Consider the following 55,777-nt stretch of genomic DNA (forward strand, 5'->3'; position numbering starts at 1 on the left):
ATTTTAATAGGAACATTGTCCTCATTGAACTCCTATGAATCCCGATAACTCGCAATTCCTGCCAACATTGTCCTCATTGTTGTGAACCCCTCCCTACAAAATTAAAATATTCATTTAAATTCTATTTACCATACTTCCATATGAGGTCTAAATCAATGCATACAAACATATTTTGTAAAAAGTGTTATAAGAGCGAACTCCTATAACCTATTCTAAATGAAACAGGTGAGATCCCTATGTATTTCGTTTATTTTATGGAAAATAAGAATGTTGTATTAAGTCAGTACCGGAAAGAGTTTCCGAATGTGGATGAGGAATTAAGGATAAAGGGAAGAAAAGGGAAAGTCTTAAGTGTGACTCATGTTGATGACCGTCACATTAATGTTCATGTGGCCTTAGAGAAAGTAGTGAAAAAAGGATTTGTGGACTTATCGAAAAAGAAGAAAAAATAAATTCAAAGTAGGGAGGTTCTCAATGGAAGAACCTCTTTTTCTATATGACCGAATTACTTCTCAAACATAGTGAACTGTCTATTAGAAGCGTTCTATTCGACCGTAGCCCCCCTCAAATATGGTGAACTGTCTATTAGAAGCGTTCTATTCAACCGAAGCACCTCTCAAACATGGTAAACTGTCTATTAGAAGCGTTCTATTCGACCGTAGCCCCCCTCAAATATGGTGAACTGTCTATTAGAAGCGTTCTATTCAACAGAAGCACCTCTCAAACATGGTAAACTGTCTAATAGAAGCGTTCTATTCGACCGAAACACCTTCCGACCATGGTGAATTGTCTAATAGAAGCGTTCTATTCAAACGAAGCCTCAACCAAACCTAGCGTTCTGTCCAATAGATGCGCCCTATACAACCGAAGCACGACCTGATCCTAATACTCTGTCTAATAGAACCTCTCTCTCTACCTCATCTCCCTATACCAGCGAGGAATAATCTTCTTGAAATCATCATGGTCTCTCATAACATCCATCGCATACCCGGACAATAGATCATATTGCTCGTCTCCCATCTTCTTTCCCCATACGAATGAGGAGACTACATGCATCGCACTATAAAGAGCAAATAGCTGCCAAAACTCCTCACTAATTTTCTCTCCCTCATTATATCCATCGAGGGCACCAATAGAAAAAGGAATACTTACCTTTATCCCAAAAAAGCCGAGTTTTTGTAAGTCATGTATGGGGTCTCCCCAGTCCATCCTCTGAAAATCAATAAACCCATTGAATTCCCTTCCCTCTACAATAAGGTTGCAAGGATGAAAATCATCATGCTGGAATCTGTTAGGGCGGCCATCCATCAAGTACTCATTTGATTTTATATAGCTTATAAGTTTACTAATAACCTCTGTGTCTACATCTTCTAGTAGCTTTAATTCTTCTATGTATCTATCACTTTTTCTTTTTTTATGTATATTCCATAGTTCGATGCCTTCAGGAGCAGGATATTCATGTAATTTTTTCAATTCCATCCCCGCTTGAAACCCAAATATGATACTGTTCCATTTCTGTCAAACTACTTAGCGCCTCTTCCCCATCCTTCCCTGGCAGATAGTTCAATACCATATAAGCCAATCCTAAGGTTTCCTTTACACCAAATTCGATGGCTTTAGGCACAAAATCCGAGAGTAACGATAACCTAACAATTGTTTCAAATTCTTTCCTTCTATGAATTGCATCTTCTAAAGGAAAAAGACGGATAAGGTACTTATCATCAATTACGAACTTCTGGTCAGTGGAAAACTCCTTGATAAGCTGCTGTACATTGTTGGCTTCTCTCAAGAACGGAATTTCTTGTTCGATAACTTTAACCAATTAGACACATCCCCTTTATTAACGGTTGGACAGTATATTATCCCTTATAACTTTGAATCGGTCCACTTTTTCATGTTATGATTGAGCGAAAGTTCTGAACTTAAAACCGGTTAAATGAGGTGATAAACATTGGCTGCTCTACTTACATTAATAGGTGACATTTTTGCTGCAATCGCTACTTCCCTTACACGCAACAAGAAAACGAAGGAGAAAGAACAATTCCCCTTATTCCTTCTCCCACTCTAAATCACGTTCCAACTCTTTGATTGTCTTTAGATGATCCTTTTCACTATCTATCTTATAAATATCATCAATATACTCTTCTCCTATTCTAATCTGGATGTGGCCAGTTTCAATCTTATTATCCTTTGAATTAGATACCAAAATATTCAGCATATACTCCGCTCCACCTGGTTCCATGTTGAGTTCCTTTTTTAACTCCAGGCCTGACAAGTCATTCAATATTTTCCGAATCGTCTCTTCTTCTTCAATCAAAATCCTTTTCTTGAATGAATATGAACTCCTCTCAAATTCTAACTTCCTAATTTCCAAGTGCCTTATCTCACTATCCTCTTGTACTTCTTCAAGCACCACTGCATCTGATGTAGTGGAAATCATTTGGTCATACAAATAGTACCCTCCAACGAGAATAACCAAAGCAATAGATAGTGGTCCGAAACGACTTTTGCGAAGTAGGAGCATAAACGCACCTACAAGTAATATTCCAAACAAAACTAAGCTTATAAGAAACTTTAAGGTAAGAACACTTTCAACCATCCAAACTCCCCTTTTTTTTATTTTCTATTAATCTATAACAAATTTAACATAATATAACATATTTCTTGTTGATTTCTAAGCAATTTTAACCTGACATTGCCAATAACATTATATGAGAGTAAAATTAATCTAATTAACCTAACAAGGAAAGTGATTTAGATGAAAAAACGCCTTTACACAATTATAGCTCTCTTATTTCTCTCTTTTCCTTGTTTGGCTTATGGAGAAGTGGCACATTCTTTTCCACTATCCAGTGATACCATATCAGCCCATAATGATATGCAAATTGAACCGGCCGTTCAGACTCCTAGTACAAATGGTTGGCAAAAAAAGAAGAAGGATGTTACGTGTGAATACACACATTTTATATCAATAGATATTCATCATTTTCCATATAAACATTCAATCAGTGAAGATATCTTAGCAAACCCCCACCTATTCCTTACTCCTTACTTTTATCAAGGTGGTTTTCTCTCCTTTGCAGTGATTTAGATACACATTGGATACTAAATCACAGAAAAGAGGAAAGATGTTGAATCAGAAAACTGAATTTCAAAAATCAATGGAAACTTATGCGCTCTTAATTGCTATCACAGGTTTGTTTCTTACGTCGATTGTAATCTCATCTATGGTAACTGACCAAAATATATTTTCAATGTTCCCAAGATTTTCTTGGGATATGGTAAATAGCTGGGACGAAATTTTTAATCGATAAAATAACAAAGTCGACTTGTTGTGGGATACCCTCCCTTTACAAGTCGACTTTTTTTATCTATGTTGATCCATTAAGATAGGATTTCCATCTGGATCTTCTATTGTAAAGCTTGCAGGTCCCTTAGTTGATTCATCTGCTTCTGTTAGGATGTTAATCCCTTTTTCCCTAAGGCTTTGTTGAAGGACTCTTACATCTGTGAAGTCCTCTAAACTCTCTGCATTTTGATTCCACCCTGGATTAAAAGTCAGTATATTTTTCTCAAACATCCCTTGGAAAAGCCCAATCACACAACTTTCATTCTTCATAATCAACCAATTTTGGCTGATTTCCCCTCCTAATACTTCAAAGCCTAGACACTCATAGAATTCCTTTGATTTATGGATATCTTTAACCGTTAAACTGACTGAAAATGCGCCTAGTTTCATCGTTCCTCCCCCTGGATAGGAATACCCTAGCCGTTTAAATTTTCTCCACTCTATTATATCAACAATACGGATAGAGAAAGTAGAGAATTTTCATTCAATTTATTTTATAATAGTCTATAGGGGGAGATATAGATGAATTTTACATATGAAGAAGTACCTATTGATAGATTAGAAATTTGCAAAGAAATATGTAATGAGTTAATGGTAATCAAGTAGAGAATTATTTTATCTTTGTTGCAAATGGGAATGAGCAGGCACTTGAGTTTTATAAGCGAAAGGGCTTTTTTGTAAGGCAGATTTTAGATGGGTTTATTACAGTTTTAAGAAACGAAAAGGCGGAAATCAATGAATAACATTTTCAGTGATAATCTTCAAAAATATGCAGATGCAAATGAATATGACCGTAAACACGAGAATTTTTTAATAGATTTACCTCTAATTCTGGAATGGGCACCAGTAGATGGACCAATAATTGAATTAGCGTGTGGAACGGGTAGATTGACAGTTCCAATAGCAGAACTAGGGCATGAAATGATAGGAGTGGACATTCATGCAGGCATGCTGGATTGGGCTAAAGCCAAAGCTATCGAAAAGAATTTGCCAATCCAATGGTTCTTACAGGATTGCACTCGGTTATCTCTTAAACAATCCACTAAGTTAATGTTCATGTGTGGCAACTCCTTTCAACATTTCTTTACCAATGAGGTACAAGATGCACTTTTCCAATCCGTCCACAGGCACCTAGAAGATGGAGGGATATTCATTTTTGATACGAGAAATCCGATTATGGAGGAGTTATCAAAAGTGGATGAGTATGAAGAGCATTTTAAGCATTCTAATGGTTTGCAGGTGAGAGAGTATCATAAAGAAACGTATAATCCTATGACACAGATACTTCACTGTGAAACGGAAAGAAGATTTTTCAAGGGCACAAATGTAGCATCGGTAGAGAACGATAAAATATCATTGCGTTATGTTTTCCCATTGGAAATGCGACGTCTAATACATGTGCATGGATTTAGGATATTACATGAATATGGGGACTGGAAGAAGAGTTCATTAACTCCTAAAGGTCCCCAAATGGTCTATGTTTGCCAAAAGAAATAATAGGAACGGAGTAGTTAATAAAGTGGCTACTCCCTTCCATTTAGGTCTTTCTGTTCTACATTAAATTCAATTAAATTATTGGAAGGATCCATACAAAAGATTTGTGCAAAACCGCTTTTACTATTAGGTTTTTGTACGATTTCAATACCTTTACTCTCAAGAAATTCCACCGTTTGATAATAATCTTCTACTCTGATAGCAAAATGACCATCTCTACTGTCGATATTATCTTTGTATCTCAAGGTTTCAGCCTGTTTATTTTCTATTAAATGAAGCTGAGAATTCCCAATCTGATACCATGCACCGGGAAAATCAAAGTCTGGTCTTTTCAACTCAGGAAACCCGAGTAGTGTTCCGTAGAAGTGTTTCGCTTCTTCCACGTCATTCACTGCAAGACTGACATGATGTAAATCTGATAATTTCATTCTTTTTACACTCCTTTCTAAAGTAATGTAGCACTAGTATATCACTAATTATCTGAGCTTCCCTTTCCTAGATAGAACCCCGCAAACAATCTACCACCATGTGGTTCCAATATTTCCTTTACAATATGTATAACTTTGCTCTTATCATTGGTTGTATAAAATAAATCAAACGCTTCCGTAAATGCCCCTGCAAAGTCTTTATCAAATTCTACAAGAGAACGATGAATCCATTTGGAAGAACCGATCCACCTATTATTAGTTCTTAAAACAAATTCAGCTGCAAGTTCAGCAAGTGTTCCGGCTATAAATATTGCTTCAGATCTGTTCAAAGTACCAATAAAGTCATCTAACACATCGGTAAGGAAATATTGTTTCAACTTAATTATTGATGCGTCCCATTTCTCCGGACCAGAATTTAAAAGTGTTTCCGCTTCTAGTTTTACACCAGCAATAATTCCATTGTCCTTTAGAACAATTCCCTCTGCAATCATTCTTGGCATACATGGACGTGCCCTTTCGCAATCGCTTTTGAAAAAGGCTTGATAGGATTCTAGGTTATGGCAGAATAATTCAACCGGCCATCCTAATTCTAGGAAGGATTCCCTGTATGAAGCTGGTAACTTTTGATCAAAAACCACAATATCCAGGTCTGACGTGGAACTCTCTTGTCCACGGACTACGCTCCCCGCGAGAATCGCACCGTCACAATTAGGAAAATGTTTTTCAATGATTTTCTTTGCAGCTTTTATTGCAGGTAATCGTTGTAGATGATCTCCTTTCATCATTTAAACACCTCTTTTCCCCAAAGCATATCATAAAAATACAACAATTATTAGATAAAATTCCGCTCTCTTCTCCCCTCCCATTTCCCTTCTAGGTTATCCAAATGTTAAACTATGGTATATATATCCTTTTGGAGGTTTTACGGTGAAACAGCTAAAACGTGTATTAATTGTAATGGGCATTTTACTTTCCTATATCCTGTTTGTCGGTATTTTTTTCACCAATAAAGTAATGTACATTCGCAAAAAAACAAACGAAGAGATTCTGCAACGTGAAAAACTCCTCGGCCACTTTAAAGAAGATGTTTATTTGAAATTACCTAAACGAGAACTTACCATCCCTTCCCCACTCGGCTACAATATTTACGGGGAAATGTTTGATGTACCGGGTTCAACCCGTTATATGATTTTCAGTCATGGTGTGACGCAAAACACCCTCAATTCCATTAAATACATGAATATATTCCTTGAAAGAGATTGGAATGTCGTATTATATGATCATCGTAGACATGGTAAATCTGGTGGGAAGACAACAAGCTATGGCTTTTATGAAAAGCACGATTTAAAAGCGGTTGTAGATTGGGTTCGCGAACATGCTGGAAGTGAAGCAACCATCGGAATTCATGGAGAATCCATGGGTGCTGCGACATTACTGATGTATGCCGGGGGAATTGAAGATGGTGCCGACTTCTACATCGCTGATTGTCCTTTTTCAGATCTTGAGGAACAGCTGACTTATCGTTTAAAAGCGGATTTCAAAATTCCAAAGCAGCTTGTCATGCCAATTGCCAATACTTTTTTACGCATAAGAGATAAGTACTCCATCAGAGATGTCTCACCAATCAATGTTATTGAAAACATTGATAATCCGGTTTTGTTTATCCACAGCGAACCTGACGACTTTATTCCGATTATGATGACACAGCAACTTTTTGAAAAAAAGAAAGGTAAAAAGCAGTTGTATGTCGCTAGAAACGGAATGCATGCAATGAGCTATAGTGAAAATCGCGAGGAGTACGAAAAGGCGATTGATGAGTTCTTAGAGGAAATTGGTTTTGGCTTGAAAGAGTAAAACCTAAGGAGCAACCATACCGGTGGTTGCCCTTTTTTGTTGGTAAGAATAATTTCCTATTTTTAATTGAATCATAAAGATAGCGACAATTATGAAGGAGTGAAAGGAATGGATGAGCAAATCAAAGAATTGAATGCCTTTTTGGAGGGCGAGTTCATGGGCATTCATGCATATGAGCATTATATTAAAAACACACAGGATGAAGCGATAAAGAAAGATTTGCAAACAATCCAGCAAAACCATAAGATGCATGCTATTTTTGTAGCGGAAAGAATTCAGAACCTTGGTGGCGAGGCAGTCGATGACGTAGGCCTAGTTGGAGCTTTTCAGGAGAGAGTCCAGCAGGTAAAGGGCTACCCGAAGGATTCAAGCGCCATTATTGAAGGCGCTATTCATGGCGAGGAATTCGGGTCCGATATGATGGCAGAGTTTGTGAAAGGTGACCTTGATTTGGAGAGTAAGAATATGGTTCAGTCCATATTGAACGAGCATAAGCAGCATATTGAATTATTGAGAAAACATTTAAAATAGGGAACGAACGAGGACGGTGTAGTTGACACTGTCCTCTATTTTTATAGATATACATTTTTAAATTTGCCTACCCTACTCCAATATTTACTAATATAATAAAAGAATCAAAAATATGAAGGAGTAGTTAAGCATGCTGGATTATTTCACCGTAACTATCACCCCATTTCAATCAGACCGAAGAATAAGCGTTCTTTTACCAAAAGGATATGAAACAACAGACAAGCGATATCCTGTATTGTACATGCACGATGGCCAAAATCTGTTTATTGATAGTGAAGCAAGCTTTGGAGTAAGCTGGGGGATTAAGGACTATTTAGAACAAGAGTCAAATCTTGAGATTATTGTGGTGGGAATCGATTGCAACCATGAAGGTTTTGAACGATTTAACGAATATGCACCATGGGAAAATAGAGAGTTGGGACAAAGGCTTTTCAATGATGAGAACCTTACAGGTGGAAAAGGGAAAGAATATATAGATTACCTTGCTTTGGAGTTAAAGCCTTTGATTGATGAAAAATACCGTACACTTCCGGAAGAAACAGCAATGGCAGGCAGTTCTATGGGTGGACTAATTTCTACATATGCGGTATGTAAATACCCCCATATTTATAAACGGATTGCATCTTTGTCTTCTGCATATTGGATTAATCAACGTGAAATAGAAGCATACATACTAGAAAGTGATTTAAGTGAGGTTGAGCGATTTTACTTAGATGTTGGGACGAAAGAAGATACCTCTTTTATCAATCATCAAATATATATTGACTCAAGCCAAAGTGTATATGATTTATTGGTAAAGAAGGTCGGAAAGGTATGCTTTGATGTGGTGGAAGATGCAGTTCATAACGAGGCTGCTTGGCGCAAAAGGCTTCCTGCCATGTTTGGCTTTTTGTATAACTAAAAAGAAGAGGACTCACCCCTGGGAGTGAGTCCTTTCCATCATATTGTTATTTAAAACGTTTCATATGCCACAACTTCATCAACTGGGAAGCGTAACGTTCCATGGGCTTCAACAGCTGCTTTACCAACAGAGATTAACATAATAGGGACATAACGTTCAGGGATGTTAAATTCTTTTCTGAATGCTACTTTATCAAATCCACCCATTGGGACAGTATCATACCCTTTTTCTTTAGCCGCAAGCATCAATTGCATGGAAGCAAGAGAAGCATTCATTACCGCTTCATCACGTGCAAACTGATCATTTGTATAAGCACCGTGGATTTGATTTGTTAAAATTTCTTTTACCTCTGGAGTCATGAATCCTTTGTTCACCACTTCCCCATACACTTTTTCCGCATTGTGATTTGCTTCAAGGTCACCTAACACCGCAATAGTGACAGAGCTGTCGACTACTTGTTGCTGGTTGAAGGCAATGGGTAAGAGCTTTTCTTTCTGGCTACCAGATTGAATCACAAGGAACTTCCAATGTTGCAGGTTCCATGAAGATGGTGCCGTGATAGTTGCCTCTAATATGTCTTGTAGATCTTTTTGAGGCATTTCATATTGCGTATATTTACGAACCGAATGGCGTTCTTTCATTGTTTCAATTGCCGATTTAGTAGTAGTGTTATTCATGAAGAATTCACTCCTTCTTCTAGTTGAATTATAATACCTTTTATATTTACCACACGGATATCTCACTGTCAAAATATATGCATTCAAGATAATTGGAATCTTCATCTATCATTAGTAAGTTATGGAAATGCCCATTATTTATTATTTTTCCCCGTTAAATAGAAAAAACTCCATTCCAGAAAGAAAATGGAGTTACCAAATTATTTTAAAACCGCAATGACATATAAACAGCCATCCATTCCTGCTAATGATCCGTGTACCGTTTCCTTTGGCAAGTATATTCGGTCACCCTCTTGACAGGTAAAAAGCTCCCCTCCCACTTCCATAGAGACACTCCCACTTAAAATATGTAGGATCTCATTGGTTGGATGGGTATGAGTGGGATGGGCTTTGAACGGTTCGTCTTTCTGTACTTCGACATACCCTGTTCCCCTGATAGGTAATAGCTCCATTGTTACTTTTTCAAGACTACCGCCTACCCCTCGTTCTACTCGAAACTCTTTAAAGTCTGAGGAGAATGAATAAGTAACCTCTGACGTACTGCTTTTCTCCTTTTCCAAAGACGCGTGAAATGGGCATTTTGATGTATCTACATTGTTATCATCCATCAAGAAATACTGCCTCCATTCTCTTGTTTCTTTTTTACCGTACCAGTTAAGTGAAGGATGAGCAGGAACACTATCATACACTTCCAAACGATCCCTTACCGTTTTTTGAAACAACTTTCCGAGGTGAGTGTCACCGCTTATGCCATCAAACACCCATCTTGGCTGGAAGGTAATCATAAACGTTGATGCTCTCCTGCTTGCTCGTTTTTCATGGACAGGGGTGTTGCATACAACAAATATCGGTTCATCCTGGAAAGAAAATTCCCAAAGATAATGTTCTGGATCTGATGGGATATTTTTCGGCCAATCTTTTTCATCGAACTGATGTAAGTGCTGGAGTATATTCCAGAATTGTTTTTCATATTGTTCTAGTGATTTTTTCTCTTCTGGCTTAAAGAATGCAACAAACGAAGTATTTTTCCCAAGATCTCTGGCTTCTTCCAGATACAATCTCAAGGCATCGGCCAAGTTCTCCATTTCAACGGGACAAGTCGTACTTTCAATAAAAGCAAAACGGAGTGAGCCCTGTTTAAACCCTTCTACACCAAATACACAAGGAAACGGACGAGTCTCCGACAACATATCCTTTGAAAATTCCGAAAAGACATGCCTTCCCCAGGGAGGCACATTCTTAACTGAGTAAAGTATCTCCAGATCTAATTGCTGCATCCCTTCTCCCCCTTTAATTAAGCAAAGTACTAATTATAAATACGAACAATTCTCTTCATCTATGCATGAAACTCCTTTACTTCTACATATAAATTTATGGACAAGTCTTGTGGTTAGGAGTTATGGACATGGATTTAATTTGGACAGTGCTTCATTTTGTGGTGCTTGGTATAAGCCTAGCTGCTCCAGTTGGGCCAATAAATTTAGAGATGATCAAACGGGGTATTTCTTCTGGATTTTATGCTTCCTGGCTCGTAGGTCTTGGGGGAATGACAGCCGATATATTATTTTTACTGATCATTTTAATTGGGATGGCTCCCTATCTCCAAGTGGAATGGGTGGAAATATGCATGTATGGCATAGGTGGTACCTTATTGCTATACCTTGGGATATCGACTATCTATGGCTCATTTACCAAAAGAAAGATACTGGAGATTGGACAACCCACTCAGAGGAATTCATATGTTGTTGGATTTAGCATCGCTGCTTTTAATCCCATTAATTTCGTTTTTTGGTTCGGCATATTCGGTTCCTCCATTCATTCCCTTTCCGAGAGTTGGATACTTGCTTTAGTAGGGTGTTTATCCTTGTTACTCGGCATTTTTCTGTGGAACTTGAATATCGCTTTTACGGTTCATTTCGCCAGGGCATTTATTAAAGAAAGAATCCTTAAAATCGTTAACATTGGGGCGGGGATCTTTTTAACGGTTTCTGCTTTCCCTTTTTTGTCAAGATTTATAAACCTCATTTTATAGAATAGATTCCTCCCTTTGGAAAAAGATAGACTAGAGGGGGAATACACGTGAAACACATGCTATCGGCGTTCACTGACTTTATTTGGGGCTTCCCGATGATTATACTTTTTGTGGTTGCAGGAATCTTTTTAACGATTAGACTAGGCTTTCTTCCTTTTCGTTATTTTCCACACATTGTGAAAATGACATTAGGTCAAATCGGTAAAAAAACAACCGGTTCAGCGGGTGGCATCAGTCCCTTTGCGGCCTTTACCTCTGCTTTATCTGCCACTGCAGGTGCAACGAATATCGTCGGTGTCCCTGTTGCCATCGCTTTTGGAGGACCTGGGGCTTTATTTTGGATGTGGGTCGTGGCGTTCATTGGGTTGTCGACCATTTTTGCAGAGCTTGTGTTGGGGATTACATATAGAGAAAAAAATAAAGAAGGCAAATGGGTGGGTGGGCCCTTTTACTATCTTTCCAAAGGATTGCGCTGGGATAAACTTGGCTGGTTTTATGCATTCGGTTTGATGCTTGAAGTGGTACCAAGTGTGATGGTGCAATCCAATAGCGTGAGTGTGCAATTGGAAAATGAATATAACATATCATTATTAGCAGTTGGGGTTCTTCTAGCCATCGTCACTGCTTTTATCGTCTTTGGTGGAATTGACCGAATCGGGAAAATCAGTTCAAGATTGCTGCCAATTTTTGTTCTTACCTATGTCGGTTTAACCTTAACTATTATCTGCATCAATATTGAAAGACTTCCAGGCGTTTTGTCCTTAATTATTTCGGATGCCTTTACTCCGACTTCTGCTGTAGGTGTGTTTGCAGGAGCCACTGTCGTCCAGACCATGAGATGGGGACTTGCTCGGGGGCTTTACACAAGTGAGGCAGGAATGGGTACATCCTCCATAGCCTACGCTTCTGCTGATACGGACCAACCTGTTAGACAATCATTTTGGGGCATGATCGCCGTCATTATTGATACATTGGTTATTTGCAGCCTCACCGGTCTTACCGTATTGATAACCGATGTTTGGAAAGAAGTTGGCGTGAAGAAAGCTGCCTCCATGGTTTCCTATGCAATGAAAACCACACTGCCGGATTGGCTCAGCTCCCTTTCCATCTCTGTATTTCTAGTCTTTTTTGTTCTGGCTACCGTCGGGGTGATCATCTTTTACGGGGAAAGTCAGGCCGAATTATTATTTGGTCGTAAAATGCGCTATTTCATGAGATTCGTCTACCTTGCCGCCATTGTAGTCGGGGCTATCGGTGGATTAAAGTTCGTCTGGGAACTTTTAGATTTGCTGCTGTTCTTCATTGTGGTTCCGAATATCATTGGAATTGTATGTTTAAGTGGTGTGGTCAAGAAGGCAAAGGATGAGTATATTAAGGAGTTTGTGAAGTAAAAGGTGCCTACCTCCGGATAGGGATGGGCACCTTTCTTTTATTTAGTCAGTATTCCGTTGCTTATGGCCCACTATTAACCTGATTTGCCCTCGATGATTTAATTCATCCTCAAAGACATGAAACCAACGGAAGTAATTGTTAGCAAGATGGTTAGGACCAAACGGAAACTCTTCATCCAACCATTTATCTTCTTTCTGCTTTAGTTCTGATATTGTGATCTCTCGAACTTTACTCAGTTTTTCGATATAGAAGGAAGCATCATTGCCTTTGGATGCTTCAAACGCACAATCACCTAGGGTCAGGCCAGCCCTCAACTTCTCCATTTCTTGCTCTGTAGGGTCTCTTTCTTCGAAGGTTAGTATTTGATAAACCTCTTCTACGCATGCGATATGTAATAGTAGACTGCCTATTGAGTTTCCTTGTCCGTTTATTCTATAATCTAACTCTTCCACGGTTAAATGTTGGGTAGCCTCAATTGTTGTTCTTCTTGCATACTCCATCATAGCTAGAAGCCGACCAATCTCAGGTGTATACCCTTCCCTACATTCCAATATAAACGTTTTATCCTTTATTGTGGTCATGTTTTCGCCCCCCTCTTTTAAGTTTAATGGGTTACATAGGTTATTTATACTCATTATTGCTGCTTATGCAGCAGCTTTTATCCGCCAAAAGATGGCATCCTCTAATTTAATGTCCAAACTGCATCAAATACTGTCCAAAAATTAAAAATACGGTCCAAACTGTACCCTTTACTGTCGAAACTCTAGCAAATATTAGCCAACCGACAAATAGCGACATAAAAACCTAAACAGCATACCTAGTTTTGTTGCTGAAATAAAATCGCTAAGGTACCAAAAGACTCCTACCTATTTATACTTTCTTCAACATAAAAACACAATTAGGATCTTCTTCGTAATCGGCAAACGGCTCACAATAATCAAATCCAAAACTTTTATATAGTTTCTGCGCAGGATAAAAAGCCTCCATGGACCCTGTCTCAAGATACAAATTCTGATAGCCACGCTCTTTCCCCGCTTGAATAATACATTGGAGAATTTGTGCCCCTATACCCTTTCTTAAATGAAGCGACGAAGTCCTCATGGATTTCACCTCACCACTCTTGGCATCCAACTCTTTTAAAGCTCCACACCCAACAACCTCTTCCCCTTCCCACACGCTCCAAAAAGTAACATTTGGTTTTCGTAAAGCATCTAAGTCCAAATAGTGGTTACTTTCTGGTGGAGAAAGCAGATTTAAATTTCTCATATGCTCCTCAACAAAAGTAATGACAGCTGGGTGTGTAACATCATCAATCTTGATTTTCATTTATTATCGCTCCTCTATAATAGTTACAGCATGGTTTGGAAAATTTATTGCAATTGAAGCCCCTGAAGAGAAAATCACTTCAAAAGATAGGGTACAAGAATCGACTGAAAGAAACTCTTCATATAACCATAAATCCATATCACGATTCATCACTGATTTCTCATTGAAATAGTTTTCATGATGATACTCCAAGAATGACACATCTTTAAATAATAGGGTAATTCTACTCAAACCATCATCATTACTAAGTATTAGCTTTAAGTCCATTTTTCTCAAACTTTTATGGTTTACTTCAAAGCTTAATAGTTGGTAATCATGAAACCCCCAACCACTAAAATATGAATAGACCTCCCTCGGCATCCTATCAGCCAACGCTTTATAGGATATCCTATAATCTACTACACTTTGATCCCACCGCCCCTGAATTCTTTCTTCTTCTATTTGACTCAAATTCTCATCGCTTTGAGCAAGAAATAAATCATATGTAAAATACCTCACCCTTTATCTCCTTTTCCGCTATGACTGATACCTCATTTTAACATTAAATTCCAATAACAGACCACAAAAAAATGAACCCCATAAGGGTCCATGTTATATTTTTTTCACAAACTCCGTCTTCAGCTGCATAGCACCAAATCCATCAATTTTACAATCAATATCATGATCCCCATCAACAAGACGGATATTTTTCACTTTTGTTCCCTGTTTCACAACAGAAGAACTACCTTTTACTTTTAGGTCCTTTATGACTGTGACCGTATCTCCGTCATTAAGAATATTACCATTTGCATCCTTATACACTTTCTCTTCTTCATTTGCGTCTGTGCCTGGTGTCCATTCATAAGCACATTCTGGACAGACAATTTGGTTTGCATCCTCATATGTATATTCAGAATTACATTTTGGACAGTTTGGTAGTGTCGACATTGATCGAGTTCCTCCACTTATGTTCAATTTTTCACTCTTATTAGCATAGCATAGTTTATTCTCAAAATTAATTATACATTTTTTCCCTATATTGCTAATTTACATGATATAATTCTTTAAAATTCATATCCGGGGTGAATCTATGATAAACCAGACATCAGAAGTCAAAGTTTTTCCTACTAATCTAATGAAACAAAAAGAAACCACTACTAAACTTGCCATCATTCTTCCGGGAGCAGGTTACACGTCTCAAGGTCCTTTATTGCACTTTTCTTCAGGACACTACTTCAACCAAGGGTTCGATTTACTTCAAATTAATTATCGTTTTAGCGACGCGGAGCTCGATCCTTTTGACGCCGCAGGATTTTCCGATAATGTTTTACATACGTTGGAGGAAACTCTGAAAGAGAGCAACTATGACCAATTTGTAATTGTGGCAAAATCAATAGGGACGATTGCACTGACAAGTCTATTGAAACACACAACCTTCAAAAACACCTCTGCAATATGGCTAACTCCATTACTGCATCGCGATGATGTGTATCAAGCTATGTTACAGGGTGAAAATAACTCTTTCTGTATTATTGGAGATAAAGATTTCTGTTATCGTGAAGACCGATTTGCACACCTAACATCTAATCCAACACTAAAGACACTATTAATTCCTAATGGAGATCACAGTCTTGAAAATAAAGAAGATGTACTAGATTCGATCGATATGCTTAAGAATGTTATAGACGGTGTTATCCAATTTTCAAACTAAATTTCTTACAGTACAAGAAACTACTTGTACTGTTTTTTTATGAGTAATAGGTAAAGTATTATTGACACTATGTTAATTATACTTTACATTAAGTATATAAAAGTTAACAAAAAGGAGAACCTTATGCTTTGTAATCGGGTGAAGGAATTAAGGGCTCGACATGGCTTTTCCCAGTCTGATTTGGGTAGCTTAGTCGGTGTAACCAGGCAAACAATAGGCTTTATAGAGAAAGGTGAATTTTCTCCGTCCATCGCCTTGTCTTTAAGGCTTGCCAAGCATTTGAAAGTTAACGTAGATGAGTTATTTTGGTTAGAAGGAGAGGAGAAGGAAAATGAATAAAGATTTACGGATTCAGCTTCCACTTTGGACAATCGCTTTTTGCATTCTTTTGATGCCATTGACATTTAGTCTGGTTCAATTAATGGATTTAATGATACATAATTTTGATGCTTTATTCGTTGTAAACGATACAAAGACTTCTTTTAATTGGAGTTTAATACCCTTTCATCTATTTATCGTTAGTAGCTTATTACTAATCTCTTTCTATATTGCATTTTATCGTAGGTATAGAAAGCATAATAGGGATAACCCCAGAGAAAGACTATATTTCTTCGTTTTTTACAAGCCTGGTGAGTTACTTGAAGATGATGAAATGCTTCAACAAGTATCGAAAAATGCCACTAAAAAGGTGTACATACTTTTTGCAAATGCACTTCCGGTACTAGCATTACTAATGGTTATCCCTCTTCACCGATCTGTATTCATTATGGCGATTCTGCTTGTAATTATCTTTCAGAACCTCCTTTTTTACAATGAAATTTATCGATACTACTCTGGCAATTATACATTCGGCAATAAAGGTAAAAAGACGGATTCCCAACTCTCAAAAGCTAATATAAGAATTGTTCTAGGGATTACTGTTGTATGTTTCATCATTGTTGCTCTATCTGTTGGAAGGCTGGCTCAAATCCATTATCATGCTCAAAGTATACCTCTTGAGATGGAAGCATGTATGGAAAAAGGGAGAACTGCAATTATAGAAAAAAGCAGTTTATGGAGCCTAACAAAATTCACATGCGAATAGGCATTGCTACTTGCAATGCCTATTTTCGTTCCAATATGCTTTTAATTTGGTCTGTATACATCCTGTCTAGTCCTTCCGTTGCATAACGGAAATTCTCCATACTTGATACTTTAGTAGTTCCCATTTCTACTAGGCGAGCATCAAGCTTATTTAGAACAAAAGTTGGATGTTCATCTTCATTCTTATAACCGCTGACTTCATCATTCAAGTCTATTATTTTCCCATCCACTAACTCAATCTTGTAGTAGAAATCACCTCTATTGTGTGTAAAAGGAACATAATATTTATTTCCACGAACACCAGCCTCTATTTTAACAATGTCCTTAAAGTAATACTCCTTGCCTTGTGGATGCAGGAAAGAATGGTCAATTATCTTCTGATCTGTTATTGCAGTGACAGAGGAAAAGATAATGTAAAAGCCAATAATATTAGCTCCGATGAAGCTGATCCACAAAACTCTACGCTTTCTTGTGACCGGAGTCTTCTCTTTATATTTCCTAAAGAAGAAATAAAAGAATACTAAAAATAAATAGAAAACAATTATGATGATAAATCTAGAGTATGGGTATTTAAATACCCATAACGCGTAATCCTCAGGGATAAAAAATTTGTACTGAAGATGCCCTATTAAACTAAACAGGAAAAAACTTAAAATGAGAACCAATAAACACCCTAGCAAGTAAACTAAAGCTCTCCCTATTACTTTCAATTTCATTTCCCCATTCTAAAAACTATCAATAATCAACCTATAAAGGAATCAATAAAACTTGCAAACCCTTCTATCCCCCGATGAAACTGAATAGAACCAGCCACAATAATGCAAGACATCCCAAGGCCGCTAATCAGACCTGTAAAGGATCGGAGGAAATTGTTGCTCACTCTCCAGCCCTTTACCTGTGTATAGCCGTCCACTACCATTGGAATGTTCAAAAGAATACCTATAAAAGCCAACTTAAAAAACGCGACGTCTGCTGCTAGCCATAGTAATGGAACCACAGCAAGGTAACCCAGCAATATTGACATACACCTGTAGCACATAGGGAATTGCTTGCCCCCTATGACAAGTGAGCGTTCTTTTCTTTTATGGCATGGAAAAAAGCGTAGTGTTATAACAGCATTAATATAATCATTCATTTGCTTTACACCGTATTAATTAAATGGATTGCAATCACAGTCTGTGCAATCCAATCCATTTGATTTACCTGAAGACCTTGGAAGTGGAATATCGCAATAGTAGCAATCACACCATCCGTCACTTTTCTTTTTCTTTTCGCTTCTTTTCATATAGTAATGGATGCTCGCAAACAGTCCAATCAAACTAATAACTAGAAAAATAATGCTAGCTATCATCTCAGATGTTGAACTGGCTACGACAATGCCATAAATACTACCAATTGAAATTATGCTTAACAAAGCCCATAAAATAAAAATCATCTGCAACCCTCTTTTTGTTATTAGTTGAACTCTACTCCATACAATTCTTTTCTTTTATAAAAAATCCTGCTTCCTTTTGTCGAATATGTATCTTTCTTCCTATTATTTTAGTTCGTACTCCAAGTCCATCCGCTCATTTTTTGAAAATCTATTCTGAAAGCGCTCCCTTTTCAGATAGAATAGATGGGGAGATATCTCCTAATTTATTCAAAAGGAGTGTTGAAATGAGAAGGTTGGTGATTTTATTGTTAGTAGCTTTGCTAGTTGTACCAGTATCCGTGAATGCCGGCACCATTGGTGGGAAAGACAATCCTGGTGGTGTGCCAGGTCAGTGGTATGTTGGTGATACACCAAGTAACGTCGACCCAAACAAACCGGTTATTGTATTTGTTCACGGAATTAACAGCTCCTCAAAGACTTGGTGGGAAAACAACAATATGTATCAAACAGCCTTGAATAACGGATATGAAACAGCGTTTATCGATGTTCATCCTGATAAGAACATGTGGGATAATGGTGCCATCATTAATAGTAGAATCCGTGATATATCCAATCATTTCAACCAAAAGAAGATAGTGATAGTTGCGCATAGCAAAGGCGGCATTGATTCACAAAACGCACTTGTTCATTACGGAGCGCATCCTTATGTATCTAACCTCATTACCCTATCCACCCCTCATTATGGCTCGCAACTCGCTGATCTTGCTTACAGTGGCTGGGCAAGCTGGCTTGCAAGTATTCTTGGAAGTAAAAATGATGCAACCTACTCTCTTCAAACCGGTTATATGAACAGCTACCGACCTCAAATGGATAATCATGCAAATAGAAATCGCAATAAAATTTACACTCTAGCAGGAACTAGTTGGGGCGGGTTCGGCTCTGCTCTTTATTGGGGTGGATTATACTTAAGTTCATATGGTTCTAATGATGGTGCGGTTACAGTTAATAACTCCCGTTTAACCTATAGCACGCAAGTCAGGGTAAGCAACTGGAACCATACCACCGTCCGTGAAGGCGGAACATTCCAATACTTCCGTCCATATTTGACAACTACACAAACAGCCGGCTTTGCACTTGGCGAGGCAGCAGCAACAGTCGAACCAATGGAACAGGAGCCAATCAACATCAGTGCCCTTCACCGTGGCGGCCAATTCCAAAAAGAAGTGGAACAAACCTTTACCGTGGAGGAAAATGTTCAAAGAATCGACCTGGATTGGCTGAGCGACAAGCAGACGAAAGATGTTGAAGTGATTAGTCCGTCTGGAAAGGTGTATACAAACTTTGTCCATTCGATTGATCAGGAAATTTTCAAGGGTGGCCACCACCACACTTTCCAAATCCCATCACCTGAAAAAGGACAATGGACCGTTAAAGCTAAAAAAGATAAAGCTGCCTATTTAATGACTGTTGGCTTCCATACAGATCTTAATGAGGAAGTAGTATTGGAAGACGCTACATTTGAACTGAAGAACAAAGGGCAAAAAGTGAAAAATATGAATGTGGAAGTCAAAATCAATAAAGATGGTAAGGCTAAAGCAGACTTCGGGATGAAGGTTGCTAATAAAGGGAAGGTAGATGTGGACTTTAAAGAAGAAGGTGTCTACACTATCACGCTTGATGTCAAAGGTACCACAAAAGACGGAAATCCATTTGAACGGACAATCGTGAAATCTGTTTATGTAGATAAAAACGGCAATAGGTATTGATTTGACAAAGTGCTCTTCCTCAATGGGAGAGCACTTTTTACATTAGTCTACTTGTACTTTTCTAATTTGATAAAAGGCTGCTAGACCAATAAGTAAAGTCCCCACCAATAATTGTGATATCATAAAAACCTTTGCACCTGTGGTTGGGGAACCGGATATTACCACCGCTCCAACAAGTAAAATAACTCCCAGTATACTAATAAACAAGTTATGTTTTATTCCAGGCTGAAGCAATTTTTGACCAATTGCCAAGACCATATAAATAAAAGTTACCATCATGATTATTGGAAAAATCGGCTTGAATTTAATAGCGTACACAAAGTAATCTAGTTGAGATATATTTCCCCTCTCCACTTCCCCATCATGTATCCAAGAGGTAATAACTGCTGTGTGCTTCCATTCGAACGACTTATCTACCAACTCGCTCCCTTCATACCATGCAACGAAAGTGGCCATCAAGAAAAACATTAATGCCAGACCAAATAGAATCGTTCTTTTATAACTCATAAACTTCCCCCTTTTTAAAATATACCTATACAATTAAACGAAACTGATAACGGAAAAGTTTCAAGCAGCCTGTTTAATTATTTTTATGATAGGGAACTACTACAACATTGAGGAGGTTCACCTATGAAGAAAACAATCATCTATGCTGCCGCCTTAATTGTGGTTGCTCTTATCGGGGCAGGTTTTTATAGTGGCTATCAAGAAAATACAAACGCAAAGGAAGCGGATCATTCGCCAAAGACTATGGTAACACTGGGTGACTCATTGACATATGGAGTCGGGGACAAGTCCGGTGAAGGTTACGTTGATAATTTGGAGAAGCTAATCCAGAAAGAGAAAGACGCAAACGTTAAAGTGGAAAACTACGGCATCCCAGGACAAGAATCGGATGGTGTAGTAAAACAAGTAAAACTTACTAACATTCAAAAGGATATTCGCAACGCTGATTATATTATTCTTTTTATCGGAACCAATGATCTAATTCAAAGCAATGGCGGCGACTTGAAAGGCATCAATGAAGAACAAATCAAAGAAGGCGCTGTAAAATACGAGAAGAATGTTCAAGAAATCCTTAAATCAATTCGTCAAGAAAACAAAGATGTTCCAGTATTATTTCTCGGGCTATACAATTCCTATCCAGATTCTGCTGAACATGAAGATATCATTATCGAGTGGAATGAAAATAGCCAAAAGATGGTCGATGACTATGAACGCATTAAATTTATTTCCACTAATGATCTTTTTAAAGAAAAATCAAAGGAGTATTTCAGTGATTCCTTGCATCCTAACGAAAAGGGATATGATTTGATTACTAAAAAGATTATTGATGAATATGATTTTTAGGATTGAAAACGCTCAAGATTGAGCGTTTTTTTAATTAGTGCTCATACAGACTAAGTAATCCCTCACATTTTCAATAGTGAAGCCATCCCCTTCAAGAATTAATTGATATAACAGGTGAACATGCCCTACCCCATATATGACTAATAAACGATCATTATCGCAAGCTAGACTTTTTATGTTTTTATATATTAGTAAATTACGATAATACCAATAATTTGCGACCCATTTAGCTCCAATTGGATTGGCATGATTCCCTACCAACGCAATATCCATATAAAGTCTATGATTATTCTTCACTTGTTCAGTTTCATTTAAAAATAATAGATATTCTCCAATTGTAGAGATACAAGATTTTTCATTGGCTTCAGCGACCATCTTCTCTATTTCCTTGAATATTTTTCTGGAATTTTGCGTTTCGTGATTATGCATATACTCAAATATATCTGGTACACTTTCTTCTTCATTCCAATCCACTGCAAAAATGTTTGTATGACCCAATTCTCTTGCTAACTGAAAACCGATTTGATGGCGTTCATTAGCCGATAAATTGACGTTTCCAGCTAGGTATTTTTGATACTCATCTGTAAGATTTGACTGGTATTTTAATGGATATTCCAACAATATTTTCGTAGGGGCGTACTCTTTCAGACAAGTTAAGACATTATGTATCTCCATTTGTTTTCGTTTAGAGAAAATGTCCAACTCTTCCGTTTTTCCATAATCCTGAACAGTAGACTTTTCAAAGTGATCAGTACCTAAAATCATGATTGTAGGTCTATTGGACATCGATTTGCTCCTTTACTTTTATTGCACTTGAATTTTTCTATGGAAGAAAGGCTTTATCATTATTCTCCGTGATTAAGTTCAAAATGCTCTTCCTCCAGCTTTACGAGGGATATCCCTTCATTCATTTCTTTCGCTCTCACTGCCAAACTCTCCACTCCAAAAATTTCCGTAAAGGTATGGCTCCCTACCAGTAAATTTACACCTGCAAATTGTGCATATTGAATGGTATATAAACTTGCCTCTCCAGTTATGTATGTATCACAGCCATGATCCAAGGCAAATTTTATATGGTCAGTTGAATGACCTGCACCTGTCAGTACTCCTACTTTTTTTACCTTGTTATCATGGTTTTTCCACGCTCTTACAGGCTCGTCCAACTCCGTTCTCATTCTTTCTACAAGGAGCTCAAAATTTTTAGATTCATTAAACTCTCCGATACCAGGTACACTAGTATTCTTGTACTCTGAAAAACGTATGATGTTATCAATACCAATTTTATTCATCAAGGATGTGCATGTTCCGAACGCTATATAATCAAGTGGACCATGTATCCAAAAATGACTGATGTTATATGCTTTTAACCTTTTGATACACGCTTCTTTCAAACCATAAATAAAATCCCATGCGTCATGATGAGTCATGATTAAATCGACCTTTGCAGCCCTGGCCTGTTCAATGACTTCTATTGAAAGATTGGTTGAAAATCCAATCGTCTTAATTTTGTTATTGGAAGTGTTGGAAAATCCGTAATCGTCATGGAATTCTTCCAGTAATTGTTTAGGAAAAAGCTCATTGATCGTAGCATTAAAATTTGTAATGTCCATAATTGCCTCCCAAAAACTTTGGTGTGTTTCCTATTACACATACCAATTATTTCAAATCACATTCATTAACTCAATATTTTTTTCCAATTAAATAAGACTCTATCCTTTCAATAGAGTCCTCTCCCTTATTAGAAAAAGCCCATTGATCAACATTCATAACAACACAAATCTTTCCATTGGGAAAATGAACCGTTTTTTCTTCTATTATTCTGGTTTTTTATTCTGAATTTTCCCAATATATATTCTTCCTTTAATATGCTAAATTATTCTTGTGTTACCAATTGAGAGGAGATGAGCATAAGGATGAAGAAAAAGGGTCAATCGAAGAAAGTGTTTTTATCCGTTTTATCAGCAGCAACTATTCTATCAACTGTTGCGCTAAGCAGTCCATCAATAGGGGGGGCAAGCAGCTTTGAACTAGATTTCAAGGGAGTCAGCCAGATAACGGAGAAGAAGGCCGTTTCTAAAAATGGAAAAACTGGTGAAGCTTCTTTTCTAGCAGACACGGAGAATGTCAAAATACCTAAAGGTCTTCAAAAGAAATTAGAAGTGGTGCCAAAAGATAATAGTCTTTATATTGTACAATTTGATGGTCCTATTTTAGAAGAGACGAAAAAAGAGCTGGAGTCTACTGGGGCAACCATCGTAGATTACATACCGGACTATGCATTCATTGTGGAATACAAAGGTGATGTTGCAAAAGCCACAAACGGCATCGCTCATTTAGAATCAGTAGAGCCATATCTACCACTTTATAAAGTCGATCCACTTTTATTCACCAAAGGAGCTTCTGCTTTAGTAAAGGCTGTTGCACTTGACGCAAAACAAAACAACAAAGAAATCAACTTTAAAGGCATAGACGAAATTGTCCAATATGCTGCTAACAATGACGTTCTATACATCTCTCCAAAACCGGAATATAAGGTAATGAATGATGTAGCAAGAGGCATTGTTAAAGCGGATGTCGCTCAAAGCAGCTACGGATTATACGGACAAGGACAAGTTGTTGCTGTAGCAGACACAGGCCTTGATACCGGCCGCAACGACAGCTCCATGCATGAAGCTTTCCGCGGGAAAATTACTGCTTTATATGCATTAGGAAGATCCAATAACTCCAATGATCCAAATGGGCATGGTACGCACGTTGCCGGGTCTGTACTTGGAAACGGAGCAACCAATAAAGGGATGGCACCACAGGCAAACCTTGTATTCCAATCTATCATGGACAGCAGCGGCGGATTAGGGGGACTTCCATCGAACCTTAGTACATTGTTCAGCCAAGCCTACTCTGCTGGGGCACGCATTCACACCAACTCCTGGGGAGCTGCAGTGAATGGAGCGTATACGACTGATTCCAGAAACGTGGATGATTATGTTCGTAAAAATGACATGGCTGTTCTTTTCGCAGCAGGGAATGAAGGACCTAACGGTGGAACCATCAGTGCACCGGGTACTGCGAAAAACGCGATCACAGTCGGAGCAACTGAAAACCTTCGTCCAAGCTTCGGATCTTATGCAGACAACATCAACCATGTTGCACAGTTCTCTTCCCGTGGACCTACTCGTGACGGCCGTATCAAGCCGGACGTAATGGCACCTGGAACATTTATTTTATCGGCACGCTCTTCCCTTGCACCGGATTCTTCTTTCTGGGCAAACCATGACAGCAAATATGCCTACATGGGTGGAACTTCCATGGCAACACCGATTGTTGCTGGGAACGTAGCACAATTACGTGAGCACTTTATCAAAAACAGAGGCATCACACCTAAGCCGTCCCTGTTGAAGGCCGCACTTATCGCTGGTGCGACTGATGTTGGATTAGGCTTTCCGAACGGTAACCAAGGTTGGGGCCGTGTAACATTGGACAAGTCTTTGAACACAACATTTGTGAACGAGACAACATCCCTTTCTACTAGCCAAAAAGCAACCTATTCTATCACGGCAACTGCAGGCAAGCCACTTAAGATCTCTCTAGTTTGGTCTGATGCCCCTGCAAGCACATCCGCTTCTGTGACGCTGGTAAATGACCTTGACTTGGTAATCACTGCTCCGAACGGAACGCAATATGTAGGAAACGACTTTACCGCTCCATTTAACAATAACTGGGACGGACGTAATAACGTGGAGAATGTATTTATCAATGCTCCTCAGAGTGGAACGTATACAGTAGAGGTTCAGGCATACAATGTACCTCAAGGACCACAGGCGTTTTCATTGGCAATTGTGAACTAAATTTGAGTTTTGGGTAAACCACCACTGCGGCTGAGAGAGTGAGATCTTTCGGTTGCGGTGGTTTTTGTTGTGGTTTTATGAAGTTTTCTTTTCATTAAAAAAGCATCTAGGAACTTGCGCACTCCTAGATACTTTCATTCATCAGACCTATTCTTCGTTCGTTTCCCCTGTATTTGTATCATTTTGTTCGGTATTCGTTTCATTTTGTTCCATATTTGTTTCGTTGTTGTTCATTTCTTCATTTTCAGCTGCGCATCCAGTGGCAAGAGCTAATAATAATACGGAAGATGATAAAGCCATTAACATTTTTTTCATGATTGAACTTCCTCCTTGAGCTATGCTTGTATTAGTGGACTACAAGCTTAATCTTACAAGAAATTCGTACAAAAGGAAGTTAATTTACCAATAATTCACAACAATTAAACATTTTTTACGCACGCTTTACATCCCTTAAATATCAGTCGTCTGACTCCTCTAAAATAACCTCTTCCACATGATGTTTCTTCATTTTATTTCGAAGCTTACGATTTTCTTTGGATTCAAACACAATGTCCATATCGTAGTCTTCCGTATATAAATCCTCCGCTTTGATATAGAGTGAAAGTCGCTTATGGTTAAAGATTTCCAGGCTTCCTTTTACCATAACCAGCACATCCCCTTTATCATCTGCTGGTTTATAGACGATACCGAACTCACCAATAGATGGGATCTTTACATTGTCGCCCTTTTTGAAAATGATTTCCTGCTTTATTTTTTCTTTTTCTGGATGCTTCATTTTTCTCACATATTTTTGATTCATCGCTAGTTGCCTGTCTAGCTCATGTTTTGGCCTATCGGATTTATCTGTGTAGTCTTTAGTTTCTTTGTAGGTTATTTGATGCGCCCGTTCTATCAACTTCGGATGCATACCGAGACGAAGCGCGATGGCAAATGCTTGGCTGTCCCCGCCTTTTCCTACGATAAGACGATACGTGGGCTTAAGTGTCTCCACATTGAATTCCATAGATCCGTTACAGAATCCTTCTTGTTCATTGGCAAATTCTTTGATTTCACTGTAATGGGTGGTGGCTAGCATCGTCGTACCCTTGTTATATAACTCTTCTAAAATGGAAGTAGCAAGACCCATCCCTTCTGCCGGGTCTGTACCGGAACCAAGTTCATCTAGCAGCACCAATGTCTGCGGTGTAGACTCCGCTAAAATTCCGATAATGTTTTTCACCCTGGATGAAAAGGTACTTAAAGACTGTTCAATGCTTTGTCCGTCCCCGATATCTACCAACACTTTGTGAAATATTGCTATCTCGCTCCCTTTTTCTGCAGGGATATGCATGCCACATTGGGCCATTAAAGTCAGGAGTCCTACCGTTTTAATCGTCACTGTTTTCCCACCGGTATTAGGACCTGTGATAACAAGTGCATCGTATTCTTCACCAATCACCAAGTTTAAAGGTACTGCATTTTTTCCTAGTAACGGATGTCTGGCACCTTCCAATCGGATTACATGGTGTTCATTTATGTGCGGTGCCGTTCCGTCAAGCAGTAAGCTGTGCTTTGCCTTTGCAAAAATCACATCATAGCTGACCATTAAATCCATCGCTAATTTGATTTCTTTTTCATGTTCTTGGACCAACCCAGTCAGTGCAAATAGAATTTGTTCCTCCTCTGCTTCTTCTTGGAACTTCAACATACTGATGGAATCCTGGATGATGCTGATTTCTTCTGGCTCCATGTACACGGTGGATCCTGAAGCAGAAACATCGAGAACCGAGCCCTTTATATTATTTTTGTATTCTTTTTTGACCGGAATAACATACCTGCCGTTTCTCGTACTTACCAGGTTTTCTTGAAGGTATTTACTGTATTTGGTCGACTTAACCAACTGTTCGACTCGGCTCTTAATACGCTCTTCCAAGGTAGCTATCTGTTTTCTTACTTTCAGCAGCTCCTTGCTGGCGTAATCGTCTACCCTTCCATTTCTAATGCATCGGATTATTTCTTCTGCTACATGAGAAAGCTCCGTAACAGAGTAAATATAGCTGGTAATGACAGGTGCTGCGTACTCCTTGTCTTTCATAAAACGTTTGAGCTTTTCTATGGTATCTAGGAAATCATGTAGGCTCATCAGCTGATCTGGCCTGAATGCAATTCCTTTGTGGAGATTTTTAAGAATATACTCAATGCCATGAAGACCGTGAATGGGTACGCTTGAACTAATGGCAAGTATCTTCTTTCCTTCTGATACTTCATTCAACCATGCTTCAATTTGTCTTTTATTTACGGATGGTCCCAATTCCAAGACAGCATTCTTCCCAGGCTCTGATAGTGCAAAAGATGCCACGTCTTTCTTTAAATCTGTAAATTGTAAAGCTTTAATTGTTTCGTTATTCACTGTTTTTTCCTCCTAGTAATTAGTAAGCAGTTTGGTGGATGCAGCCACTAAAACCGTGCGAGGAAATGATAAGAGCAGGGCCATAACTATTTTTACATATAAAAAAACACAAAGAACAACACTCGTCCTTTGCGTTTTGAATGGTAGTTTTTAAAATTGAATGCACGATAGGTAGAAAAATACCTATACTCATGCTATAACTATCATTTTATGGAGCAGGCGCAAACCCGTGTTCTTAACATTTCGCTATGAGAAAAAAAGCGTACTCAAACAGAGCTCGACAATGTCGAACTTTTTTCTCATATCGCACGTATTTGATTACGTTTAGTTAAGAACTACCTTTTCCATAAAACAAACTCCTTCTGTTTGAAGATACTTCCATTATAATGGATGAACTTCTGAAAGTCACGCCTAATTTTGTATGTCATTCCGTTTATTAATGATCAATTTCTTTGTTTTCTCATTAACATAGGCATAGAGTATGTCCTTCACATCGATTTGTCGAATCGTTAAATGGTCAAGCAGCCACTCTTTGGATCTGTCCAGCAGCTTTAGATTCTTATCTTGAATTTTCCCATCAATGATAACCGAAATAGGTAACCCCTCATCATCAATAGATATTTCAAGATGCTGGACTGTCACAGGAGTGTTTTCCGGCTTTGGAATGATGCTTATCTCCCCAATCGGTTCTAAAACGGCATAGTCAATGTCAGAAATTTTCGGGTACCCTTTACTTCTTAGGATGGAAAGCAGTTGTGCGATGGAAACCATTGATTTTTCCATGTTATCCTCTACTATTTGTCCGTGCTTGATGAGGATAGTTGGTTCTCCGAGAAAGAAACGGTTCCCCCATTGCCAAAGTGTCAGTTTTGAAAATATTATGTGGATGATAACGAGTACAGCAAGAGCAGCGAGTGTCGGTAGGTATTCTGTACTGATTAGCGGTTCTGATGCCACCGTTCCAACGATAATAATGGCTACCAGGTCATATGGGGTCATCTGTACGATTGTTGATTTCCCCATTAATCTCATAATGGCAATTGTTATTATGTATATGGTCAATATTTTCAAGATTAAAATCATGGTTAACTCCTCATATCTCTTTTCGAAATATGATGTCCTGATTTACTGATAATATCCTGAGATTTAGTTACTCGCTATTAGATGCTCGGTGGTTTCAGGTATTTCCTTTAATGATTTCTTTAAAAATTCAGGGTATAAGACTACACCTTCTAACTCAGAGATTGGTACCCATTCATAAACCAAACTTTCCCCTTCCACCCCATGGAACGGTCCATTAGTAAGGGCTTGTTTATCCTCGGTCGAAACAAGATAATAAAAGCCTATTTCGTGCACTTTCTTTTCGCGGTATTCAAAGAAATTTTCAACGATCCAAACCAATCTTTCAATATTTACGGATAGATCCAGTTCTTCTTTAAATTCGCGTTGCAGGCTGAGGGGGGATGCTTCGTTCATCTCCACTCTTCCTCCTGGCAGCGACCAAATTTTATCGTCGCTTGCTCTGTGCAGGAGGATACGGCCGTCCTGTATCCAGATTCCTGCTACCCTGTAATTGAAAACGGCTTTTTCTGTATGGAAAACGACATCCATTCTATTCGCCTCCTTTGAGATCATTTATTATGGTTGAGATTTGTTCCGTTAGAGTTATTTGACTGCTAATCATCCAAATCAGAAAAACAATTAAGACAATTGAATAGAAGGTTACATACCTTTTCCAGCTATTTTCAGCTCTTAATGACTTATACGCATTTTTGAATAACAACAAAAAAAGTACCAAGCAAAATACGTATGTCACATTCCAATAAGCATCTGCTTTGGATATCAGTTCGATTGCTTGTATTGCTTCATTGGTGGGAGTGCTTATTACTTGATCCTTTATTATGTAACCCTTTTTAATGGTCAGTTCTCCATTTTCATGGAATTGATACGAATATCCTGTTAGATTGAAGTTGGTCACCGTAGTAAATAGTATAAGGCTAAGGGAAATTAGTATATAAGCAATAAAAAGATGTTTTGTTTTAATTTTTGAAATGAGTATCACTCCAGGCTTCTAATGATTTACCGAATACAACCCGATCCTGCCCGATACCATCATAGTTCTGATGAATGGGAATGCCGTCTACCACCATGTCCCCGTCCTTCATTGTAAAACCCATTTTTGTATGGAAGTTAATAGATGTGGCATTTACAGGCGAGGTTACACTACTCACTTCTGTACACCCTTTTTCCTTAACTGCATGAAAAAAATGTTCATAAAGTGTTCTTCCGATATTTTTCTTACGCGCCTTGGGATTTACCCCTACAAAATGTATGTATGCTTGTTCTGGATTTGATGGAGAAACGAAACCTATCACAAACCCAAGTGTTTCTCCGTTTTCTTCTATAATAAAACTCGTGTTTTTAAAATGATGGATGAATAATTTTGGTAGCATGTCGACCATATTCCTACCGCCCCACCATGTGTTAAGGTTGGTGGATATACGGAGAAAGTCTTCGTCTTGTATGTTTCTTATTTTCATACGACTGGCCCCCCCACGCGTTTTCCTACCTCATCTTGTATGTAATTTCTTATAGTCGTTAACTCTACCTTCTGTAGTTCTCTTTCTCTAATTCCCTGATAGCTTACTAACACTTTTTGGATCGTCTGCTTGTACTCTTGTGGAAAGGAATTCAGCCCATATTCCCCCGCTTCTAGTTTGGAAGAAATCACACCCTCTTTTATGTACCAATACACTCTTATCAGGTTCAGCACACAATATACCGGATCCGCGTCTACATTTTGCAAACAATCTTTATAATCTGCGAGGATAGAAGATAAATAGTGCGTTCGTGGAATGACAGGAAAAACATCATGTATCTGCGGACCTTCCCAACATATCCCTCTATGATTGAGTATAGTGATATGAGCTGCCAAATCATGGTCCACCTTATGATCATTATTAATGGCTCCATAATGACCCGTTAACAGTTCCCGCTCAAAGCTTTGTCTCCACCCTTCACTATAGTGGAATTCATAGGGACTTGGATGAGTCCAGTTTTCAAGTTGCTTCTGTGTTAAAAAGCTGATTTCAATCGGGTATGGGTCGTTAGAAATGGCAAGCAGGGATTTTGCTAGTTCGGTTTGCGTAGCGATGTCTAGCGAATCCTTCACTATAGCGAGTAGGTCTACATCACTGCGATCCGGATTAAAGCCACCCAGTGCCAACGAACCATGGATATAAAGACCAAGGAAGTTTTCTTTTGTGATATTTCTGATCGTATTTGTTAGTTTGTTAAAATAGTTATCCATATTCATATCCTAAGCAAATGCTTCCGCCATACGAATCAAGGTCTTTTTACTTACTTCCTTTGGCGTTAATTTGTAAAAGTAGGTGATTTGGTAATGTACATCATCCTCTTGCCAAGCCAAGATACGCTTTCCTGAATCCTCCGATATAAAGGTTCCGCGATTGTTGTTTATTTGCACTTCTTCTCCCTTTAATCCATCAAATGATTCTTTTGGTTCTATTCCTATATAAACTTCCATCGTCTCTTTGTTTACATTAGTTAATGTCACATTCAACTTTTCTTCCACTTTATTTAAGTTGCGTTGACTCACTTCTAACTTTTTAAAAGGCATTTTCATGGGTATCTTCTTTTCAAAGGTTAGGGATTCTGCTATCGCTTGGAACGCTTCGTGGTCATATTCATACAACTTCCCATTCCAGATTGACCAACCAATTGTCAATCCCACTAAAACGGTCAAAAGTATTGCCATGCCTCTAATCTTTCTCTTAGTCATATCGCTTCTCTCCTAACTATTCAAGCGTATCCACCCGATTAAATGGGAAATATCTCAGAACTACTTTACCCATCACGTTTTCTTTTGGAATAGAGCCAATCTCCCGGCTGTCCCTGCTTTCATTACGGTTATCCCCCATCACAAAAACATGGCCTTTTGGAACAGTCACTTCCTCAAACGGATACAACATTTCTTCTTGAATGTACTCTTCTACCAGCGCTTCCCCATTCCGATACACGGTTCCTTCACGATATTCCAACGTATCGCCCTCTACACCAATCACTCGTTTAATCCAGTAATTGTTTCCCTGGGTTTCATCTAGCAACGCATTCACTAGTGGACTCTCCTTGAAATTATCTGTTAGGCTTCTTTCTCGCTCCACCCGACTATCAATTACAACGATATCGTTATACTTTGGATCGACCCCTACCATGTACCCGCTTTTGAAGATTAAAACTTTATCACCATCATCTTTTTGGGTCCAGATATCCTCTCCATCCAACGTCGGTTCCATGGAACTTCCTTTTACGGTAAATGGTTGCACTACTAATGCACTGACAAGAAATGCGAAAAAGAGTCCGATTACGCAGGCCTTCCCCCAACTAAACAGTTCTTTTTTTATTTTTTCTGTTTTCATATGTATCACCCTTATTTTCTTAGAGATGTTGCCTGTCCTAATACTACGTTTATAAAGGGAAAAAGGTTCCATTTTCCAATGATTATTTTCCTGCTTTTTCACCTATTACACTTCTCAACTCTTCAAAACTACTAATCACCAAATCCGCTTGTGCAAGCTCTTCTTCCTGTGCAAAATCAAACCTGCATCCAATTGCGGTCAATCCATTTCCTTTTGCCGCATTTATATCTGATAGTCGATCCCCAACAACCGCACCATGATGAATATAGTACTTCCTCACTATTTCCCCCACAAGCTCTGTCTTGTCCAAGGATTCAATTTGGTCGATACTGAACACTTCCGTTATCCATTGCATTAAATCATACTGTTCCACTAGCGCACGAAGATAAGGCGTCTGCCCGTTGCTTGCTATGTAAAGATCCAGTTTTTGTTCCTTCAAATCTTCTAGTACTTCCTGTACTTTTGGGTACAGAGCCCCTTTGTCATTCTTAATGTTGTCTATCAACTTTTCATGAAAAATTTCATTTGCCGCGTTTCTAACTTCACGTGATTGGGAAGGTAAAAGCGTTTCCCACACTACCGGCAGGGGGACTCCCATAATTCTTCTGTAGGTATCAATGGGAGTAGGCTTTTCTTTCTCCCAAACATTCATTTTTGCTAACAGCTCGAATGTATCATTTAAAGCCAACTCTAGTATTCTATCTGTTTGAAAAAGAGTTCCGTCCATATCAAAAATTATTGCTTGCATTGATTACACATCCTAAACTTATTATTCCTTACACATTTTTAAACAAAGCTCCCTGCCTTCTTGCAAGCCGCTCCATCACATTGACCAGTATGAGAGCAATGATGAAATACGCGGCCCCTACCATTAACTCATTTAACAAAAGCGGACTTATTGCATTGTTTTCCAACTGATAAATGGATCGAATTGCTTCTATGCTGTTGGTAAGAGGCAATACTCTCGCCACAGCCTCCATCGGTCCGGGAAGCAGACTGACCGAAAAGTTCACTCCACAGAAAACTTGAAACGAAGCGATCATGAAATTTAAAAACAGATTCACATTGGAGAACAATAGACTCACACATGCAAAAAGCAGAGAAAAACTCAAAAGAGAAAACATGGTTACCAAAAATAGGAGTAACAAATGACCAAACTGCTCCACCGGAAGTTCAATTCCAAACAAAAGTCTTGCGATGATGAGTCCCACTATAAAAACAAACAATCCATCTAGTAACGGAACTATTGCTTTTCTGGAGATGATGACAAACGTTGATGTTGGCGAAGCAATATTCAGCTCCAATGTTCCATATTGCCTCTCCCCTCTGAACATCGACATAAAATTTATCATCATCGTCCGACCCGTATAGAAAACAACGTTACCAAGTACAACATAGGACAAATACTCCGGACCCGCAATTGCACTGACCAATGTGGCAAAAAATAAATAGTGCATGAAAGGATCTAAAATCCTAAAAAGAATAAACAATCTCAGTGTGTGAAAAGAATAGAGGGCTTTATAGGATAAATAGGTAAAACCAAATTTATTAAGTAGAATCATTTATATCGCCCCCAGACTTCCGTGGTTTCTTAGCACCATTTCCATTCTTTTGATGATGAGAACGGACAGCAGAAAATAAACAACACTTACCAGTAATGCAATTCCCATGGTCGTAAACATTTGCGGTGACAATGCAAGGGTTTCATATACCCCCTGAATTCCCCACGTCATCGGAATGACATAGGCTATCGCTCTAAAAACCATTGGCAAACTGTCCACCGGCACAAATACCCCACATATTAAAAGTACCGGTATCAAAATTAAGTTTTGATACTCAAATACATTTTGAAACGCAACAAAGACGATGGCAAGTATCATACCAACGACACTCAAGGAGAACAACAGTACCAGAACGGAAAGAAAAAAGAGTCCATAATTTTGAATACCAACCGGTAATTGAAAAATGAATCTTGCATATACGAAACTAAGAATCATTGATAATAGAGCGATAAATGCATTGCTGATTGCCTTGGTAAGAATAACTTGGAATAAGGATACAGGCGCTGCAATCAAAAGCTTCAACGTGTCGCTCCATTTTTGAGAAATCAACGCCGAACCAGAAGAGTAAAGTACATAGCTCCACATACTAATTAAAGCAGACGCCACCACAAACTTTTCAACGTTTACATCCCCTCGCATTTGTTGCAGAAAATAGACGATAGCCAGGAACATCAAAGGCTGGAAAAATAGTAGGAACTGATACATTTTGTTTTGAAAGTTAGTAAAATATTTGAGCTCTCTTACTAATAAGAAGAAAAAATTCATACCTATCATCCCACATCCTTCATGTGGTGAACATACGCATCTTCTAACGATATCTCACGTCGTTCAAGCTTAATGACATCGCCATACTTCCCAAGATATTCTACCAATTGTTCCAAATGAGCTTCGTCCTCTGCCACCTGAAACATAACAGAATAGTAAGGCGCTTTAATTTCTGTCACGTCTACCTGCTGCAGGAACTTATCCTCTTTTAGCTTGCCAGTATCATAGATTTGCATCGTAGCTTCAAACAGCTTTAGATGGTTGCAACTATCTTTTATATGAGTCGGATCCCCAATCATACTGATTTCCCCATTTTTGATAAACGCAATTCGATCACACAGTTCATCTGCTTCTTGCATGTAATGTGTTGTTAAAATGATGGTAATACCTTTTTGGGTAAGTTCCTTCACAATGTCACGGAGAAGTCTTGCTCCAATTGGATCGAGGCCTATTGTTGGTTCATCAAGAAAGATGATTTTCGGATCATTGATTAAGCATCGGGCAATATGTAGTCGTTGTACCATTCCTTTAGAGTAGGTATGTATTTTCTGATTTTCCGCTTCTTTTAGTCCTACTAATTCAAGTAAATCGGAGATCTGTTGGGATTGATCTTTATTGGGAATTTTATATAAGGTGCAAAAATAGTGCATATACTCTTTTGCTGTAAGACGCCCGTAAACTCCGCGCTCCCCTCCGTAGACGAAGTTTATTTTGTCTCTGATTTTACTGCTTTCTTTTACCACATCATATCCGAGCACTTTGACGCTTCCTGCTGATGGAAGCAGCAACGTTGTTAAAATTTTTATCGTGGTGGTTTTCCCTGCACCATTTGGTCCCAGAAGTCCAAACACTTCCCCTTCCATAACCTCAAAGTTCACTTGATTAAGTGCCGTCTTTTTATCCCCCTTCATTTTGTATGTTCTTGATAAGTTCTCTACCTCAATTGCTTTTTTCATATTTTTGGCCCCATTCTGAAAATTATAACTGTAATTATAGAGAAGATTGGGTAAGGTGTAAATAATTGGTTTTATTTTCACCGGGAAAATAGAGAATTTAATACTTCTTCATTTCCGCCAATACAACTTACTGTCCAAAACTCACTGTTTACTGTCGGTTTGGAGTAAAATACTGTCCGAAAATCAAAAATACGATCCAAAGCGCACCATTTACTGTCCAAACTTCACACAATACAAGCCAAACGACACGGTACGGCAAGCATCGACATTAAAAAGATATTCCCAACACAAAAAAAGCCGAAGAACAAAGTTCCCCGACTCTCGAACTAAAACATGGCTCAACCTAGCACATCCGTAATCCCGTCCATATTTTCCGAGATCCATTCCACCGCAACATCTAGGTTCTCAAACTCTTGAACCTCAAATGTCACTTCATCCTGAAGCAGCCATACATCTTTGTCTTCATGATTGATGCCACCAATCGACCAGTGCAACAGGCTGTAAGGGTGATTATGATTTAAAAAGGACGCCCACGTTTTGGATTGGGCCACATTTTTCAATGAGTTGATTTTGCCCCCATTGCTCATTTTGCTCCCTCCACTACCAATAAACTCATACGTGGATTTAGAATCTGACTCGGACATTTCAACATATAGCAGTTTGCACTTTCCACAAAATCAACTGTCATGTCTTCATCAAAAAAGAGAAGCTTTGACTTTTCCATTATCAATGGGCCAATGTTTGTTTCTAGCTCTACATCGTCATCGTCTTTTTCCGGTGTGATCCATAGTGCGGAAACTCCGCTAACGACGCATCCGCATCCATCTGTATCATATTTTAGCTTCAACCATTTTCCCTCTTGGTTTTCAAGCTTTGCTTTTACTCTTTCTGCTGCTTTCTCTGTGAACGTCACTTTCACGTTTCATGCCTCCAACTGTTTCATTATTAGCATGATTGTACCATATATTGCTCATTAGTATAACTAGAAGGCATTTGGAAAGGATGGTAGTGGATAAGTTCTTGTTGTCAAAATGGATAATTGTAGGTACGATACTAATATCTTTATTAGAAGGAGGAGATTACCAATGTCAAAAGTAACAATTAAAGTGATGGATAACGGAGGCTTCCGTGTAACAGGTGATGTGGAGTTAATTGATGCAGAAGGAAACAAGTTCGAGGACAAGCCGGCTTTTACCCTTTGCCGCTGTGGGCTTTCCAAAAAACTTCCTTATTGTGACGCTTCCCATAAAGGGAATTTTGAATCCTGTGTGCGCGCTGCCCAAGTACTGAACGACTGATTTGGCGCAGCATAACCTGTAAAGCGTGGAGGGGAAAACCTTTTTCCCCTCCGTTGCATTACGAAAAATGAAGGCGTTGGAGTTTCGGAAGGTAAAAGGATAAAAAGAAAGAACGACCCAGACTAAATAAAACAAAAGCCAGCCAGATTCCCTGATTTTGAAGTGTCGGTACGAATAACCAGATGGCCAGCAAAAATACAAGTAGTGCAAGAAAAATAGAATCTCTGATAGACTTAGCATCTGTCGCCCCTGAAAATATCCCTTCTAGTTGCAGACCCCAAAAGCCCACAATTGGGAATATCACCATCCAAACCAAGTTTTCAGTGGCCATAACCCTTACCGTGTCTATACTGGTAAACAATGAGACAACACCATCTCCAAATAGCCATATAAGGGCAGCAAGTGTAACAGCAGTTCCTAACCCCCATACTGCTGACAGATTTACGGCTCTTTTAAAAAGGAATGAATCTTTTCTTCCTACTGCCCTGCCCGTCAAAATACTGGAGGCATTTGCAAACCCTCCAATTAAATAAGCCATTATATAATGAATTTGTAACAGAATGGCGTTTGCAGCTAGTGTTATTTCTCCCATACTAGCTCCCTTTGATGTAAAGATTCCGGTCATGATCAACAAACATACCGTTCTTAAAAAGAGGTCCCTATTTACTTTCACCATTTTCATTAAAGGTTCTGGCTCTAGACTCATACAAAGTTTCACTCTCGAGAACCCTGCTTTGTTGTGCCTTGCAATGACTAACCCACCAAAGAGAACGGCACCGACTTCTGAAATTAGCGTAGCATACGCTACTCCAGCTACCCCTAGTCCTAAAACCAATACAAATACAATACTAAGGACTATGTTCATCAAATTCATAACGAGTTGGGTGGCAAGCGAGAGCCTTACCTTTCCCATTCCGATTAACCACCCAATAAACACATAACTCATAAGGATAAATGGCGCACCCCAAACACGAATGGAGAAATAGGTGGAGGCAAAGGATGATACTGCTTCGCTCCCCTCAATTACATTTAAAGCAATATGTAGGATCGGCTTTTGAAAAATAATGAAAAGTAAGCCAAAAATTATGGCGATAATCATCGGCCTTAGAAAAGTTAATATAGTTTCATTGGTATTATTTGATCCTTGTGCCTGTGCAGTAAAGCCACTTGTACTTACTCTTAAAAATCCAAGAAGCCAGTACATAGTATTGAAGATAACAGCACCAATCGCCACTCCACCTATGGATGAGGGATCAGGCAGCCTTCCAACAACCGCCGTATCGATCGCTCCGATTAGCGGTGTGGTAATTCCCGCAATAATTAGGGGAAATGCCAATGCTACATACTGCCTGTTACTAAAGGCTGCTTTCTCTTTTGCTACTACTATATCCATTCCTTCTTTTCCTTTCTGTCCTTAAAACGAAGCAGCCTTGATCAGTGCTTTCGTATATGTATGCCGCTTATCGTGGTAGAGGTCTTCCAACGGGAACCGATCCACTACTATTCCATCTTTTAAGACGATTATCTGGCTGCATAAAAAAGTGACAGCTCTTATGTCATGTGAAATGAAAAGTATCGTCATTTCTGTTTTTTCTTGAAGCTGCTTTAGTAACTGTAGGATTTGCTTTTGGACAGTAACATCAAGGCTTGCGGTAGGTTCATCACAGATTAGGAGACTCGGTTCTAGGCTTAGTGCCCTGGCAATACTGACACGTTGCTTTTGTCCTCCACTCAATTCGCCTGGAAAGCGTTCCAACAAATGCGCGTCTAGGCCGACCATTTCAAGGAGTGCCTTCGCTAATTCTTTACGGGATACCTCTTCTCTATTTAGAAAAGAGGGCTGGACCTCCTTGAAATTATCTAATGGTTCCAAAACACTTTTCCATATTGGAAGTTTGGGATTAAGAGTGCTGTTAGCGTCTTGGAATACCATCTGGACTTGTCTGCGGTACTCCCGCAACGCCTGTTTCTTTTTTGGCACAATTGGATTCCCGTTAAATGCTATATAACCTTCCTTATAAGGTTGAAGACCCAATAGTACCTTCGCAAGCGTACTCTTCCCACTACCGCTTTCTCCTACAACCCCCACACACTCCCCTTTTTTTACTGCGAGAGACACATTGTCTAGGGCTTTAACTCCTTTGGAATATTCGATCGCGAGCTTCTCTACGATTAATTGGCTCATATGGACATCACCTTCTCCCTAGTCGGCTCCACCACAATTTCTTCTCCAGGTAGAGCCAATACACAACCGCATAATTTTTTCGTATAAGGGTGTTGATGATGACATCGAATCACTTCGGGGGTTCCACTTTCTACAATCTCACCATGTTCCATCACATATATCTTATCCGTCCGCTTGTAAGCCTGGGTAAGATCATGTGTGATCATCAAAACGGCACATCCCGTCTCTTTTCTCATTTTTTCAATATAATCCAATACCTTTTCCCCACTCATGACATCAAGGGCAGTGGTCACCTCGTCGCAAATTAGCAATGAGGGCTTCAATGCTAGGGACATCGCTATAGCAGCCCTTTGTACCTGCCCTCCACTTAATTGAAATGGATAACTTCTATAGACTCTTTCTGCTTCTAAACCCATTTCGGCAAGTACATCCAATACCACTTTTTTTGATTCTTTTTTGGAGAGAGAATGATGCACCTGTATGGTTTCCATTATTTGTTTTCCTATTCGGATAAAAGGCGTGAAACTCCCTCTGTAATCTTGAAAAATAATTCCTATCTCTTTCCCAAGAAGCTTAAGGTGTTCCTGATGTGACAGACCTAATAGATTTCTATTTTTATAGAGGATCTTCCCTTTCACATTCATTTGTCCCGGAAGCAGGTTCAAGATGGCTCTAGCCGTCATGCTTTTCCCGCAACCACTTTCCCCTATCAATCCAATCATTTCCCCTTTAGCAATCTGGAGATTTATTTGGTTGATAATTGCTTTTGTCTCATTCTGTTTTTCTACGACTAATCCTTCAATAGTAAGCAACGGTTCACTCATCGTTTATCACTGCCCCTTCTAATGTCAAAGTGATCTTTTAATCCATCTCCAAATAAATTGCATGTTAAGACGGTTATCATGATGGCAAGACCAGGATAAATCATTAGGGTAGGTACTGCTTGAAAATATCCTCGGCCTTCATTCAACATTGCCCCCCATTCCGGAATAGGTGGTTGTGCCCCAAGTCCGATGTAGGATAAGGCAGAAATCATGAGTATCACCTTACCTACGTCAATGGCTGCCATCGCAATGATCTCCGGCAGCACTTGTGGCAAAAGGTGCATGCGAATGGTTTTCCATGTACTAGAGTAGGAAATCTTAGACACAAGAATATACTCTTTTTCCTTTTCTGCCATAACCAGACTTCGGACCACTCTCGCATACATGATCCACCTGACTAAAATGATGGCAAGTACGATATTGGTCAGGTTCGGACCCAGTATGCCGGCAATAGCTATTGCCAGGATAAAGTCGGGAAATGCCAAAATACCATCTATTATTCTCATGAAAACGGCATCCAATTTCCCTCCTATATAACCGGAGAGAAGGCCAATAGGAACACCAATTAAAATTGCAAGGAAAATTGCAAGCAATCCAAGCCCGATGGTTAATTTGGCTCCATACAAAATTCTTGAGAATACATCTCTGCCCAATTGATCTGTTCCAAGCCAATGGATGGATGAAGCTTGTTTAAGCCTATTTCCCATATCTATTTGAAAAGGATCATGGGGAGCCATTGCACTTCCAAACAATAGGACACCAGCCAGTATGCTCGCAAGAATGGAACCAATCACTAGATTAGGATTGCGAAGAAGACTAGTACTTTTCCATTTTATCGTCATGCTTTCCATCAACTTATCTCCCTTCCATGCCTAATCTGTGGATCTATGATTAAATAGAGTAAATCAACTATTAAATTGGTCATGACCACTAAGAGACCTACCACCAAAATGTATCCCTGGATGAGCGGATAATCCCGTTGCATCACTGCTTGAACAATCATTTCTCCCATACCCGGCCAGGAGAATAGAATCTCAATTACGGTGATCCCTCCGAGAAGGCTGCCAATACTCAATCCAAACATAGTCACAAGCGGAACGAGACTACCGCGTAAAGCATGAAATAAAAGGATTCTTCCTTTTCCCAATCCACGCGCATAAGCAGATTCGATATATGTACTCTGTAAGGTAGAAACGAGCCTTTCCCTCAGTAATTTTATATATAAAGGTGCCATTGCAATCCCCAAGGTGATAGAAGGCAGGACAAAGTGGGAAATTGTTCCTTTTCCCATGACAGGCAGCAAGTTCCACTTTAATGAAAAAAAGTAAATGAGTAGTAACCCAAGCCAAAAGCTAGGAATGGATGCACCGAGTATGGCAAACCATCTGCTGATATAATCCGGCCACTTTCCTTCATATACCGCCCCTAGTACGCCGAGTGGTACAGCTATAACAAAAAGGGCAATCAAGCCTCCTACAGATAAGGCGAAGGTCGCTGGGAGTTTATCCAAAATGATTTCTAATACTGGCCGTTTAGAGATAATAGACTCTCCTAAATCCAATTGCGCTACATTCCATAGCCATTGAACATATTGAACTAAAATCGGTTCATCAAATCCATATTCCTTCATGACCCTTTCCTTATCCTCTGTGGTTGATATAACATCATCCACTTTCAATAATGTCCTGACTGGGTCTCCCGGGGTTATTTTCATTAGGACAAATGTTGCGAAAGAAAGTATCAAAATCATGATAGTCAATTGAAACAGCCTTGAGCTGATAATAGAAACAACCTGTCGCATTTTTCCACCCACTTCTATTCATGAAGAAAAGTGAAAGCATCTATGATACTTTCACTTCATCATTTTATTTTACATCCATCTTATTTGTTATAAGGTAATACTCCTCTGATCCCGGCTCCCAATCTTTCACTCTATCATTTACGCCTACGATAATGTGCGGGTGTAAGATGAAGGAATGAGGAACCTCCTTCTGAATGGCATTCACAGCTTCTTTCTGTAACTCCATTCTCTTCTCTGGATCTGTTGTTGTGTTTAATTGTTGGGTTAGTTCGTTTAATTCCGGAATATTAATTTGGCCAGGATTCAACGCCCCATCCGGCAGATAAGCAACATTAAGGAAATAACCGCCATCCCCACGGGGAGCCGTCAAGTTTGAGTACGTCACCATATCCCATTCATCTTGTTGCTCCCATAAATAACTATCAATGTTTTCGATGGTGGCAATTTCTATTGTAACTCCGACAGATGCCGCTTCACCCTGCAGGTATTGAGCTAGCAAGGGCAGTTCCGGTCTTCCTGCATACGTTGCCAGTTTAAGCGTAAGCACCTCTCCGTCTTTTTCCATCTTTCCGTCCGCGTTCTTCTGATAGCCTGCTTTTTTCAATAGCTCCTCCGCCATTTCAGGGTCATAACTGGTCGGCTCCGTTTCACCCGCAAATGCAAAGTTAGGATTAAATGGGCCAGCCGCCTCTGTTGCGTGACCATTCATAATTTCGTCTACTGCCACTGGACGGTTCACTAATAAATCCAAAGCTTTTCTCACATTTATATCCTGTAATACAGGGTTAGCATTGTTATAGAGTAGAAAATGGACTCGAAGGCTTGGTACCGACTCAACTCTTAGATTATCGTTACTTTCAATCGGCTCCAACGACTCAGGTGGAAGATGATAGGCAATATCTGCTTCCCCTGATTGAAGAGCGAGTGCCCTAACATTTCCATCTGAATTGAATTTGATTTTCACTTGATCCAATTTTGCTGCTCCGTCCCAATAATCCTCATACCTTTCTAAGTTCACTTCCGTTTCTGAAGTGAAACTTGTGACCTTAAACGGACCTGTCGCTATCGGCTGCTCCTCCATGTTTTCTGCATCCGCTTTAACGATGGAGGCATTTGTATGTACCAGTTCCGAAAGAAAGGCCGGGTATTCCTCTGTATTGACAAATGTAATCTCCTGTCCGTCCGTTTCCATCGACTCGATTTTCAAACTGGAAGAGATGGCTTCATTCTTTTCTAACACTCGTTCAAAGGAAGCTTTTACCGCTTCTCCATCAACTGGGGTCCCATCATGAAAGGTGACACCCTCACGAATTTTAAATGTCCAGGTATTTTCGTCTTTTCTCTCCCATGCTTCAGCCAGCCACGGCTGAATTTCCAGGTTTTCGTCAATTCGAACCAAAGTTTCAGCCACCCCAGCACGCACCCCCATCCAGTCTTGATGCGGATCCATTGTTTTGGAAGCAAAACTGAATAGCATCGTTACAGACTTTTCATTGGACTCTTCTGATGATGCCTTCTCCTTTGCACTACTGCAACCTGTGATGGTTAATAACAATACGATAAAAATGGAAAATATAAGTAATTTTTTTGATTTCATATTTTTCTCTCCTTTTAACTATTCAGCCTTAGCTAGACTCGGTTTGATTTTAGCTTCCGGCATTTTCTGTTTGGAAAGCGCAATGGATGCACCAATGATCAATGCACCGCCAACCAGTGAGAGGACTCCTAAAGTCTCTCCCCAAAAAACAAATCCCCACATTACATTAAAGAAAATCCCTATGTATCGAACAACCTCTACTACCATGATATTTTCATGTGTAAAAGCACTAGTTAACACGATCTGTCCTATTAGTGACACCACTCCAATACAGAGTAGATAGAACCACCCAAGAGCCGTCGGCCACACAAACTCATTCCACATGAGAGGAAGAGATACTAATGTACCTGATGCAAGAAAATAAAAAACAATCTCATACTTGTGATGTCTCGTGCTCAGATAACGAATCGAGGTGGCTGCACATGCCGCTAAAAAAGCGCCCAGAACACCGACTAACGCATAAACAGTGTACGAATCATAACTAAGTGGATTTATCAAAAGCATCGCACCCACAATGAATAGAGGAAACAACATAAACATGTTCCTGTTCATTTTTTCTTTTAAAAAATATCCGGAAAGTATGATCGCAAAGAAGGGTGATAAATGCGCGAGAATACTTGCATCCCCAAGAGGAATATGGGCAATGGTAAAAAAATAAGCCAACAGATAAAGTGCTCCAAGGGCTCCACGTAGCACCAGCATCGGAATGCCACTTTTGGAAAACGCAACTTTCGCTTTTCGCATGATAAAGAAAATAAGAAAGGCTCCAATAAAGCTACGAAAAAACACTATCTCAGACACTGGAATGGTTTCACTTGCAGCTTTAACAAAAACATTCATGATGCTAAATGTTAATGATGACCCAATTGCAAGTAGGATCCCTTTATTCAATACTCCCCCTCCTTGAAACGGTCTAATAAAACACTATCTAATAAAACACTATAGAATAGAATGATTACGATTTAAACACTATACTGCACTCTATCGTTTAAAAAACTGCGCATCCTAACAAAGCGTAATGATTACTATTTGCATTTTTTTACTATACACCTCCCCTTATAAACCGTCAACAACAAAATCAAACAAACTCGTATTAATTGAATAAAAAAACCTTAAGGGAATTCCCTCAAGGTTTTTAAATGAACACTAAAAAATCTCCTGAAGATCATTAAGTGAATGAATGATATAATCATATTCTTCCACTTCTCCAAATCCATAACTTGCGTAAACAAAAGGAATACCCGCTACCTTTGCTGCTTGCTGGTCTCCTAGTGTATCCCCTACATAAACGGGGCTTTTAAGTTGATTGCGTTCCATGATCAATTTTATATTTTCACCTTTTGAGAGTCCTGTCCTACCTGGATTCTCATAGTCCATAAAATGTGTCTCCAATTGATGGTATTTATAAAAAGCTTCTATGTATCCTTCTTGGCAATTACTCACGATAAAAAGTTTGTACTTTTGAGATAGGCTCTCTAACACTTCTTCTAACTGGTCGTAAAGCTGACCTCCTTTTTGCTCTAGAAGCACTCTCTCTGCTTCGCAACATTTGTTCGACAATTGAGTACGATACGTTTCTTCCATTTCCGGAAAGAGAATTTTTTCTATTTCATGCATTTGAAGCCCCATGGTAGCTTTCAAATCATCACTTGTTAACTCCTTCTCAATCTTTTTATCATTTTTCAGAATTTCATTCCAAGCCACCAGTACTGTTTCGCTTGAATCCCATAACGTACCATCTAAATCAAAAATAATGCTGTCCATTTGTTACCCTCCTTGATTTCATTCTGTTTTTTCCGGCCTTACTTCTAACCATTTCTTCTATTGTATCGTTTTGTGCTTTTTTCTGCGAATAATGGCGTAGGAACATTATCTTTCTAAGCTTTGAATTCTCCTTACACCTTTGGCGGAAAGAACCCCTCTGGACTTCGGATAACTTGTTCTTCAGGAAATACCTCACGTACCTTTCTAAATACCTCCTGCTGAACATCCCCCTCCAACCAATTTACCTTCTCCATTTCCTCATACTTTTCATATACACCTAAACGTGCCGTCCGCTTGCCTCCACTTCCATCCCCTGTAAAATCATCCACACATACCCTGTCTACTATCCCTTTTAGTTTTAACGCAAATTCTTCGGAAAACGGCAAGGCCGGTGCAATAGCCACTTGGGTTGGTATTCCCTCCTTATGCAATGTTTTTAACGCCTTAAGTCTGGCAGGTATTGGTGGAGCTGAGGGTGAAAATCTTTTACGCACCTCTTCCAGGTCTGTTTCTATTGTGATGCTTACTATCACGCGGTCTCCTAATTTCTTTAGGAGATCGATGTCTCTTGTTACCAATGGGCTTCTTGTCTGAATAAAAAGAAAGTCAGGCGGCTCTTCTACCATTACTTCTAAAAGAGTTCGGGTAACCTCTTCCTTTTGTTCTACCGGTTGATAAGGATCCGTGCTCGAAGACATAAAAATGCTGATGGGCTGGTCTTTTTTCCTTAAAAGTCGCATTTCTTTCGCCAGCTTCTCTTTTACATCCTTTTTGACATCTACCCATGTGCCCCATTCTTGTTTGCGGAACAAACCAACCGGGCTTTGTCTTACATAGCAGTAGGAACAACCAAAGGCACAACCTATGTAGGGATTGAGGGTGTGAGTATAGCCTTTCAGGAATCCGCTTGCTTTGGTTAAAAGTTTTTGTGGTGTCTTCTCGGTTACTTCAACTCTCATCCTTTTCTCCCTCCTTCCATAATTAATATCAATATTTTTCTCTTGTTGTTTCCATCATTTTCTTTATACTTAAAGTATTACAATGTAAAAGGGGTAGATACATATGGTACTTACAGTTTTAAAACCTATTTTTGCCGAGTCTGCAAGCAATCTAGTTAATACAATCAGTTCTTATTCTGGAACGGTTTTATTTAAAAAGGAGCATTGGGTAGTGGATGCAAAAAGCTTGCTTGGTGTCTTGGCGCTTGCCCTTCAACCAGGCCAGGAAGTGGAAGTTACTTCTGATGAAGGCGAAGAAGTATTTGAAGCCATTTTGGCTCTTGGCTATTTTGAAAAGAAATAATAATGGAGCATCCTTCCTTATTCATTAGGAAGGATGTTTTGTTTCTGTCAGGAAATATCCAAAATATCATCTACACTCAAACTGCCCGCTTCGCCGAATTTATCCACCACATGCAATCGTCTTTGGTAGGCATCAAGATGATGTACCGCCCCTACAAACAGATGGTATCTTCTTTTTTCATAATAGGTGATGGTTACTTCCTTACCCGTTTCCATCGCTTCGCAAAACAGGTCATTCATTTCTTCGAGCCGTTGTTCATCCAGTTCCGGCTTGGTTTGGTATAGATCCTCTTTGGTCCAATCGCGCAGCATTTTGACATGCTCCGGCAGCATCATGGACGTCCATTTAATGGTTCCGCGATCTCGTATCATCCTCAACATCCTTTTCTTAAGTTCTAGCCTAAGCCTTATGTCCGCCAACCAACCTGCTTCTATGCACGGCAGTTCCGGCATTGGTATAGGATACAGCCCTTAACAGCGCATTGGTTCCGTATTTTCCGCGGATGGTATCCATCACATAGCCTAGTTCGCGTTTTTTCGGCTGTTCAAGTTCAAACAGATTTAGTTGCATTTCGCTGTCCTCTACAATGTTAGAGAGCGAAACGGCAATTTTCCGGACTGTTTTTGGCTCATAATTTTCCTCGAATAGCTCAAGGCAGGTACGGTATAAGTCCATTGTCACGTTGCTTGCGCGTTCCATCGTCCGGGAGCGATGGAATCCTCCACCAAGTTCATCACGGCTGTAGCCGATTCCAAGACTGATGGTACGACCGGCTTTTCGGTGATGCCTTGTTCTTCTGGCCACTTCCTCACAGATTTCCAAGATAACTTGTTTCACTTCTTTCGGATCTGTATAGTCGCGCATTAAAATCTGGCTTTTTCCAAAGCTGATCTGCCCCTGAATAATTGGGGCGCCAAGGTCTGATAAATCAATCCCCCAGGCATGATAGTATAGCTGATTTCCCATCACACCAAATTTTTTCTCCAGCAGCTCGAGGGGATAATTCGCAAGCTGTCCAACATTGAAAATTCCCATTCGGTTTAACGTTTTTTGTACTCTGGATCCAATTCCCCACATTTCACTGAGAGGGGAAAGCGGCCAAAGCTTGGTTTTCACATCGTCATAGGTCCACTCCGCTATACCCTTTTTCTTTGCTTCAAGATCCAGGCAAAGCTTTGACATGAGCATATTAGGACCAATCCCGATGGCGCATGGCAGCTGAAACTCCCGCTCCATGTCCTGTTTTATTTTTTGAGCAATCGTGGTGGCATCTCCCCAAAGCGCCTCTACCCCGTCGACTTGCAAGAAGCTTTCATCGACACTATAAGTATGGATGGCGTCCTTTGGGACATATCGGTTGAAAAGTCGGGTGATTTCTGTGGAGATGCGCAGATAGGTTGCCATTTTCGGGTTTACAATATGGATGCGTTTGTCGTTCGGAATTTCAAACCGGCGTGAACCCGTCTTAATTCCAAACTCTTTTTTTAGCATGGGAGAGGCTGCAAGTACAACGCTCCCCTGCCGTTCCGTATCCCCAACCACCGCCAAATAACAGGTGAGCGGATCAAGACCCATCATTACTGCAGAGCAGCTGGCATAAAAACTTTTCATATCTACACACAAAATCTTGTTGTTTGGCATCTTGCTGTAATCCATGTCCACGAACCTTTACACCTCACCAAAACAGAAAGTATGTTCGTATTAGTAGTATATACCTAATAATAAGCGAATATACGTTCGGTTTCAATGGTAAATTCCACTACATGTTTCGACAATCAGCTTTTTCGTCTTCTGTTGAAGTGGGAAAAACCCTTATAATAAAGGAAATGAGGTGAACGACATGGAGAGAAATTTAGTAAAAAAAATGATTCGAAATTGTTTTATTCAATATCAGCATGATTGGGAATCCGTTCCCCTTAGTGAGGAAGAGTATGAAAAAATGGCAGAGGAAATAAAAGAATTAATTGCCAATGACCCTGAATCGGATGTATATGAAGTAGTACAAGATGCGGTGTATGAATATTTAAGTAAATGATAAGAGCACATGGCAAAATAATTCATAAATCCTAGGTAATTACACATGATAAAAATGAGTTCATCTAGAAAAGGAGCGACATCATGAAGAAAAAGCCTGTGCTCGTATTATGGATAATGGTATTCATCTCCATTCTGACACTCCCTTTTCTTGGGTGGAAGCACTTTAAACGTTTTTTGCCCGGAACATTATTTATGTCAATATTGATTGCATTAGAGAGCATTGTTGCCGAGAAGTACAAATGGTGGGCCATCTATAAAAAAATCCCGCCGTATTTTGTGAATGAGTTTGCATTTATAGTGGGACCGTTCTTTGCTGGATCCCTGTGGATATTACGCCTTACTTATGGAAGATTCTATTTGTATTTTCTTTTGAATGCATTTGTGGATGCCATTTTTGTTTATCCTTTTAGTGCTCTATTTGAACATATAGGAATATTTAAAATGAAAAAAATGAGCCGCCATCAACTCTTTGGGCTTTTTTTAATAAAATCCATATTGATGTATGGTTTTCAGGCTATGTGGGAGAAGTACGTCCGTAAGAGTTCAGCCAAAGAACCTGTGCAAGAAAGACCTTACTTCATGTCCCCTGCAGAGTAAGCATCCTTCCCATGAAGCCACTCAATTAGCTTAACATCCTTGTTATTGCGAACTGCTGCATCAAGTGGAGTTAGCCCATCATAACCGATCCAATTAAGATCCGCTCCTTGGCTGAATAAGTATTCTGCCGACAGCAGTTGACCACCATGGCATGCCAACCAAAAGGCTTGAGTGGTTTCAAATGCGGAAGGAAACAGCTGGGCATCTTCATAGTATCTTTTCACTTCATCCAGTATCCCCAGTGCAGCTACATTCCAGAGCTTAGTTTGTGCTCCATTTCCTACAAGCAGGCGGGCTGCCTCCCATTGGCCAAATGCTACCGCATCGTCTAATGGAGTTCCTTCCGCGATTACTGCTCCGGTGGCATTTATGTCCGCACCTGCATCAAGAAGCGCCTGAAGCACTTCCACGTCATTACTGCTGGCAGCCCAATGAAGGGGTGTTTCCGTGTGATGACCTGTGAATCTGGCATCCACCGCGGCTCCCGCCTCCACTAATGTGCGTACAACGGTTGCTCCGTTCGGAAAGTGACCAGGCCAGTCGGTCGCCACATGAAGCAATGTGCGGGATACTCCAAATGCGTCGGATTTTTCATCCTGATAGCCCTCGGCGATAATTCTTGCCATGGCAAGATGGGGATGATCAGCAAGTAAACGCTCAAGCGCTGAAATATCACCCGTTTGAATGACTTTAATAACCTCGATACCTAAATCCTCATCTTCTAAAATAAAATTCATATGTACTTTGCCTCCATTTCATGTGTAGGGCTACGAAAATCACCTATCCGCCACCACTTACTGTCGAAAACAACCCGTTTACTGTCCGTTACGAGGAGAATACTGTCGGAAAATTTAAAATACAAGCGAAACTCACCCATTTACTGTCCAAACTCAAGGCAATACATGCCAACCGACAAACTCCGCCAAATATCGACAAACACCCTCACTAAAGAAACCCTCAATGAACAAAAAGACGCCCTGCACCAATCACACAAGACGTCTCACCAAAGGATATTATCCCTCTTTCACTTCCACCTCAATATCCACTGGCTCGCTATCATCCAACAGGTTCTTCAAGGTCACCTTATACAATCCCTCTGCCTGTTCCGACACTTCCTCGACGTGCCATGGGTTACCTGCTTCCACTTCCTCTAACGCCTTGGCGACAGCCTGTTGCTCATATTCATCCTGCTCTGCATCCACTACCACTTTAATGGCACCAGACTGGGCTGGAAAGGACTCCGCTACAATCCCCGAGTTCCAAACAGTCACTTTCATTCCCACCATAAGATCAGCTGCTTCCAACGTTTCACCCTCAGAATTCTCTACCTTTGTACTCTCCTCAAGAGTGTACATCGTGGCAGAAGTGCCTGAGCCGCCGCTACTTGGGTGCTGACCCGTCACTAAAATACGTGTTTGTCCTTCATTTGAAATCGAAACGATATACCCAGTCAAGTCCTCAACTGCCTGTTTCTCGTCATCTACAGGTTCTTCATTCGGTACTTCCTCATCAGACCCCGGATTGGATCCTGAGCTGTTATTGCCGTTTCCACCTGTTGTTCCACAGCCAAATAAAAGGAGGAAACAAGCCAACAGTGACATAACTTTTACTGTTTTCATTGTCAATCACCTCTTGCTCTATTGGACGGATGAGAAAACAAAAGGTTACAGAATCCGCTCTTTCCAATTATTTTTGTCGAAAAGCTTTGCCTCCGAATTTCTCCACCACTCCCGGAAACACCTGATACAGTTTGCTGGCCATGTTCATCCAGCCAGGAAGATTAATTTCCCGGGTGCGAGTGAACATCGCATCTGCTATCCGTTTGGCAACATATTCAGGCTCAAGCATCCATTTATCCACTTTCTGCTTATAGCTTCCGGATGAGTCCGCAATATCAAAAAACTCCGTCCTGATTGGACCAGGATTAACGGATGTTACAAAAATATTCGTATCATAAAGCTCCATTCGCATGCTATTAGTAAACCCGAGAACAGCATGCTTAGTTGCTGCATATACACTTGATTTAGGGGTCGCAATTTTCCCTGCCTGTGAAGCAATATTAATGATATGCCCTTGATTTTGCTCGAGCATGGACGGCAAGACCATCTTCGTACAGGCGATTAATCCATACACATTCACCTCAAACATTCCACTCATGTCATCAAGGGAAAGGTCGGCAATATCATCAAATTTTCCGTAACCAGCATTGTTCACCAACACATCCACAGCTGGTATGTCTGTCATTAATTGTTGGAAAGTATGCTCAATATCCTTCTGTTTACGAACATCCAGCTGATAAGAAGGAGCCTCTACCTGATGGTTCAACTTTATTTGAGCTGCCACTTTCTCCAACTTATCCAAGGATCTTGCCATGAGTACCGGTGTCGCCCCCCGCTTGGCAACCTCAAAAGCAAGTGCTTTCCCAATTCCCCCTGATGCACCAGTAATAACAATATATTTACCTTGAAGACTAGCCATCGTTTACTTCCCTCCTGCTGTATATGTATAGGGCTTTGATGTTGCATCTTCTACAATCAAACCCTTATCAAGAAGATAATCAACCTGGCCGATCGTTTCAGAAAGTGTCAACAGAAGTTGTTTTTCGTAGACAGATTTGAAAAGGTACTGACAGATTTCATAGGCAGTTGCAGGTTGATTTTGAAGAAATTTCAATACCTTGTTTGCACGTTTATCCTGTTGCTTCAATCGGGTCTCTAATAATTCCGGAACATTTTCGACAATATCTCCATGTCCTGGCAACACCTGTTTTATTGGCAACCGCCTCATTTTTTCAATAGAGTGAATGTATTCAAGCATGGCTTTTTTCCGTTCCGTTTCGTCGACATAAGGCGGCTCTACCAATGGATTGGGTGAGATATCTGCTAAAATTAAATCCCCACCAATCAATGTTTTACTCTTTTCATCAAATAAAACAAGGTGACTGCTTGCATGTCCTGGTGTTTCCATGATGCGCCAATTCGCCAAACCGTCAAGGCGATCTCCTTCTCCGACGAAAGAAGTGAGCCCCCTGTGACAAGCAAAACGCAAAGGCTTATCGATCGCATCCAATACCGGATAAAAGCGTTGCTCGACACCCATACGCTCAAATAGCTCTTTATAATAAATTTCATGTGTGGAAAAGTAACGATGATCCTGCGTCATCCAAGGATGTGCACGCTTGTGCCCGTATACTGGTATATTGGCCGGAAAATAATCCAATAAACCTACATGATCCGGGTGATGATGTGTCACGATCACTTGATCAATGTCCAAGACCTTCAGTCCATGACTGCTAAGCTCGCGCTGAAAGATTTCCCAAGCTTCCATCGTTTTCACACCAGCATCAACCAATGTCACTTTATCGGTGATAATAATGTAAGTATGTACGTCCCCAACCGCAAACGGAGTCGGGATTGTAATTTGTTTGATCTCTTGCTTACAAGAAACGTCGTTCATCATAATCCCCTTTTAATTCGTTTTAGTATGTATATATGTATGTAATGTACAATAAAATTATAACGAAATAATAGACCCATAATCGTAATTGAATAACCATTCAATTATAGAATGCACTAAATAAGAAAAAAAAGAAAGAGTTATTCCTCAATAACTAATAAAATTTCCCAGTTCATTTTTTTGAAATAACGTCAACCGCTATAAAGGAATGTTGGTTCACCTTTCTCCAAAAAAATCTCAAAATCATGACAAATATCCCCTTGACTTTCCACCCCTTCCGATGGATAATGTATAAAATTACAAATGATAACGTGACGAATGGGACCAGTAGAATGCTGCAAGATGAAAAGAGATGGAGGTTCACCGGCTGAAAGGCCTCCTCATCCCCTGCACTTTTGAACCTACCCAGGAACAATCAGGTAAACCTGATCGCCCTCCCACGATACGGGAATCAAAGCTGGGTTCAACTAACCAATTAAGGTGGTACCGCGGATAAGACCTATCCGTCCTTTTCTATAGGACAGATAGGTCTTTTTTCTATTCTTAAAGGAGCGTGTTAACGATGAAGATAGCATTTATAGGGGCGGGATCCATGGCTGAAGCGATTATGGCCGGACTGTTGAAACAGGAAATCTGTACAAAAGAGAACATAAGGGTGACAAACAAACAGGACCAACAACGTCTAGAAAACCTTAAAAATAAATATGGCGTAACCATTATGGAACATAAAGAAGCAACAGTTAAAGATGCAGATGTGATTTTCTTGGCCATGAAGCCTAAAGACGCCAAAGATGGAATCCAAACAATTAAATCATATGTAACAAAAGAGCAGCTTATTGTTTCTGTACTGGCAGGCATCTCGACTGAAGTCATCCAAGACCTTTTCGAACAAGAGCTGCGTGTCATCCGCTCCATGCCAAATACGTCAGCAGCCATTGGACTATCTGCGACTGCCATTGCAAAAGGCTCCTTTGCTACGGAAAGCGACCTGGCGCTAGTACAATCGTTGTTCTCAGCAATCGGTCTATGCACCATTGTGGAAGAAGACCAACTTCATGCTGTCACAGGCGTTTCCGGAAGCGGTCCTGCTTATATCTATTACATTGCAGAGGCGATGGAAAAAGCAGCATTGGCTCAAGGTTTGGATATGGATGTTGCCAAAAAGCTTGTCAGTCAGACCTTAATTGGAGCCGCACACATGCTCCAAGAGACAGATAAAGATGCAGCAGTCTTAAGAAAGGAAGTTACAAGTCCAGGAGGAACGACACAGCGAGGGATTTCACTGCTAGATGAACGAAAAGTCTCCGAAGCATTCGAGAGTTGTATTGAAGGGGCGACAGAGCGTTCCAGAGAAATGGGAATGGAAATGGCGGAGAAGATGAAGGAGAAAGCGTCGAAATAATAAAGGAAAAAAGCACTTGGGGAGGTACCCGCTCCAAGGGCTTCTCCTTTATAAGTGCAATCCACCTTATTTATGATGAGTGAATAGGGAACTCATAACCGGAATATCTATATACCATTTTGAACCCGCAAGCCTCTGCGACTGCAATGGACGGCTTATTATGTTCCACACAGTCCCAGTAAGGTATTTTTTTCGCTTCCACGCATGCTTGAATGAAATGATAGGTTATATGCTGGGCCAACTTTTTCCCACGATGCTCTATCGCCGTTTCAATAGCAATAGCGTGTAATGTTCCATCTGTAAATAAAGTAAAGCAAGTACTTACAATTTTATTATTGAAGGTGACACAATACCCAATACCACTATTAAAAAATTCCCTCATCGAAGACCAAGAATCCAAAACTTTATCCACCATAACTTCCATGTTGGTCACTCCTTTATTAGCATAAAAACAGTGATCCATTTTATGTACTTTATATCCATTGTGTAAGAAAGCTTCTTTAGGTAATGCATGAAAGTTGCCCCTATACTGGTAGACTCGTTGATTCCAGCTACCAAGTGGGCGATGTAGAAAAATTCCTTCTAAGCTTTTATGCCAATCAACATGATCGCCAAGTGCTTCAAACCACTTTAGACCCACCTTTGCTGCTTCGGGTTTTATTTTCTCTTCAATAAAGCTATTCAACTCTTGGTTAAATGAAAGATTGTTCTCATTTCCAAAAAAAATGAAACCGTCGTTATTCCCTTGCCATACAAAACCTGTGGAAGGAGAAATTGGATCATCCACAAAGACTCGACCTGAATTGAACCCCCGGATTATTGCCTTCACTTCTATAAGTCCATTGTCGTGTAATAGCTTTATACACTTTTTAAAATCTTGCTTTTTTAACTCAATGATCATTGGCTACTCCTTCTTTGGAAAACAACTGATTTTTAAGCTATCATACAAAATGGCTTGATAGACTTTATTGAAGCCACTGTAGTAGTTTTGTAAATCTATAGGTTCTATAAAAATCCTTTCAAAGGATTCATATTCTGCCCTAAAACTATGAAACTTCGTAATATCCATTCTATAAAAAACCTGATATCCTACTCTCGGATAAGGACTATCCTCGTTCCAGTTTGGATTATTATGATGATCGACCACTATGGAGCCGAGCAAGCTGCAATCTCCTTCCACATACCCCTCCTCCATTGCTTCTCTTTGAAAACACCTCTCTGGAGTTTCATCAAGTTCGATATGTCCACCAGGAAAATCCCACCCTCTATCTCGCAGATTGACCAGCATCAACTTATCCTGATAAAAACAATAGCCGTGAACACTGGTAATCAAAGTTCTTAGCGGTAGTTGAGCCTGCTTTTCCCAGGTTAATAGAACGGTTGACTCGCCCCAAGTTAATTGAATAGATGTCATGTGCATCATACTCCTGTCGTTAATCATATATAACAATTTTAACATAATTAACCAATAAATAATGGTTAATTACACAAAAAAGCAGCTACCCTCGGGTAACTGCCAAAATGAAATTATGATCCCAGATTCTTTGAAATATTGGCCTTATCTTGCCTTTGCGCTTCATTCTTGACCATTTCAATAAAATTTCATTGTCACCAAGGTCTTCATATCGGAGGCGAAGACCTCTCTTCTCCTTTTCCCTCGTCACTCAGGTCTTCATCCCGAAGACTATCAAGAATTACCCAAACAACTATTTCACAATTCCTAAACAATAAAAAGCCTGTCCAGAAAGACTAAAGCTTCCCAAACAGACTTACAGCAACTATAAATTCTTCACAAAATCAGCCAATATCGGCGGGAATTCCTCAAATGAAAATTTCACATTTAATCTTTCCGTCCATTGATGAGGATCCTTTCCCACTGGCCCCAAGTTGAATACCGGCATCTGCAATGCTTCCATCTCTGCAAAAGGTAACGAGTAAGTAGCCCCATACACTGGGATATTAAATGGAAGTCGATCTTTTGCAGAAAAGTCCCCTTTTCCTATGAAACTCAAATCACATAAGCCTGAGAAATAGCGCTGTTCATTAAATTCAACATCCGCATTCACTTTCCACTTCTGGATGAACTGACGCGCAGAGTCTAATAATTCCTTATTGTCTGTCGCCACCGCCGGATAATAAGGTGGTGCAAAAAACAGAATGATCATCGGTCCCAAATCCTTACATAAAGACGCAACTTCTTCTACCACTTTGATGGACTGCTCCCTTTCATCTAAATGGGAGTTGGAAACAATCACCGAAGAAATTCTCATGTCCATTTCTTGGTCACCATGAATGGCCTTCGCTTTTTCA

69 protein-coding genes (1 of these 69 cut by a window edge) are annotated in these 55,777 nt (G+C 39.7%); 19 read left to right on the forward strand and 50 right to left on the reverse strand.

Annotation, left to right across the window (positions count from 1 at the left end; genetic code table 11):
• The first annotated feature begins 236 nt into the window (after positions 1-236).
• The gene (locus LG307_RS13420; RefSeq protein ID WP_088018642.1) at positions 237-452 is read left to right on the forward strand and encodes a hypothetical protein; all 216 of its coding nucleotides are present in this window, start codon (positions 237-239) and stop codon (positions 450-452) included.
• 460 nt (positions 453-912) lie between these two features.
• On the opposite strand, the gene LG307_RS13425 is transcribed toward LG307_RS13420, so the two are convergent.
• The 3 genes from LG307_RS13425 to LG307_RS13435 form a co-directional block, all read right to left on the reverse strand.
• Positions 913-1,473 carry an aminoglycoside phosphotransferase family protein gene (locus LG307_RS13425; protein ID WP_404442758.1) on the reverse strand — a complete coding sequence of 187 codons (561 nt, stop codon included), beginning with the start codon at positions 1,471-1,473 and terminating at the stop codon, positions 913-915.
• A complete protein-coding gene (locus LG307_RS13430) occupies positions 1,457-1,822 on the reverse strand; it encodes a hypothetical protein (protein WP_404442761.1) in 366 nt (121 codons plus the stop codon). Before LG307_RS13430 ends, LG307_RS13425 begins: the two co-directional genes overlap by 17 nt.
• Before the next feature lie 225 nt (positions 1,823-2,047).
• Positions 2,048-2,599 (reverse strand): hypothetical protein, encoded by a 552-nt coding sequence (locus LG307_RS13435; RefSeq protein ID WP_404442763.1) that lies wholly within the window; start codon positions 2,597-2,599, stop codon positions 2,048-2,050.
• 159 nt (positions 2,600-2,758) lie between these two features.
• Between LG307_RS13435 and LG307_RS13440 the strand changes: the two genes are divergently transcribed.
• A complete protein-coding gene (locus LG307_RS13440; RefSeq protein WP_404442766.1) occupies positions 2,759-3,091 on the forward strand; it encodes a hypothetical protein in 333 nt (110 codons plus the stop codon).
• Positions 3,092-3,367: 276 nt separating this feature from the next.
• Here the strand turns inward: LG307_RS13440 and LG307_RS13445 are convergent, their stop codons facing one another.
• A complete protein-coding gene (locus tag LG307_RS13445) occupies positions 3,368-3,739 on the reverse strand; it encodes a VOC family protein (protein ID WP_404442769.1) in 372 nt (123 codons plus the stop codon).
• A gap of 345 nt (positions 3,740-4,084) precedes the next feature.
• Here LG307_RS13445 and LG307_RS13450 point away from each other — a divergent pair, with 345 nt between their 5' ends.
• Positions 4,085-4,846: a class I SAM-dependent methyltransferase gene (locus tag LG307_RS13450; RefSeq protein WP_404442772.1), complete on the forward strand. Its 762-nt coding sequence runs from the start codon at positions 4,085-4,087 to the stop codon at positions 4,844-4,846.
• 26 nt (positions 4,847-4,872) lie between these two features.
• On the opposite strand, the gene LG307_RS13455 is transcribed toward LG307_RS13450, so the two are convergent.
• Entirely contained in the window at positions 4,873-5,271 is a 399-nt protein-coding gene (locus tag LG307_RS13455; protein ID WP_404442775.1) for a VOC family protein, read from the reverse strand.
• 44 nt (positions 5,272-5,315) lie between these two features.
• Positions 5,316-6,053, reverse strand: coding sequence for a nucleotidyltransferase domain-containing protein (locus LG307_RS13460; RefSeq protein WP_404450455.1), 738 nt, complete (start codon positions 6,051-6,053; stop codon positions 5,316-5,318).
• Between the two features lie 175 nt (positions 6,054-6,228).
• Here LG307_RS13460 and LG307_RS13465 point away from each other — a divergent pair, with 175 nt between their 5' ends.
• The 3 genes from LG307_RS13465 to LG307_RS13475 all read left to right on the forward strand — a co-directional run bounded on the left by LG307_RS13465 (position 6,229) and on the right by LG307_RS13475 (position 8,557).
• The gene (locus tag LG307_RS13465) at positions 6,229-7,125 is read left to right on the forward strand and encodes an alpha/beta hydrolase (RefSeq protein ID WP_404450456.1); all 897 of its coding nucleotides are present in this window, start codon (positions 6,229-6,231) and stop codon (positions 7,123-7,125) included.
• A gap of 108 nt (positions 7,126-7,233) precedes the next feature.
• A complete protein-coding gene (locus LG307_RS13470; protein ID WP_404442777.1) occupies positions 7,234-7,656 on the forward strand; it encodes a ferritin-like domain-containing protein in 423 nt (140 codons plus the stop codon).
• Between the two features lie 130 nt (positions 7,657-7,786).
• Complete coding sequence (locus LG307_RS13475; RefSeq protein WP_404442780.1) at positions 7,787-8,557, forward strand: alpha/beta hydrolase; 771 nt, start codon at positions 7,787-7,789, stop codon at positions 8,555-8,557.
• Between the two features lie 50 nt (positions 8,558-8,607).
• On the opposite strand, the gene LG307_RS13480 is transcribed toward LG307_RS13475, so the two are convergent.
• Both LG307_RS13480 and LG307_RS13485 read right to left on the reverse strand, forming a co-directional pair.
• Complete coding sequence (locus LG307_RS13480) at positions 8,608-9,234, reverse strand: nitroreductase family protein (protein WP_404442783.1); 627 nt, start codon at positions 9,232-9,234, stop codon at positions 8,608-8,610.
• Positions 9,235-9,434: 200 nt separating this feature from the next.
• A complete protein-coding gene (locus tag LG307_RS13485; protein ID WP_404442786.1) occupies positions 9,435-10,511 on the reverse strand; it encodes a YqcI/YcgG family protein in 1,077 nt (358 codons plus the stop codon).
• 128 nt (positions 10,512-10,639) lie between these two features.
• Here LG307_RS13485 and LG307_RS13490 point away from each other — a divergent pair, with 128 nt between their 5' ends.
• Both LG307_RS13490 and LG307_RS13495 read left to right on the forward strand, forming a co-directional pair.
• The gene (locus LG307_RS13490; protein WP_404442789.1) at positions 10,640-11,266 is read left to right on the forward strand and encodes a LysE family translocator; all 627 of its coding nucleotides are present in this window, start codon (positions 10,640-10,642) and stop codon (positions 11,264-11,266) included.
• A gap of 56 nt (positions 11,267-11,322) precedes the next feature.
• Positions 11,323-12,657: an alanine/glycine:cation symporter family protein gene (locus LG307_RS13495; RefSeq protein ID WP_404450457.1), complete on the forward strand. Its 1,335-nt coding sequence runs from the start codon at positions 11,323-11,325 to the stop codon at positions 12,655-12,657.
• Between the two features lie 42 nt (positions 12,658-12,699).
• Here LG307_RS13495 and LG307_RS13500 read toward each other — a convergent pair whose 3' ends face one another.
• From LG307_RS13500 to LG307_RS13515, 4 genes are all read right to left on the reverse strand, one after another.
• Entirely contained in the window at positions 12,700-13,239 is a 540-nt protein-coding gene (locus LG307_RS13500) for a DinB family protein (RefSeq protein WP_404442791.1), read from the reverse strand.
• Positions 13,240-13,528: 289 nt separating this feature from the next.
• On the reverse strand, positions 13,529-13,984 hold the full coding sequence (locus tag LG307_RS13505) for a GNAT family N-acetyltransferase (RefSeq protein ID WP_404442794.1): 456 nt from the start codon (positions 13,982-13,984) through the stop codon (positions 13,529-13,531).
• 3 nt (positions 13,985-13,987) lie between these two features.
• Positions 13,988-14,482: a hypothetical protein gene (locus LG307_RS13510; protein ID WP_404442797.1), complete on the reverse strand. Its 495-nt coding sequence runs from the start codon at positions 14,480-14,482 to the stop codon at positions 13,988-13,990.
• A gap of 93 nt (positions 14,483-14,575) precedes the next feature.
• A complete protein-coding gene (locus tag LG307_RS13515) occupies positions 14,576-14,911 on the reverse strand; it encodes a zinc ribbon domain-containing protein YjdM (RefSeq protein WP_404442800.1) in 336 nt (111 codons plus the stop codon).
• Positions 14,912-15,053: 142 nt separating this feature from the next.
• Here LG307_RS13515 and LG307_RS13520 point away from each other — a divergent pair, with 142 nt between their 5' ends.
• From LG307_RS13520 to LG307_RS13530, 3 genes are all read left to right on the forward strand, one after another.
• Positions 15,054-15,674: an alpha/beta hydrolase gene (locus tag LG307_RS13520; RefSeq protein ID WP_404442803.1), complete on the forward strand. Its 621-nt coding sequence runs from the start codon at positions 15,054-15,056 to the stop codon at positions 15,672-15,674.
• Between the two features lie 123 nt (positions 15,675-15,797).
• On the forward strand, positions 15,798-16,013 hold the full coding sequence (locus tag LG307_RS13525) for a helix-turn-helix transcriptional regulator (RefSeq protein ID WP_404442805.1): 216 nt from the start codon (positions 15,798-15,800) through the stop codon (positions 16,011-16,013).
• Positions 16,006-16,758 (forward strand): hypothetical protein, encoded by a 753-nt coding sequence (locus LG307_RS13530; protein WP_404442808.1) that lies wholly within the window; start codon positions 16,006-16,008, stop codon positions 16,756-16,758. Before LG307_RS13525 ends, LG307_RS13530 begins: the two co-directional genes overlap by 8 nt.
• Before the next feature lie 19 nt (positions 16,759-16,777).
• Here LG307_RS13530 and LG307_RS13535 read toward each other — a convergent pair whose 3' ends face one another.
• The 3 genes from LG307_RS13535 to LG307_RS13545 form a co-directional block, all read right to left on the reverse strand.
• Positions 16,778-17,212: a hypothetical protein gene (locus LG307_RS13535; protein WP_404442810.1), complete on the reverse strand. Its 435-nt coding sequence runs from the start codon at positions 17,210-17,212 to the stop codon at positions 16,778-16,780.
• Between the two features lie 287 nt (positions 17,213-17,499).
• Positions 17,500-17,892 carry a DUF2085 domain-containing protein gene (locus LG307_RS13540; RefSeq protein WP_404442813.1) on the reverse strand — a complete coding sequence of 131 codons (393 nt, stop codon included), beginning with the start codon at positions 17,890-17,892 and terminating at the stop codon, positions 17,500-17,502.
• A gap of 15 nt (positions 17,893-17,907) precedes the next feature.
• Positions 17,908-18,198, reverse strand: coding sequence for a hypothetical protein (locus LG307_RS13545; RefSeq protein ID WP_404442816.1), 291 nt, complete (start codon positions 18,196-18,198; stop codon positions 17,908-17,910).
• Positions 18,199-18,416: 218 nt separating this feature from the next.
• Between LG307_RS13545 and LG307_RS13550 the strand changes: the two genes are divergently transcribed.
• On the forward strand, positions 18,417-19,898 hold the full coding sequence (locus tag LG307_RS13550) for an esterase/lipase family protein (RefSeq protein WP_404442819.1): 1,482 nt from the start codon (positions 18,417-18,419) through the stop codon (positions 19,896-19,898).
• A gap of 42 nt (positions 19,899-19,940) precedes the next feature.
• Here the strand turns inward: LG307_RS13550 and LG307_RS13555 are convergent, their stop codons facing one another.
• Positions 19,941-20,405 carry a YjdJ family protein gene (locus tag LG307_RS13555; protein ID WP_404442822.1) on the reverse strand — a complete coding sequence of 155 codons (465 nt, stop codon included), beginning with the start codon at positions 20,403-20,405 and terminating at the stop codon, positions 19,941-19,943.
• Positions 20,406-20,528: 123 nt separating this feature from the next.
• On the opposite strand from LG307_RS13555, the gene LG307_RS13560 reads away from it, so the two are divergent.
• The gene (locus LG307_RS13560; RefSeq protein WP_404442824.1) at positions 20,529-21,248 is read left to right on the forward strand and encodes a GDSL-type esterase/lipase family protein; all 720 of its coding nucleotides are present in this window, start codon (positions 20,529-20,531) and stop codon (positions 21,246-21,248) included.
• Positions 21,249-21,278: 30 nt separating this feature from the next.
• Here LG307_RS13560 and LG307_RS13565 read toward each other — a convergent pair whose 3' ends face one another.
• Both LG307_RS13565 and LG307_RS13570 read right to left on the reverse strand, forming a co-directional pair.
• The gene (locus tag LG307_RS13565; protein ID WP_404442827.1) at positions 21,279-22,034 is read right to left on the reverse strand and encodes a DUF5694 domain-containing protein; all 756 of its coding nucleotides are present in this window, start codon (positions 22,032-22,034) and stop codon (positions 21,279-21,281) included.
• A gap of 59 nt (positions 22,035-22,093) precedes the next feature.
• Positions 22,094-22,858 (reverse strand): Nif3-like dinuclear metal center hexameric protein, encoded by a 765-nt coding sequence (locus tag LG307_RS13570; protein WP_404442830.1) that lies wholly within the window; start codon positions 22,856-22,858, stop codon positions 22,094-22,096.
• Between the two features lie 303 nt (positions 22,859-23,161).
• Between LG307_RS13570 and LG307_RS13575 the strand changes: the two genes are divergently transcribed.
• On the forward strand, positions 23,162-25,093 hold the full coding sequence (locus tag LG307_RS13575) for a S8 family serine peptidase (protein ID WP_404442833.1): 1,932 nt from the start codon (positions 23,162-23,164) through the stop codon (positions 25,091-25,093).
• Between the two features lie 147 nt (positions 25,094-25,240).
• On the opposite strand, the gene LG307_RS13580 is transcribed toward LG307_RS13575, so the two are convergent.
• From LG307_RS13580 to LG307_RS13645, 14 genes are all read right to left on the reverse strand, one after another.
• Entirely contained in the window at positions 25,241-25,408 is a 168-nt protein-coding gene (locus LG307_RS13580; protein ID WP_404442836.1) for a hypothetical protein, read from the reverse strand.
• Between the two features lie 142 nt (positions 25,409-25,550).
• Positions 25,551-27,482 (reverse strand): endonuclease MutS2, encoded by a 1,932-nt coding sequence (locus tag LG307_RS13585; RefSeq protein WP_404442838.1) that lies wholly within the window; start codon positions 27,480-27,482, stop codon positions 25,551-25,553.
• Positions 27,483-27,893: 411 nt separating this feature from the next.
• Positions 27,894-28,565 carry a DUF421 domain-containing protein gene (locus LG307_RS13590; RefSeq protein WP_404442841.1) on the reverse strand — a complete coding sequence of 224 codons (672 nt, stop codon included), beginning with the start codon at positions 28,563-28,565 and terminating at the stop codon, positions 27,894-27,896.
• Between the two features lie 63 nt (positions 28,566-28,628).
• Positions 28,629-29,093: an NUDIX hydrolase gene (locus LG307_RS13595; protein WP_404442844.1), complete on the reverse strand. Its 465-nt coding sequence runs from the start codon at positions 29,091-29,093 to the stop codon at positions 28,629-28,631.
• Between the two features lie 428 nt (positions 29,094-29,521).
• The gene (locus LG307_RS13600; RefSeq protein WP_404442847.1) at positions 29,522-30,022 is read right to left on the reverse strand and encodes a GNAT family N-acetyltransferase; all 501 of its coding nucleotides are present in this window, start codon (positions 30,020-30,022) and stop codon (positions 29,522-29,524) included.
• Positions 30,019-30,792 (reverse strand): aminoglycoside adenylyltransferase domain-containing protein, encoded by a 774-nt coding sequence (locus LG307_RS13605; RefSeq protein WP_404442850.1) that lies wholly within the window; start codon positions 30,790-30,792, stop codon positions 30,019-30,021. Before LG307_RS13605 ends, LG307_RS13600 begins: the two co-directional genes overlap by 4 nt.
• Positions 30,793-30,801: 9 nt before the next feature.
• A complete protein-coding gene (locus LG307_RS13610) occupies positions 30,802-31,284 on the reverse strand; it encodes a DUF4367 domain-containing protein (RefSeq protein WP_404442853.1) in 483 nt (160 codons plus the stop codon).
• A 16-nt stretch (positions 31,285-31,300) separates the two neighbouring features.
• A complete protein-coding gene (gene lepB, locus LG307_RS13615; protein WP_404442856.1) occupies positions 31,301-31,921 on the reverse strand; it encodes a signal peptidase I in 621 nt (206 codons plus the stop codon).
• 82 nt (positions 31,922-32,003) lie between these two features.
• On the reverse strand, positions 32,004-32,669 hold the full coding sequence (locus tag LG307_RS13620; RefSeq protein ID WP_404442858.1) for an HAD hydrolase-like protein: 666 nt from the start codon (positions 32,667-32,669) through the stop codon (positions 32,004-32,006).
• A 28-nt stretch (positions 32,670-32,697) separates the two neighbouring features.
• Positions 32,698-33,483, reverse strand: a complete 786-nt coding sequence (locus LG307_RS13625) for an ABC transporter permease (protein WP_404442860.1) — start codon at positions 33,481-33,483, stop codon at positions 32,698-32,700.
• A complete protein-coding gene (locus LG307_RS13630) occupies positions 33,484-34,257 on the reverse strand; it encodes an ABC transporter permease (RefSeq protein ID WP_404442863.1) in 774 nt (257 codons plus the stop codon).
• On the reverse strand, positions 34,254-35,204 hold the full coding sequence (locus tag LG307_RS13635; protein WP_404442866.1) for an ABC transporter ATP-binding protein: 951 nt from the start codon (positions 35,202-35,204) through the stop codon (positions 34,254-34,256). The genes LG307_RS13630 and LG307_RS13635 overlap by 4 nt, the downstream gene beginning before the upstream one ends.
• 338 nt (positions 35,205-35,542) lie before the next feature.
• Complete coding sequence (locus tag LG307_RS13640; protein WP_010194233.1) at positions 35,543-35,791, reverse strand: DUF2552 family protein; 249 nt, start codon at positions 35,789-35,791, stop codon at positions 35,543-35,545.
• Complete coding sequence (locus LG307_RS13645) at positions 35,788-36,123, reverse strand: iron-sulfur cluster biosynthesis family protein (RefSeq protein ID WP_404442869.1); 336 nt, start codon at positions 36,121-36,123, stop codon at positions 35,788-35,790. Before LG307_RS13645 ends, LG307_RS13640 begins: the two co-directional genes overlap by 4 nt.
• Positions 36,124-36,289: 166 nt before the next feature.
• Between LG307_RS13645 and LG307_RS13650 the strand changes: the two genes are divergently transcribed.
• Complete coding sequence (locus LG307_RS13650; protein ID WP_063560517.1) at positions 36,290-36,502, forward strand: CDGSH iron-sulfur domain-containing protein; 213 nt, start codon at positions 36,290-36,292, stop codon at positions 36,500-36,502.
• A 58-nt stretch (positions 36,503-36,560) separates the two neighbouring features.
• Here the strand turns inward: LG307_RS13650 and LG307_RS13655 are convergent, their stop codons facing one another.
• The 9 genes from LG307_RS13655 to LG307_RS13695 all read right to left on the reverse strand — a co-directional run bounded on the left by LG307_RS13655 (position 36,561) and on the right by LG307_RS13695 (position 45,632).
• A complete protein-coding gene (locus LG307_RS13655; protein WP_404442871.1) occupies positions 36,561-37,895 on the reverse strand; it encodes an MATE family efflux transporter in 1,335 nt (444 codons plus the stop codon).
• Positions 37,896-37,916: 21 nt separating this feature from the next.
• Entirely contained in the window at positions 37,917-38,687 is a 771-nt protein-coding gene (locus LG307_RS13660) for an ABC transporter ATP-binding protein (RefSeq protein WP_404442874.1), read from the reverse strand.
• Positions 38,684-39,511 (reverse strand): ABC transporter ATP-binding protein, encoded by an 828-nt coding sequence (locus LG307_RS13665; protein ID WP_404442877.1) that lies wholly within the window; start codon positions 39,509-39,511, stop codon positions 38,684-38,686. Before LG307_RS13665 ends, LG307_RS13660 begins: the two co-directional genes overlap by 4 nt.
• Complete coding sequence (gene nikC / locus LG307_RS13670; protein WP_404442879.1) at positions 39,508-40,362, reverse strand: nickel transporter permease; 855 nt, start codon at positions 40,360-40,362, stop codon at positions 39,508-39,510. Before nikC ends, LG307_RS13665 begins: the two co-directional genes overlap by 4 nt.
• A complete protein-coding gene (gene nikB, locus LG307_RS13675) occupies positions 40,362-41,312 on the reverse strand; it encodes a nickel ABC transporter permease (protein WP_404442882.1) in 951 nt (316 codons plus the stop codon). The genes nikC and nikB overlap by 1 nt, the downstream gene beginning before the upstream one ends.
• Before the next feature lie 64 nt (positions 41,313-41,376).
• Positions 41,377-42,909, reverse strand: a complete 1,533-nt coding sequence (gene nikA / locus LG307_RS13680) for a nickel ABC transporter substrate-binding protein (RefSeq protein ID WP_404442885.1) — start codon at positions 42,907-42,909, stop codon at positions 41,377-41,379.
• An 18-nt stretch (positions 42,910-42,927) separates the two neighbouring features.
• Positions 42,928-43,800 (reverse strand): DMT family transporter, encoded by an 873-nt coding sequence (locus LG307_RS13685; RefSeq protein WP_404442888.1) that lies wholly within the window; start codon positions 43,798-43,800, stop codon positions 42,928-42,930.
• Between the two features lie 255 nt (positions 43,801-44,055).
• A complete protein-coding gene (locus LG307_RS13690) occupies positions 44,056-44,673 on the reverse strand; it encodes an HAD family hydrolase (protein ID WP_404442890.1) in 618 nt (205 codons plus the stop codon).
• Between the two features lie 131 nt (positions 44,674-44,804).
• Positions 44,805-45,632: an SPL family radical SAM protein gene (locus tag LG307_RS13695; RefSeq protein WP_404442893.1), complete on the reverse strand. Its 828-nt coding sequence runs from the start codon at positions 45,630-45,632 to the stop codon at positions 44,805-44,807.
• A 103-nt stretch (positions 45,633-45,735) separates the two neighbouring features.
• Here LG307_RS13695 and LG307_RS13700 point away from each other — a divergent pair, with 103 nt between their 5' ends.
• Positions 45,736-45,975: an HPr family phosphocarrier protein gene (locus LG307_RS13700; protein ID WP_010194213.1), complete on the forward strand. Its 240-nt coding sequence runs from the start codon at positions 45,736-45,738 to the stop codon at positions 45,973-45,975.
• A 47-nt stretch (positions 45,976-46,022) separates the two neighbouring features.
• Here LG307_RS13700 and LG307_RS13705 read toward each other — a convergent pair whose 3' ends face one another.
• Together LG307_RS13705 and LG307_RS13710 are read right to left on the reverse strand one after the other, a co-directional pair.
• Positions 46,023-46,346 (reverse strand): YolD-like family protein, encoded by a 324-nt coding sequence (locus LG307_RS13705; protein ID WP_404442896.1) that lies wholly within the window; start codon positions 46,344-46,346, stop codon positions 46,023-46,025.
• Positions 46,347-46,374: 28 nt separating this feature from the next.
• On the reverse strand, positions 46,375-47,631 hold the full coding sequence (locus LG307_RS13710) for a DNA polymerase thumb domain-containing protein (protein ID WP_404450458.1): 1,257 nt from the start codon (positions 47,629-47,631) through the stop codon (positions 46,375-46,377).
• A gap of 184 nt (positions 47,632-47,815) precedes the next feature.
• Between LG307_RS13710 and LG307_RS13715 the strand changes: the two genes are divergently transcribed.
• A complete protein-coding gene (locus LG307_RS13715; RefSeq protein WP_404442898.1) occupies positions 47,816-48,010 on the forward strand; it encodes a YqzH family protein in 195 nt (64 codons plus the stop codon).
• An 83-nt stretch (positions 48,011-48,093) separates the two neighbouring features.
• A complete protein-coding gene (locus tag LG307_RS13720) occupies positions 48,094-48,609 on the forward strand; it encodes a hypothetical protein (RefSeq protein ID WP_404442900.1) in 516 nt (171 codons plus the stop codon).
• Here the strand turns inward: LG307_RS13720 and LG307_RS13725 are convergent.
• The 4 genes from LG307_RS13725 to LG307_RS13740 all read right to left on the reverse strand — a co-directional run bounded on the left by LG307_RS13725 (position 48,585) and on the right by LG307_RS13740 (position 52,068).
• Positions 48,585-49,346 carry an ankyrin repeat domain-containing protein gene (locus tag LG307_RS13725; protein ID WP_404442903.1) on the reverse strand — a complete coding sequence of 254 codons (762 nt, stop codon included), beginning with the start codon at positions 49,344-49,346 and terminating at the stop codon, positions 48,585-48,587. The genes LG307_RS13720 and LG307_RS13725 overlap by 25 nt on opposite strands.
• A gap of 276 nt (positions 49,347-49,622) precedes the next feature.
• Positions 49,623-50,228, reverse strand: a complete 606-nt coding sequence (locus tag LG307_RS13730; protein ID WP_404442906.1) for a DUF3221 domain-containing protein — start codon at positions 50,226-50,228, stop codon at positions 49,623-49,625.
• A 67-nt stretch (positions 50,229-50,295) separates the two neighbouring features.
• Positions 50,296-51,087, reverse strand: coding sequence for an SDR family NAD(P)-dependent oxidoreductase (locus tag LG307_RS13735; RefSeq protein WP_404442909.1), 792 nt, complete (start codon positions 51,085-51,087; stop codon positions 50,296-50,298).
• 3 nt (positions 51,088-51,090) lie between these two features.
• Positions 51,091-52,068, reverse strand: coding sequence for an MBL fold metallo-hydrolase (locus LG307_RS13740; protein ID WP_404442911.1), 978 nt, complete (start codon positions 52,066-52,068; stop codon positions 51,091-51,093).
• 559 nt (positions 52,069-52,627) lie between these two features.
• On the opposite strand from LG307_RS13740, the gene proC reads away from it, so the two are divergent.
• Positions 52,628-53,467: a pyrroline-5-carboxylate reductase gene (gene proC, locus LG307_RS13745; protein ID WP_404442914.1), complete on the forward strand. Its 840-nt coding sequence runs from the start codon at positions 52,628-52,630 to the stop codon at positions 53,465-53,467.
• A gap of 70 nt (positions 53,468-53,537) precedes the next feature.
• On the opposite strand, the gene LG307_RS13750 is transcribed toward proC, so the two are convergent.
• From LG307_RS13750 to LG307_RS13760, 3 genes are all read right to left on the reverse strand, one after another.
• On the reverse strand, positions 53,538-54,368 hold the full coding sequence (locus LG307_RS13750; protein WP_404442916.1) for a GNAT family N-acetyltransferase: 831 nt from the start codon (positions 54,366-54,368) through the stop codon (positions 53,538-53,540).
• 3 nt (positions 54,369-54,371) lie between these two features.
• Positions 54,372-54,881 carry an NUDIX hydrolase gene (locus tag LG307_RS13755; RefSeq protein WP_404442918.1) on the reverse strand — a complete coding sequence of 170 codons (510 nt, stop codon included), beginning with the start codon at positions 54,879-54,881 and terminating at the stop codon, positions 54,372-54,374.
• A gap of 364 nt (positions 54,882-55,245) precedes the next feature.
• Positions 55,246-55,777, reverse strand: partial view of a M20/M25/M40 family metallo-hydrolase gene (locus tag LG307_RS13760; protein ID WP_404442920.1) — the 3' portion only. Its footprint extends 1,070 nt past the window's final position; 532 of the gene's 1,602 nt are visible here — the last part of the coding sequence; the start codon falls outside the window, past its right edge — the gene reads right to left on this strand; the stop codon is at positions 55,246-55,248.

This window comes from Sutcliffiella horikoshii (genome assembly GCF_044809035.1).
GTDB lineage: Bacteria > Bacillota > Bacilli > Bacillales > Bacillaceae_I > Sutcliffiella_A > Sutcliffiella_A horikoshii_G.

Bases quoted from the DNA above. Each gene is read 5' to 3' on its own strand.
- LG307_RS13420 (WP_088018642.1), top strand. From the start codon at position 237: ATGTATTTCGTTTATTTTATGGAAAATAAGAATGTTGTATTAAGTCAG.
- LG307_RS13435 (WP_404442763.1), bottom strand. From the start codon at position 2,599: ATGGTTGAAAGTGTTCTTACCTTAAAGTTTCTTATAAGCTTAGTTTTG.
- LG307_RS13440 (WP_404442766.1), top strand. From the start codon at position 2,759: ATGAAAAAACGCCTTTACACAATTATAGCTCTCTTATTTCTCTCTTTT.
- LG307_RS13445 (WP_404442769.1), bottom strand. From the start codon at position 3,739: ATGAAACTAGGCGCATTTTCAGTCAGTTTAACGGTTAAAGATATCCAT.
- LG307_RS13450 (WP_404442772.1), top strand. From the start codon at position 4,085: ATGAATAACATTTTCAGTGATAATCTTCAAAAATATGCAGATGCAAAT.
- LG307_RS13455 (WP_404442775.1), bottom strand. From the start codon at position 5,271: ATGAAATTATCAGATTTACATCATGTCAGTCTTGCAGTGAATGACGTG.
- LG307_RS13460 (WP_404450455.1), bottom strand. From the start codon at position 6,053: ATGAAAGGAGATCATCTACAACGATTACCTGCAATAAAAGCTGCAAAG.
- LG307_RS13465 (WP_404450456.1), top strand. From the start codon at position 6,229: ATGGGCATTTTACTTTCCTATATCCTGTTTGTCGGTATTTTTTTCACC.
- LG307_RS13470 (WP_404442777.1), top strand. From the start codon at position 7,234: ATGGATGAGCAAATCAAAGAATTGAATGCCTTTTTGGAGGGCGAGTTC.
- LG307_RS13475 (WP_404442780.1), top strand. From the start codon at position 7,787: ATGCTGGATTATTTCACCGTAACTATCACCCCATTTCAATCAGACCGA.
- LG307_RS13480 (WP_404442783.1), bottom strand. From the start codon at position 9,234: ATGAATAACACTACTACTAAATCGGCAATTGAAACAATGAAAGAACGC.
- LG307_RS13485 (WP_404442786.1), bottom strand. From the start codon at position 10,511: ATGCAGCAATTAGATCTGGAGATACTTTACTCAGTTAAGAATGTGCCT.
- LG307_RS13490 (WP_404442789.1), top strand. From the start codon at position 10,640: ATGGATTTAATTTGGACAGTGCTTCATTTTGTGGTGCTTGGTATAAGC.
- LG307_RS13495 (WP_404450457.1), top strand. From the start codon at position 11,323: ATGCTATCGGCGTTCACTGACTTTATTTGGGGCTTCCCGATGATTATA.
- LG307_RS13500 (WP_404442791.1), bottom strand. From the start codon at position 13,239: ATGACCACAATAAAGGATAAAACGTTTATATTGGAATGTAGGGAAGGG.
- LG307_RS13505 (WP_404442794.1), bottom strand. From the start codon at position 13,984: ATGAAAATCAAGATTGATGATGTTACACACCCAGCTGTCATTACTTTT.
- LG307_RS13515 (WP_404442800.1), bottom strand. From the start codon at position 14,911: ATGTCGACACTACCAAACTGTCCAAAATGTAATTCTGAATATACATAT.
- LG307_RS13520 (WP_404442803.1), top strand. From the start codon at position 15,054: ATGATAAACCAGACATCAGAAGTCAAAGTTTTTCCTACTAATCTAATG.
- LG307_RS13525 (WP_404442805.1), top strand. From the start codon at position 15,798: ATGCTTTGTAATCGGGTGAAGGAATTAAGGGCTCGACATGGCTTTTCC.
- LG307_RS13530 (WP_404442808.1), top strand. From the start codon at position 16,006: ATGAATAAAGATTTACGGATTCAGCTTCCACTTTGGACAATCGCTTTT.
- LG307_RS13540 (WP_404442813.1), bottom strand. From the start codon at position 17,892: ATGAATGATTATATTAATGCTGTTATAACACTACGCTTTTTTCCATGC.
- LG307_RS13550 (WP_404442819.1), top strand. From the start codon at position 18,417: ATGAGAAGGTTGGTGATTTTATTGTTAGTAGCTTTGCTAGTTGTACCA.
- LG307_RS13555 (WP_404442822.1), bottom strand. From the start codon at position 20,405: ATGAGTTATAAAAGAACGATTCTATTTGGTCTGGCATTAATGTTTTTC.
- LG307_RS13560 (WP_404442824.1), top strand. From the start codon at position 20,529: ATGAAGAAAACAATCATCTATGCTGCCGCCTTAATTGTGGTTGCTCTT.
- LG307_RS13565 (WP_404442827.1), bottom strand. From the start codon at position 22,034: ATGTCCAATAGACCTACAATCATGATTTTAGGTACTGATCACTTTGAA.
- LG307_RS13570 (WP_404442830.1), bottom strand. From the start codon at position 22,858: ATGGACATTACAAATTTTAATGCTACGATCAATGAGCTTTTTCCTAAA.
- LG307_RS13575 (WP_404442833.1), top strand. From the start codon at position 23,162: ATGAAGAAAAAGGGTCAATCGAAGAAAGTGTTTTTATCCGTTTTATCA.
- LG307_RS13580 (WP_404442836.1), bottom strand. From the start codon at position 25,408: ATGAAAAAAATGTTAATGGCTTTATCATCTTCCGTATTATTATTAGCT.
- LG307_RS13590 (WP_404442841.1), bottom strand. From the start codon at position 28,565: ATGATTTTAATCTTGAAAATATTGACCATATACATAATAACAATTGCC.
- LG307_RS13595 (WP_404442844.1), bottom strand. From the start codon at position 29,093: ATGGATGTCGTTTTCCATACAGAAAAAGCCGTTTTCAATTACAGGGTA.
- LG307_RS13600 (WP_404442847.1), bottom strand. From the start codon at position 30,022: ATGAAAATAAGAAACATACAAGACGAAGACTTTCTCCGTATATCCACC.
- LG307_RS13605 (WP_404442850.1), bottom strand. From the start codon at position 30,792: ATGGATAACTATTTTAACAAACTAACAAATACGATCAGAAATATCACA.
- LG307_RS13610 (WP_404442853.1), bottom strand. From the start codon at position 31,284: ATGACTAAGAGAAAGATTAGAGGCATGGCAATACTTTTGACCGTTTTA.
- lepB (WP_404442856.1), bottom strand. From the start codon at position 31,921: ATGAAAACAGAAAAAATAAAAAAAGAACTGTTTAGTTGGGGGAAGGCC.
- LG307_RS13620 (WP_404442858.1), bottom strand. From the start codon at position 32,669: ATGCAAGCAATAATTTTTGATATGGACGGAACTCTTTTTCAAACAGAT.
- LG307_RS13625 (WP_404442860.1), bottom strand. From the start codon at position 33,483: ATGATTCTACTTAATAAATTTGGTTTTACCTATTTATCCTATAAAGCC.
- LG307_RS13630 (WP_404442863.1), bottom strand. From the start codon at position 34,257: ATGATAGGTATGAATTTTTTCTTCTTATTAGTAAGAGAGCTCAAATAT.
- LG307_RS13635 (WP_404442866.1), bottom strand. From the start codon at position 35,204: ATGAAAAAAGCAATTGAGGTAGAGAACTTATCAAGAACATACAAAATG.
- LG307_RS13640 (WP_010194233.1), bottom strand. From the start codon at position 35,791: ATGAGCAATGGGGGCAAAATCAACTCATTGAAAAATGTGGCCCAATCC.
- LG307_RS13650 (WP_063560517.1), top strand. From the start codon at position 36,290: ATGTCAAAAGTAACAATTAAAGTGATGGATAACGGAGGCTTCCGTGTA.
- LG307_RS13655 (WP_404442871.1), bottom strand. From the start codon at position 37,895: ATGGATATAGTAGTAGCAAAAGAGAAAGCAGCCTTTAGTAACAGGCAG.
- LG307_RS13660 (WP_404442874.1), bottom strand. From the start codon at position 38,687: ATGAGCCAATTAATCGTAGAGAAGCTCGCGATCGAATATTCCAAAGGA.
- LG307_RS13665 (WP_404442877.1), bottom strand. From the start codon at position 39,511: ATGAGTGAACCGTTGCTTACTATTGAAGGATTAGTCGTAGAAAAACAG.
- nikC (WP_404442879.1), bottom strand. From the start codon at position 40,362: ATGGAAAGCATGACGATAAAATGGAAAAGTACTAGTCTTCTTCGCAAT.
- nikB (WP_404442882.1), bottom strand. From the start codon at position 41,312: ATGCGACAGGTTGTTTCTATTATCAGCTCAAGGCTGTTTCAATTGACT.
- nikA (WP_404442885.1), bottom strand. From the start codon at position 42,909: ATGAAATCAAAAAAATTACTTATATTTTCCATTTTTATCGTATTGTTA.
- LG307_RS13690 (WP_404442890.1), bottom strand. From the start codon at position 44,673: ATGGACAGCATTATTTTTGATTTAGATGGTACGTTATGGGATTCAAGC.
- LG307_RS13695 (WP_404442893.1), bottom strand. From the start codon at position 45,632: ATGAGAGTTGAAGTAACCGAGAAGACACCACAAAAACTTTTAACCAAA.
- LG307_RS13700 (WP_010194213.1), top strand. From the start codon at position 45,736: ATGGTACTTACAGTTTTAAAACCTATTTTTGCCGAGTCTGCAAGCAAT.
- LG307_RS13705 (WP_404442896.1), bottom strand. From the start codon at position 46,346: ATGATACGAGATCGCGGAACCATTAAATGGACGTCCATGATGCTGCCG.
- LG307_RS13710 (WP_404450458.1), bottom strand. From the start codon at position 47,631: ATGGATTACAGCAAGATGCCAAACAACAAGATTTTGTGTGTAGATATG.
- LG307_RS13715 (WP_404442898.1), top strand. From the start codon at position 47,816: ATGGAGAGAAATTTAGTAAAAAAAATGATTCGAAATTGTTTTATTCAA.
- LG307_RS13720 (WP_404442900.1), top strand. From the start codon at position 48,094: ATGAAGAAAAAGCCTGTGCTCGTATTATGGATAATGGTATTCATCTCC.
- LG307_RS13725 (WP_404442903.1), bottom strand. From the start codon at position 49,346: ATGAATTTTATTTTAGAAGATGAGGATTTAGGTATCGAGGTTATTAAA.
- LG307_RS13730 (WP_404442906.1), bottom strand. From the start codon at position 50,228: ATGAAAACAGTAAAAGTTATGTCACTGTTGGCTTGTTTCCTCCTTTTA.
- LG307_RS13735 (WP_404442909.1), bottom strand. From the start codon at position 51,087: ATGGCTAGTCTTCAAGGTAAATATATTGTTATTACTGGTGCATCAGGG.
- LG307_RS13740 (WP_404442911.1), bottom strand. From the start codon at position 52,068: ATGATGAACGACGTTTCTTGTAAGCAAGAGATCAAACAAATTACAATC.
- proC (WP_404442914.1), top strand. From the start codon at position 52,628: ATGAAGATAGCATTTATAGGGGCGGGATCCATGGCTGAAGCGATTATG.
- LG307_RS13750 (WP_404442916.1), bottom strand. From the start codon at position 54,368: ATGATCATTGAGTTAAAAAAGCAAGATTTTAAAAAGTGTATAAAGCTA.
- LG307_RS13755 (WP_404442918.1), bottom strand. From the start codon at position 54,881: ATGACATCTATTCAATTAACTTGGGGCGAGTCAACCGTTCTATTAACC.